Below are 57,531 nucleotides of genomic sequence, written 5' to 3'. Positions count from 1 at the left end.
GTGTAAAAAGCCGAACCCAAGCCGTTCTGAAGACCCTCGAATAGTGGGTGAGATTGCCGCGAAGTGTCCTTTAGAAACTTTGCTCGCGACGGCTGCGTGGCGCATAAACAATGGCTCAAAAGCCAAAACGCTCCAGTTTCCAGGTCAGCAACTGGCATAGAAAATGCTTTTCATCAAGTTACTCACGGCCAAAGGAGTACGAGCATGTCGGAGCAGGCCTATGCAAATCTCGATATCCGTCTGATGCGCACGCTGCGCTTGCTGTTGACGGAATGCAGCGTATCGCGCACTGCCGATCTGCTGGGCCAGGCGCAGCCGACCGTCAGCCTTTCGCTGAAGCGGCTACGCGATATTTTCCAGGATCCGCTGCTGGTGCGGTCCGGCAGCGCGCTTGTGCCAACCGAGCGTGGACTGGCACTGCGCTCGGCGATGAATGACATTCTCGGTCGGATCGATACCCACCTGATCTCTCCGACTGCTTTTGATCCCGCCGTATCCGTTCGACATTTTCGCATTGTTGCCAGCAATTGTCTCGGCACCGTGTTCATGCCGCAATTGATCGGCGCGATCACCGATATGGCCCCCGGCATTTCCATCGACGCCTCGCCAATGCCATCCCAGGATGACCTGCTGTCGGGACTATCGGAGGGCCGGATCGATGCGGTGATCGGCAATTGGCCCCACCCGCCGGAGCACCTGCGCATCGCGCCAATGCTGAAGACCGATATCGTCTGCATGGTCAGATCCACGCACCGTTTTGCCCGCCGGGGCCGAGATCGCATCCGGCTTGATGAATATCTTGAGGAAAGCCATCTGTCACCGACGTCAGAGCGTGACGCGCAATTCAGCCCCATCGACGGACGATTGCGTGATCTCGGCGTCAAGCGGCATATCCGCGCCACGGTGCCGGAATATTCCATCGCGCCCTACGTGCTGGCCCGCTCTGACCTCGTCTTCACCACGGGCAAGCACTTCGCTGAACAGGTGGCGCAAACCTTTCCCTTCGCCGTCCTGGACGCTCCGGTGGAATTGGGGCAGATGCATTTCTATACGCTCTGGCACGACCGCAAACATCATGCGCCCGACCAGGCCTGGCTGCGCCGGATGATCAAACACGCCTCTGCCGAGATGCAAACGCTCGACCGCCCCGGCCCCTTGCCTCTTCCACCGATGCACCACATGCAGCCCAGTTGGCAGCCAAGCTGACACCCGCCCCATCAACAACAAAGGCAATAGACACTATAGCCTTTGCCTTATGGCCGTTTGGATCGAAAGTCCGCACACTATCCTCATCGCAACAAGAACCGGATGGGGCTCCATGAAACGGACAGGTATCACACGGCGTGACGTGCTGGCGGGAATGGCGGCGGGTGCTGCCGCAGGGGTGGTTTCAAACGCGGGCATCGCACGCGCTGCGGTCTCCGACATGGTCTGGGCCACCTGGGACTCCAACGGCCATCCCGAATATGTCGCCGCCTTCGAAAAGGAAACCGGCGTCAAGGTCAAGCTCTCCTATCTTTCCAGCGAGGACGCACAGTTTGCTGCGCTGAAAACCGGGGCCGCCGCCGATTGGGACATGATCAACCCGTCGCTGAACGGCAGCTGGCGCTATATCAAGGCCGGTCTGCTGAAAGAGTTGGACCTGTCGAAAATTCCCAATGCCAGCCTGATGTATGATGTGTTCAAATCCACGCCGAAGGTGATGGATGAGGCCGGCAAGACCTTTGCCATTCCCTATCTCTGGGGCCTGAATCCGATTGTCTACCGCAAGGACAAGTTCGACAAGGAGCCGGACTATACCACGCTCTTCGATGCGAAATATTCCGGCCAACTCGCCATGCGCGATTACGCGCTGGAATCCATCGCCATCGCCGGGCTGGTTGCCGGTGTGCCGCGTGACAAAGTGTTCGTCATGGAGGCCAAGGAACTGGCTGAGGCGAAGAAACTGCTGATTACCCAGAAGCCGCTGCTGCGCACCTACTGGCAGACCATCGGCGACCTCACCAATCTCTTTGCCACCGGCGAAGTCTCCTGCGCCTTCTCCTGGCGCGTACCCTATGACGAGCTACAGGCCAAGCTGCCAATGGGCATGGCCAAGCCGAAGGCTGGCGTGATGGGCTGGTGCGACTGCTTCGGCATGCCTGCCAATCTTTCACCGGAAAAGACCGAGATCGGCTATAAATTCATCAATTATCTGCTTGGACCGAGCTATTCCACCGATGTGGCCCGGATCGGCCATTACGCCACCACCTCCTCCGTCATCAGAGACAAGCTTTCGCATGAGGAACAGGCAACGATCTTCGTTGACGATATGGATGTGATGAAATCCTTCATGTGGCCGGTGGCGCCGCCCAATTATTCCGACTGGCTGAAAATCTGGAACGAAGTCAAGGCGAGCTGAAGCATGACGCAGGCATGGGATAAGACAGCAACGGACAAAAACGTCGGAACCGGTTTGCCGATGCTCTTGTCCGCAAGGGGCCTCGTCAAGTCCTATGGCCGCAACCGTGCGGTCGATGGCGTGGATCTGGACATTCCAGAACGCGCCTTCACCACCTTTCTCGGCCCCTCCGGCTGCGGCAAGACGACGATCCTGCGGATGATCGGCGGGTTTGAAACTCCCGATGCCGGGTCGCTGGTGCTCGACGGGCGCTCGCTCACCGGCGTGCCACCAGAGCGGCGACCAGTGAACACGGTGTTCCAGAATTATGCGCTGTTTCCGCATCTGACCGTGTTCGAGAATGTTGCCTTTTCGCTCACCCTGCGCCGTGGTGCGCAGGACCCGGCACCGCGTGTGAAACGGGCGCTGGACGCCGTTCACATGGGCGAATTCACCAGCCGCTATCCGCATCAGCTGTCCGGTGGCCAGCAGCAGCGGGTGGCAGTGGCCCGCGCCATCATTGCCGAGCCGCATCTGCTGCTGCTCGATGAGCCGCTTTCGGCATTGGATCGCAAGATGCGCGGGCATTTGCAGATCGAGCTGAAAGACCTGCAACGCCGCCTCGGCATTGCTTTCGTCTATGTCACCCATGACCAGGAAGAAGCCTTTGCGCTGTCGGATATCGTCGTGGTGATGAACAAGGGCAGGATCGCGCAGAAAGCCGATCCGGTGACGCTTTATGCGCGACCCGCCGACACGTTCGTGGCAGATTTCATCGGGTCAGCCAGCCTGGTGGAGGGTGAGGTCCTGGCGCTAGACACGGAGACGGCAACCATCGAGACGCCGCTTGGAACCATCACCGCTCCCGCCATCCATGGTCTTGCGAAAGGCGAACGCGCCGCCCTGGTGATCCGGCCTGAGCATTTACGGCTTGGCAGCGCGGGCGGTCACGGCCTTGTTCTTTCCGCGGAGGTTCGGCATGTCGTCTTCAAGGGCGACCGCTACCTGATCGAAGCGGATATTTCAGGCGTGACGGTACGGCTGATGGCAGACCGGCCAGCGGAACCGGGCTCGACAATAACGATGACGCTCGACACTGTTTCATGCTTCATCACGAGGCTAGCATCATGACGCTCGTTCTCAGCCGCGCCCATCTGGCCCTTCCCGTCTCACTGCTGCTGGTTCTGGGCTGTCTCTTGCCACTTCTATTGTTGGTGGCCTTCAGTCTCTTCACAGTGGATCTGGATGCTTTCGTCATGGTGCCGGATCTCTCCCTGCACAGCTGGGGCCAGATGATGTCCAATCCGGTCTTTGCCCTATTGATCGGCAAGGCGGTTCTATCCGGACTGATCACGGCATTTCTTGCGGCATTGGTCGGTTATCCCATCGCGCTTGCCATTTCCCGGCTGCCTATCGCCTGGAAGGGCATCGCCCAGATCGTATTGCTGACGCCGCTTTATACCGGCGAAATCGTCCGCATCTATGCCTGGCGGGTGGTTCTCGGCTCCGAAGGATTGGTCAATGCGGTGCTGAAATGGCTTGGTCTGGTCGATCAGCCGGTCAAGTTTCTGTTGTTTTCCCCCTTCACCACCCATCTCGTTCTTCTCTACAATTGCCTGCCCTTTATGGTGTTACCAATCTGGATTTCGGCGGAATTGATCGATCGACGGTTGATCGAAGCGGCCCGCGACCTCGGTGCCCGCCCGTTCGATGCCTTCACAAGGGTGATCTTTCCGCTGACGGTGCCGGGCCTTGCTGTCGGCCTGCTGGCGGTCTTTGCGCTCGCCGCCGGTGACATGCTGACACCAAGCATGCTGGGCGGCACCTCCGGCGCAACCCCGATGGCGATGATCGACAACCTGTTCGGCACCGCCTTCGACTGGCCGCTTGCCTCTGCCTTGGCGTTGAGCCTGTTGATCGCGCTGTTTGCAACGGCAAGCGCTATGGCCTGGCTCCTGCTGCGGCTGAAAGGCGCGCGGGCCGTCCTGCAGGGGGGCTTGAAATGAACCGGCGGATCACCCTGACTCTTGGCCTCGCTGTCGGCTTCTTCTATCTGCCGATCATCGTATTGGCGCTGTTTTCCTTCAATGCCTCCAGCCTGATGGCCTTTCCCTTAAGCGGCTTCACGCTTTCCTGGTACAAAGACCTGTTCGGCAATGCGACCTTTCTCAATGGCTTCCTGACCAGTTTCCTGATTTCCCAGCCGGTCGGCATCCTGGCGGCCTTGATCGGTCTGTGCGCGGCCCTGGCACTTGCCTCGCCCAGGCTGGCCTTTCGCCCGGTCTTTATCTTTCTGATTGTCCTGCCATTTCTGGTGCCGAAAACGGTGCTGTCAATTGCCCAGGCCATGCTGATGAACTGGATAGGACTGGGGCGCGGAGCAGCCGCTCTTATCGCTGCGCAAACCTTGATCGCCATCCCGTTTGCCACCACCATCATTGCCGCCACCGTCATCCGCCTCGACAAACGGCTGGAAGATGCCGCCCGCGATCTGGGGGCAACCCCTTGGCAGAGCTTTCGCCGGATCGTGCTGCCGCAGTTGAAGGGTGCCATCGGTGCTGCCTATTCCATTGGCGTTATTCTATCGCTGGCCGATCTGACCATCTCGATGTTTCTCGCCGGTCGCACGCAGCCGCTCTCGTTGATTATCGCCTCGCAATTCCGGCGCGAGCTGAAGCCCGACCTCAACGCCATGCAGGTCGTGGTGCTTTTGCTGACAGCCGTGATCGTCATTGTCAGCGAGCTTTATCGCCGCAACCGGCACAAACACAGTATTTCAGGACCCTCAGACCATGCTTGATCCTCTCCCCGATGCCGTGGCCGCACTTGCTCGTTTAAAGGACGCAGCGAGGGCCGATCTTGCCGCCCTCGCCTATCCGGCGGCTCCCTGGCTTGCGCCACTGCCCATCTCGGCCCTATCCGTCTGCGATGTCGCCATCGTTGGCGGGGGACAGTCGGCGATCACCATTGCAGCGGCGCTGAAATGGGATGGGGTCCAGCAGATCCGCCTGTTCGACAGCGCCCCGGCTGGCGCGGAAGGACCATGGACCACCTTTGCCCGAATGGAAGAATTGCGCACCCCCAAAACGGCGGTCGGCAACGAATTCAACGTCGCCAATCTCTCGGTGCGTCGCTGGTTCGAAACCCGCTATGGCATTGAGGCCTGGCAGACACTGGGCCGCATCCCCCGCACCGACTGGAAGGCCTATCTGGACTGGTATGCCGAGGTTTTCGACATTGCCATCACCAATGAGACCAGCGTTACGGACGTCTCCCCGGAAGGCGACCTGATGGCCGTCACCACTCTGCGGCAGGGCCATGTCGAGCGCCATCTGGCGCGGGCCGTGGTTCTGGCCACCGGCTTTGACGGTGCCGGTGCCTGGCGGGTGCCGCGTTTCATTTCCGACGCTTTGCCATCGCAGCGCTATGACCATACCAATGGACCGGTGGATTTTAAGCGTTTGAAGGGCAAGCGGATCGGCATTCTCGGTCACGGTGCCTCGGCCTTCGACAATGCCGTCACCGCGCTGAACAGCGGTGCTGCCTCGGTCGATCTCTGCTTTCGCCGGAAACAACTGCCCCGCACCAATCCGCACCGCGCGCTGGAAGCACCACCGCTTCTCAGTGGTTTCGGGGCGCTGTCCGACCATACCCGCTGGCAGATCGCCCGGTTTTTCCGCAGCACCGACCAGCCGCCACCGGTGCGCGCCTTTGAGACAGCAATGGCGCTACCGGGCTTTACCCTGCGCCCCGCCACACCGTGGCTGGAGGTTTTTGAAAAAGACGGCGCCGTGTCGGTAAAGACGCCCGATGGCGTGCTGGTCTTCGATCACCTGTTGCTGGCAACAGGCATGGATGTCGATCTCTCAACGCGCCCGGAACTGAAAACCCTGGCACCAAAGGTTGCGCTTTGGGGTGAACATTTCACGCCCTCAGCCGGAGAGGAGGACGCCCGGCTGTCGCAATTGCCCTATCTCGACCCCTATTACGCATTCCTGCCGAAGGTGCCGGAAGACGGCTGGGTCAGCCGGGTCTTTGCCTTCAACAGCGCGAGTTTCGTCAGCCATGGCCCGCATTCCACCTCAATCAGCGGCCATCGCTATGCCCTGCCAAGGGTGGTGCGCGGCATTGAGCGCCGGCTGCTGCTGGATCAGGAAAACGCAATCCTGCCGGGGCTGGAGGCTTATAGCTCGCAGGACCTGCCGGTCAGTGATGATTTCGAAGCTGTTATTGCTGCCCGAAATGCAGCACGGATGATGGAAAAAGCATCATGACTAGGTCTTTCTACTGGGTGGATCATTCAACCCAAACCTTTGCCGAGCGTGATCTCTCAAAAACGGTGGTGGTGCTTCCTATCGCCGCTGTCGAGCAGCACGGCCCGCATCTGCCCGTCGATGTCGATGCGGCCATCAACGCGGAGATCATCCGGCGCACGGTGGCGCGCTTGCAGCCGGACACCGACGTCCTGTTCCTGCCGCCCATGATGGTCGGGAAATCCGACGAGCACATCGCCTTCCCCGGCACGCTGGCGATCTCCGGCGAGACCCTGCGCCATGTGTGGCTGGATCTGGCCCGCAGCGTCAAGCGTGCGGGTGCGGCGAAATTGATCCTGTTCAATTCCCATGGCGGCCAGATGGCGCTGATGGACATAGTCTGCCGCGATATCCGTATCGAGCTTGGCATGTTGGCGGTTTCCTGTTCCTGGTTCCGCATCGCGCCGGTGGAGGATCTGTTCTCGCCCGCGGAAATAGACCACGGCATCCATGGCGGCGACATCGAAACCAGCATGATGCTGGCCATCGCGCCGGAGCGGGTGGCCATGGACAAAGCCGAGGATTTCGTCCCCCTGACGGTGGCAATTGAGAAATCCGGCAGCATGCTGACAGCAGAAGGTGCCGTGGGTTTCGGCTGGCAGGCGCAGGATCTTCATCCAGCGGGCGTCTGCGGCAATGCCAGCAATGCAACCGCACAGAAGGGCCAGATCGTGCTTGATCGCGCCGCCGATGGACTTGTCAGCCTGATTGCCGCGACACAGGCCTTCGATCTCTCGCAACTTGTAGCGCAGACGCGCTTTTCGAACCTGTGCTGAGCGAGGAGAATACCATGATGGCACCAGCCAAAGCGGCGGAGGTCGAAGCACTGCTCGCCGAAATGCCCGCCTGGGGATCGGAATTTACCGGTACTTTCGCCAACCACGCGCCGATGGTGCTCTGCGCCCTGGCCGAAATTGGCGGCACACCGGCCCAGATGCGCCGTTTTTTCGACCATTATAAGGGTATCAAAAAACTGCTGCCCTTCGGCCAGCCATCCACGCCGCTCGATGCAACAACATGGCGCTCCGTTCTCGGCCAACGGGAGCGGGAGCCGGATCTTCGGCTGTTTTTTTCCGCTGAAGTCTCCCGGCTCGGAATAGAGGCGGCGCTCAAGCACTATCTACCGGATCTGGCACCGGGCGTGGCGGCAAGCGCCTTTCACGCGCTGATGCGCACGGCTTATGGCGTGTTGCGCCAAAACGAAGGTGATATCGCCATTGCGCTTGCCTATTGGGCGGCGACCTATCTGGCGCTGCCGCCCGCGACCGGCGCAAGCCCTGTCACCGACGATCCCTCAGAGGTGCTACGTCGGGTCACACTGATCGCCCCCATGCACACGCTGACGCTTCATGATCTTCTGTGGCAGAACATGCGTGATGCCGCCGCCCTGCCGGATTTTGTTCCTGTTGTAGACTGGCTGGAAATTGGCCCCGATACGATGGAAAAGATGGCCGCTGTCGCCATCCGTCTTTTTGCGGCCACCCAGCATTTTGCCGCTTTGCATGTGGTCACGGGCATGCATTGGATACGCCTGCTCAGCCCCACTTGCGACCGGCAAACCCGCGACACCCTGCTGCGCGTGTTCTGGCAAGCGATTGCGGCGCTGATGCGCGAACTGGACTTTCCAACCCTGCCGCCGGAGGAGGAGATCTCGCGCTGGCGCGCGCTGGCCGCCCCGGATTGGCCAGAGATTTTTGCGGCGGCGGCGGCCAGCTATGACGAACATGATATCAGCCTTGCCTATTCGGCAGCACAGGAAATGACGATCTATGCAGACCCGCTCTATCGCGTTGCCGCGGCGCGGCGTCTCGGCCTGATTGGAGACTATCGGATATGACGCGGGCCATTGCGATGCCGGACAATCCCGGCGCAGATTGCATCATCGAGGCCGGCACCGTGCTGACCGGCATTGGCACGGATGGCAAAATGACCATGCGCCACGATGTCGGCATCCGCGTCGAGAAGGGCATGATCGCCCAGATCGGTCCGATGGAAGCGGTCGGCTATGGCAACGACCACCTGCCACGCTTTGGCTCGCGCCGGATGATCGCCATGCCGGGCCTGGTCAACGCGCATCACCATTTCGGTGTGACACCGCTGATGCAGGGCGTGCCTTTCGCGCCGCTGGAACTGTGGCTGCCGCAATTTCGCGCCATGCGCCGGATCGACCAGCGGCTGGATACGCTTTATTCGGCCATCGAAATGCTGGAAAGCGGCACGACCACCGTACAACACATCCATAGCGGCTTTTCCGGCACGCCGGACAGCTGGATGCAGACGGCAGAAGCAACAATCTCGGCCTATGGCGAAATCGGCATGCGGCTCGGCTATTGCTTCATGATCCGCGACCGCAATATTCTGTCCTACGAGCCGGATGCGGATATCTTAAGCCGCCTGCCCGCCAAACTGCGCGACTGGATTGCGCCGCAACTGGCCGCTGCCGATATTCCGGTTCCCCGGCTGATGGAATTCTACACCGATCTGCGCGCCCGTTTCATGAAGGGTAGCCCACAGCATATCCGCATGAATCTTGCGCCAGCCAATCTGCACTGGTGCAGCGATAATGCCTTGCAGACGATTTTCGAGACGGCCAAGGCGGCAGGTGGAAATGTCCACATGCACCTTCTCGAAACCGAGCGGCAGGCGGAATTTGCCCGGCGCACCTATGGCCGCAGCGCGGTTCAGCATCTGCAAAAACTGCAATGCCTTGACGCCAATGTAACGCTTGGCCACGGCAACTGGATGAATGGCGAGGATCTCGACATCATCGCCTCCTGCGGCTGCACAATCTGCCACAATGCCTCTTCCGGCCTCAGGCTCGGCAGCGGGATTGCGCCCGTCAACGAGATGCGGCGGCGTGGCATTCCAGTGGCCCTCGGCATCGACCAGTCGAATATTGCCGACGACCGCGACATGACACTGGAAATGAAACTGGTCTGGGCGCTGCACCGGGAAACCGGCCTTTGGAACGACAGACCGGATGCGGGTGCCGTGTTGCAAATGGCCAGCGAACATGGTGCGGCCTCCGCCGGGTTCGGTGGATTTACGGGACGTCTGGAGCCTGGCTGGCAGGCCGATATCGTGCTGATGGACAAGGACCGCATCGCCCGCCCGGCTATCAATTCACGAACGCCGCCCGTGGAAGCCCTGCTGCATCGCGGTGGGCGTCACGCCATAGAACAGGTTTTCGTCGGCGGGCGGCTGGTGGTGGATGGCGGTCGCGTGACAACTGTTGACCGCGATGCTGTCATGGCGGAAATCGAGGCTATTCTATCACACCCGGAAACGGATGCGGAACGGTATGCCTGGCAGGCGGTAGAAACCCTGCTGCCGCATCTCGAATCCAGCCTGCAACAGTTGGGCCTTGGGGCTGGTTATCGTCGTTACCGCTACAATTCAATGTCGGATCAGTAAACCGGCACGTAATCGCGTCCGCTATCGACAGACGCAGGGCGGCCTTCCAGAAACAATTCTCCAATGCGGGGTGCGGTGCGGGAAATTACCTTACCGCCCTTGACCACAAACAGGCGTGATGGCTTGAGACGCAGCGCCTCAAATACGTCTGCCGCCTGCAATACGATGAGATCAGCCTTGCAGCCAACCTCCAGACCATAGCCGTCGAGACCCATGGTTTTTGCTGAATTGACGGTGAGCGCGTCAAAAATCTGTCTCTTGTCGTCCAGCCCGCCCATTTGTGCAACGTGGATGGCCATGTGACCAACCTCCAGCATGTCGGCCGATCCCATTGAATACCATGGATCCATGGTGCAATCCTGACCAAAGGAGACGTTCAGCCCTGCCGCCATCAGTTCGCGGACCCGCGTCATGCCACGACGTTTCGGATAGGTGTCGTGGCGGCCTTGGAGCATGATGTTGATCAGCGGGTTGGGGATGACGTTGATCCGGGCTTCCGCCATCAGCGGAATGAGCTTGGAGACGTAATAATTATCCATGGAATGCATGGAGGTGAGATGCGAACCTGCCACCCGGCCTTGCAGCCCATGGCGAATGGTTTCCGCCACCAGCGTCTCGATATGGCGTGACATCGGATCGTCGGTCTCGTCGCAATGGATATCGACCGGCAGGCCCCGCTCGGCAGCAATGCGGCAGAGAGCCTCCAGCGAGAGCCTTCCCTCCTCCATTGTCCGCTCGAAATGCGGGATGCCGCCAACGATGTCGATACCCATATCCAGCGCCCGGTTGAGCGAGGAAACGCCGCCTTCAGCGCGGTAATAGCCGTCTTGCGGGAAGGCCACGAGCTGCAATTGAATATAGGGTGCCACCCGTTCGCGCACCTCAATTAAGGCTTCTGCTGTGACCAGTCTTGGATCCGACGTATCAACATGGCTGCGGATAAACAGAAGGCCTTGGGAGACGGCGAGATCGCAGTAGCGGAGCGCGCGCTCAACCAACGCCTCCTTGGTCAACAGCGGTCGCAGCTCGCCCCAGAGCGCGATACCTTCCAGCAATGTGCCCGATACATTCATGCGCGGCATGCCCAGCGACAGCGTTGCATCCATGTGAAAATGCGGATCGCAAAAGGGGGGGCTGGCGAGGCGGCCCGTTGCATCAATTTCCTCGCCGCACACAGCATCCAGCCGCTTTTCGATGGCGGTGATCTTTCCGCCAGAGAGGCCAATATCGAAACCCTGGCGGCCATCTGGCAGGTTGGCATTGCGGATGATGAGATCGAACATGGTGAGTTTCCTTGGTTCAGCGCTCGCCGCGCCGATAGGGTTGCATCAGCGCCTGCGGCACGCGGGCGCGGCGCGCCATCACCGCAAGGGCGGCGATGGACAGGATGTAGGGGGTCATCAGAAATAGTTGGTAGGGCACGGCCCCACCGAGCGCCGTTTGCAGGCGCAGTTGAAAGCCATCGAAAAACGCAAAAAGCAGCGCACCCAGCAGCGCCCGGCCCGGTCGCCATGAGGAAAACACCACGAGTGCAATGCAGATCCAGCCGCGCCCTTGCACCATGGTGGGGAAAAAGCTGTTGAACGCCGACAATGTCAGAAAAGCGCCTGCCATGCCCATCAAGGCCGAGCCAGCAATCACGGCACCATAGCGCACCGCCATTGGATTGATTCCTTGCGCTTCCGCTGCATGGGGATTTTCACCTGTCATGCGGATGGCAAGGCCAAGCGGCGTGCGAAAGATGACATAGGCCAAAATGACCGCCAGCAGAATGGCGAGATAGGTTGGCGGTGTCTGCACGAAAAAGGCAGGCCCGACAAAGGGCAGATCGCTGAGACCCGGAATCGCAATCGGCTTGAACGGAACGATGGTTGGCGGAGTTCCCGCGACTGGAACTGCCAGGCGGAAGGTGTAATAGCTGAAACTGGAGGCAAACAGCGTGATTCCGAGGCCACAGACATGCTGGGATAGCCCGAGGGTCACGGTCAAAAGCGCATGTAATGCACCAAAAACACCGCCCGCCAGTGCCGCGATCAGCAGGCCAGTCCACAGATCAGCGCCGTGATAGACCGATAACCAGCCGATCATGGCACCGAACGTCATGATGCCTTCGATGCCGAGATTGAGCACACCCGCGCGCTCGCACAGCAGCGCGCCGAGCGTGCCGAAAATCAAGGGCGTCGCAATCCTGAGGACGGCAGCCCACAGGCCGGTTGAAGCAAGGATGTCCATCATAGCGCTCATCGGACAATCCTGTATTGGGTGAAAAACAGCGCGACCAGCATGGTCAGCAGCGATAGAGCCACCGTCACATCCGCAATATAGCTCGGAATGCCCATGGCGCGGCTCATGCCGTCGGCTCCGACGAACATGGTGGCGGTAAACAGTGCCGCCAGCACAACGCCCAGCGGATTGAGATTGGCCAGCATGGCCACCACAATGCCGGAATAGCCATAACCGGGAGAGAGATCCGTGGTCACATAGCCCTTGACGCCCATGACTTCCACAGCACCTGCAAGCCCGGCAAGACCCCCGGAAATGCAGGCAACCGTGACCAGCGTGCGGCCAAGCGGCACGCCTGCAAAAACGGCCCCTGCCGGGTTAAGGCCAGCCGCTCGTGAGCGAATGCCAAACACCGTGCGCTGTTGGACAAAATGCAGCACGAGCGCCAGCACCACCGCAATGACAAGGCCCAAATGCAGGCGTGAGCGCGCCAACAGTTTTGGCAGCATGGCAGCGTCAGCCACCGATTGCGATTGCGGCCAACCGAAAGCCATCGGGTCTTTCAACACGGTATCAATCAGCATTGAGACAAACAGCACCGCAACGAAATTCAGCAGCAAGGTCGTCACCACTTCGTCCACGGAAAAGCGCAGGCGCAGCCAAAGCGGCACGAGCAACAAAACCATGCCCGCGAGCGCACCGAGGATCAGCAGGGCGGGAATCTGGACGACTGGGGCAAAATCACCCAAAAGATGCGAACTTGCCGCCGCAACGGTGATGGCACCGAGATAAAGCTGGCCCTCGGCCCCGATATTCCACAGGCGCGCCCGAAACGCCACTGCCGCAGAAAGACCTGTCAGCATCAAAGGCGTCGCGCGGGTGAGCGTTTCCGTGGTCGAAAGCCGTGAGCCGAAAGCACCGATCAGAATCCGCCAGTAGGCTTCCACAACCGGCGCACCTGCAATCGCAATAAGAATGCCTGAGATCGCCAGCGCGGCGACAATGGCCATGATCGGCGTGGCGATGACCAGCACAAGAGGTCGATGTTCGCGTCGCTCAAACCGCATGGGACACCTCCGCCTGCCATTCGCCAGCCATTATCAGGCCGAGTTTGCGGGCATTGGCATCTTCGGCATTGATCGGCGGCGACAGCCTGCCACCAACAATGGCTTGAATGCGGTCGGCAAGCGCCATAACTTCGTCTAGATCCTCGGAAATCAGCAGCACAGCAGTTCCAGCCCGGCGGGCCTCGAGAATGCGCTCGTGCACGGCGGCCACGGCCCCTTCATCCAGACCCCGCGCGGGTTGGGCGGCCAGAAGAATACGGGGGCGATTGATGAGGTTGCGACCCAGAATGAGTTTTTGCATATTGCCGCCGGACAGCAGACGGATGCGGCTGGCGGGTGTGCCGCCGCGCACATCGAATTGCTCGATGATGGTGCGCGCAAATTCCATGCCTGCCTTGCGGTTGACTAGGCCGTGCTGTGAAAAGGCCGGGAGCCGCTCAAGAATGGCATTTTCCCAAATTGCCATCTCGCCGATCACGCCTTCCTTGTTGCGGTCTTCGGGGATGCGACCGATGCCTGCCGTTACGACATCTGCCACCGACAGGTTCTCCACCGGGGTGCCAAACAACAGAAGGTCGCCAGCCGTATGCGGCATGGTGCCGGAGAGCACTTGCGCTAGAACGCCCTGACCATTGCCCGAAACACCAATGATGCCGAGAACCTCGCCAGCCCGCAGCCGGAAATCGATTGCCTTCAGTACGTCAACGCCGTCTTTGCGGACGGTCAGGTGTGCTGCTTCCAGAACAATATCACCCGGAGTGGAGGCGTCACGTACAGGTCGGGTCACAGTGCGTCCCACCATTAGCTCGGCAAGCTCTGCCTTGCTGGTCTCCGCTGCCTTGCGCTCCGCCACCCGCCGTCCACCGCGCAGCACCACGATCCGGTCGGCGGCAGACATGACCTCATCGAGTTTGTGAGAAATGAAAATCAGCGAAAGGCCCTGTGCCGCCATATCCTTCAAGGTCGTAAACAGCATTTCTGCTTCAACTTGAGTGAGAACAGCGGTCGGTTCATCCAGCACCAGAATGCGGGCATCATTGTAGAGCGCTTTGAGAATTTCGACCCGCTGCTGTTCGCCCACCGAGAGATCGCCGAGGCGGGCATCGGGATCAACTTTCAGGCCAAAGCGGCTGGAAATGGCCATGAGCTTTTCCCGTGCCTGCGCACGCCGCGACCGCAGGGACCATAGGCTCTCAGTGCCCGTTGTGACGTTTTCCAGAACGGTTAGGTTTGGGGCCAGCGAAAAGTGCTGATGCACCATGCCGATACCTGCCCGAATGGCGGCGCGTGGCTTGCCCGGCGGCAACTCTTTGCCCTCAACCAGAACCTTGCCGGAATCTGGCACATAATGGCCAAACAGGATGCTCATCAGGGTGGTTTTCCCGGCCCCGTTTTCCCCCAGCAGCGCCAGAATTTCGCCCTTCGCCAGTGATAGCGAAATATCATCATTGGCGAGATTGCTGCCAAACCGTTTGCTGACACCCAGAATGTCCAGCACGGGCACGGTCATGGCGTGAATCCAGCAATCGGGAATCTCTGCTGGAACCGTTGGTCACTCTCAAGGCGGGCGGCCAGTTGCAAAAGCAGCGGCTCACTGCCCATCGGGGCCAGCATTTGCACCGGCAGCGGCAAGCCGGAAGCATCGCTTCCATAGGGCAGCGTGATGGCTGGGCATCCTGATGCATTGGCAAGGGCTGCGAGCGGTGCAAAGCGGGCCATGCGGTCGAAATGCAGATCGGTATCGCGATGATCGCTGGGGAAAGAGCCAATCGGCAAGGGTGCTGATGATAGCATCGGGCACAACAGACAATCGACATCGTCAAACAGCCGCCAGAGGTCGCGGCTGACAAGCACCATGGCGTTAAGGCTGCGCCACAGATGGGCGGCGGGCAGTGCCAGTCCGCGCTCAATGGTCGCCTGCGTCAGTGTTTCCGTCTTGGATGCATCAAGGTTGAATTTCGAAAACGTCTCGGCAAGATTGGCGCAAACGATATTGACAAAGGCATCATTGCTTGCCGCCGCTGGCTGGGCGATTTGTGAAAAGGCAATGGGCACGAGCTGATGACCATCGGCTTCCAATGCCCGCCCTGCCTCATCAATGGCCACCAAGCGGTCACTGTCGGTGGCATATTGATCGCCCGTGTCGGTGAGAATGCCGATGCGCAAGCGGCCAGCCTTTGGCGGCGTGGGTGAAAATGGCGGGAATGGACCTTCCACATTGCCACTGAGCACAGAAAAGCTGGTTGCGGTGTCGCGCACGGATCGGGAAACGACCAGCTCGCTGGCAATGCCGCCCAAATGATTGCCAAAGCTGGGGCCAGAGGGCATGGCCCCTCGGCTGGGTTTCAGGCCAACAAGGCCGCAGCAGGCGGCGGGCACGCGGATGGAGCCGCCCGCATCGGTGGCATGGGCAATGGCCACAATGCCAGCAGCAACAGCGGCCGCAGCACCACCGGAAGACCCGCCAGCTGTGCGGGCCCGATCCAGCGGATTACGGCAGATAGGACCAATATGCGGCTCGCTTGCCAGCGAAAGGCCGAATTCCGGGCTGGTGGTCAGGCCGAAAACGCAAAAGCCTTCGCTGCGGAAACGCTCCGCCAGATCGGAATCAACCAGCCCGCCACGGCGCGCCATGAGCCTTGATCCCGCCACCACCGGAAAACCGGCAAACGGCCCACCCAGATCCTTGGCAAGCGTTGGTACACCCCCAAAGGCCATTGCAGAGCGCGGCTTGGCGTCCAGCGGCAGGGCATCAAGTGCCCTCGCCGCTTCAAGGCCTTTTTCCGCATCCATATAGGCAATGGTACCCAGATCGTTGAGCGTCTCAGCGGCGGAAATTGAGGCCTGCATTGCCTCGGTGGCAGACAAGCGACCGTGTGCGATCGCTTGGGCCAGAGCAGTAGCATCAGCTTGCATGGTTGGCTTACTTTGGCTCGGTCATGATCTTTGGCACTTCAAACGTTCCCGCCTTGATCTCGGCGCGCTTGGCTTCCATGGCCGCTTCGGCATCAGCAGGTGCCACACCCTTGACGAAAACAATATCGCTGCCGCCTTCCTTCATCAGGCCATAGGCGGTGTAATCGCGCCCGGTGGGTTTGCCTGCTGCAACATCGGCCAGAGCCGCATTGAGGATCGGGCGGAAATTCCACAACGCGTTGGCAAACACCGTATTGGGATAACGAGGGGTGTAATCGATCAACGAGCCAACGGATTTGATGCCGCGTTCCTTGGCCGCATCTGCCGTGCCAATGCGTTCGCCAAACAGGATGTCTGCGCCTGCATCAATCTGGGCAAGGCCCGCTTCGCGTGCTTTTGGCGGATCGAAGAACGTGCCGATGAAGGTCACAAGATGCTTGGCATTGGGGTTAACGGCTTTTACGCCTGCGCCAAAGGCATTGATCAGCATGTTGACTTCCGGGATCGGCATGGCACCAACAGAGCCGACGATGTTGGATTTGGTCATCTTGCCAGCCAGCATCCCGGCCAGATAGGCACCATCGAAATTCCAGGTGCCGAAAACCCCGAAATTATCGCCAGACAGCTTGCCGCTGGAGCCCATGACAAAGGCCGTCTGTGGATAATCGGCGGCCACTTCGCGTGCCTGCTTTTCGACGGGGAAGGTTTCGCCAATGATCAATTTGGCATTCTGCTCGGCATATTCGCGCATTGCGCGCGGATAATCGGTGCCGGATACACCTTCGGAAAACACGTATTCAATAACGCCTTCCTTGGCGGCATCCTGTAAAGCTTTGTGCAGGACTGAATTCCAGGCATTTTCCACCGGCGAACCATGAATGCCCGCCACCTTAATCGGCGCTGCCGCCCGCAAGGATGGCGCAAAAGCGCTGACACCCAAAGCCATGCCCGACGCCAGAACGGACCGACGCGACATCAAAAACTGCTTACCCATTCTGAACCCCTTTTTTTACCATTTGGTAGAAATTGTTAAGGGTGGCCTAAAAATGTGTCAAGCACGTTGAGCGATTATAAAATAAGCAGATTCGTAGCTCTGCAACCGGACAGATATACTGCGCAAGACGACAGGACAACGAAACTTCAGCCAGAGACTTGGGCAATAATTCTAACTTCCGCCGGGAAGAAAGCCTTCTGGCCGCATCAATGTCATTATCATTTGGAGCATAGCCCAACTTTGCCATCATCAAGGTGAAGGAAGACGACGCCTCCCCCTTCCAATGCAAGGCTCAACTGGGCTGCGGTGGCACGATGGAGATCGTGACGACAGTTTTCGTAATCTTTAATGGTGCTACGTGAGACACCCGCTCGCTCGGCAAGGTCCTGTTGCGTCCAATCCAGAAGGCCGCGTGCCGCGCGACACAGCGCTGGTGTTAAAAACTTGGACTCGTTTCCTTGACCCATCGCCAAGTATCACCCATATTGATTGATATCCATCATATAGCGCAATAAAGCGCGGGTCGCTAGATGCCAATCCATTGTGCGGCATAGGCATTCCGGGCTCGAATCAAAAAGGAACACAGCATTGGGATAACAGCTGGACCGTCTCTGCTCGTTGTTCTCCTGCTTCTGCCTTTCGTCGGAAGTCTCTTATCTGTATTTTTGCTGAATACGCCGTCTCGCCGCCTTCCGGCAGGCTCGGCCGCTATTGTCATGCTCATTTCGCTGGCGCTGACGGCAAGTCTCTATCCGGCGGTCGCTGATGGCGGCGTCGTAAAATTCAACATGCCATGGCTCCCGCAGCTTGGTCTGGATTTTACGCTGCGGATGGATGGCCTGGCCTGGATCTTCACCATGCTGATCGCAGCCATCGGCTTTCTGGTCGTGCTGTATGCCCGCTATTATATGTCGGAAGAAGATCCGGTTCCCCGGTTCTTCTCCTTCCTGCTGGCCTTCATGGGCGCGATGCTTGGCATCGTGCTTTCGGGCAATGTCATCCTCCTGTCAGTCTTCTGGGAGCTGACAAGCATCTTTTCATTCCTGCTGATCAGCTATTGGCATAATAATCCCAACGCGCGCGACGGTGCCCGAATGGCGCTGACCATTACCGGGATCGGCGGCTTCTGCCTGTTGATCGGCCTTATTCTGCTCGGCAATATCGTCGGCAGCTATGACCTCGATACCATACTCGACTCCGGCAATGTCATTCGCGAACATTCCCTTTATGTCCCCGCCCTGGTGTTCATATTGCTCGGCGCACTGACGAAAAGCGCCCAGTTTCCGTTTCATTTCTGGCTACCGAACGCCATGGCCGCTCCAACGCCTGTTTCGGCCTTTCTCCATTCAGCGACCATGGTCAAAGCCGGGGTGTTTCTGCTGGTGCGTTTCTGGCCTGTGCTATCAGGCACCAATGAATGGTTCTGGATCGTCGGAGCCGCTGGGATCACAACCTTGTTGCTCGGTGCCTATTTTGCGATGTTCCAGCAGGATCTCAAAGGGCTGCTGGCCTATTCGACCATCAGCCATCTCGGACTGATCACCACATTGCTCAGCCTGGGAAGTCCATTGGCAACGGTGGCGGCTATTTTCCACATGCTGAACCATGCGACCTTCAAGGCATCGCTGTTCATGGCAGCAGGGATCATCGATCACGAGACGGGAACCCGTGACATGCGGCGGTTGAGCGGGCTGTTCCGGTTCATGCCGTTCACCGCAACGCTTGCCATAGTCGCCAGCGCGGCGATGGCTGGCGTTCCGCTTCTCAACGGCTTTCTGTCCAAGGAAATGTTCTTCGCCGAAGCCGTTGAAACCCATGCGGATTCGATCCTGGACACCATCCTGCCCTATGTCGCAACGCTTGCCAGTGCCTTCAGCGTCGCCTATTCGCTGCGGTTCATCCACACCGTATTCTTTGGCCCGCCGCCTCAGGATCTCCCGGTTGCCCGTCCGCACGAGCCACCGCGCTGGATGCGGTTTCCCGTGGAGTTTCTTGTGCTGGCCTGCCTGATTGTCGGCATCATCCCGGCAATCTCGATCGGTCCCTTTCTTCACGTCGCCGTCGTCAGTGTTCTCAGGGCCGACACACCGGAATACAGTCTGGCAATCTGGCATGGCGTCAATCTGCCATTGGTGATGAGCATGATCGCCCTTGTCGGCGGCGGAGTGATCTATTTCCTGTTGAAGGACTATCTCGCCCGGTGCCACGATGGCCCGCCGTTTTTTCACAGGTTCAAAGGCCAGCGCATTTTCGAGCGCGTTATCGTTGAAGTGTCCTGGCACTGGGCGCGTATCGCCGAACGTCGCCTCGGCACCCGCAAGCTACAGCCGCAACTTCGCTGGCTGGTGACAGTGGGTTTTGCGGCAGGAATGCTGCCTCTTTATATCAGAGGCTTCGAGGTTCGCCCGCTTGTCTATTCCGGCGCCGATCCGGTGTTTGCAGCCCTTTGGGCCATCGGCATCTGCCTTGCCATCGGCACCGCCTATCTGGCGAAATACCACCGTCTCGCATCATTGGTGATGCTCGGTGGCGTCGGTCTTATCGTCTGCCTCACCTTCGTCTGGCTCTCGGCACCCGATCTGGCCATCACGCAATTGCTGGTCGAAATCGTCACCACAGTCCTCATCCTTCTCGGCCTGCGCTGGCTTCCCAAGCGATCCGAAGGACTTGGCGAAACAATGACCTTGAGCGCGCGCTTTCGCCGGTTTCGGGATTTCGCTCTTGCAGTTCTTTGCGGGGTCGCCATGTCGTTCACCGCCTATGCGGTGATGACCATGCCGGTTCCCGATGCCATCGCCAGCTATTTCCTGGAAAACGCCTATTCGCAGGGCGGTGGCCGCAATGTGGTCAATGTCATACTGGTGGATTTCCGTGGTTTCGATACGCTGGGCGAGATTGCCGTTCTCGGGGTTGTCGCACTGACAGTCTACGGGCTTTTGCGCCGCTTCCGCCCTGCCGAAGACAGCATGGGCATGCCGGAACAGCAGCAGGCGCAAAACCGCTTCGATGAGGAGCGGCCAGAGCGGTCAGCGGGCGATACGGTGCGCGATTATCTTCTGATCCCCTCGGTCATCATGCAATGGCTGTTTCCAGTTATCGTCACGTTGTCGGTTTACCTGTTCATGCGTGGACATGACCTGCCGGGCGGTGGTTTTTCTGCGGGGTTGACGCTGTCGATTGCGTTTCTGCTGCAATATCTGGCGGGCGGCACCCGCTGGGCGGAAGATCGTATCCGTATCCTGCCGCTGCGCTGGATGGGTGCAGGCCTGTTGACCGCCGTCGCCACCGGCATCGGCGCCTGGTTGCTGGGATATCCGTTCCTCACCTCGCATTCCCGCTATATCGATCTCCCGTTGATCGGCAAGATCCCGGCGGCAACGGCGCTGCTATTTGATCTCGGCGTGTTCGCCCTGGTGGTCGGCTCCACGGTTCTTATTCTCGTCGCTCTCGCGCATCAGTCCTTGCGCATCAATCGCCTGCGCATGATTGATGCCTCGAAATCGGAGGAAGGGTGATGGAGCTTGTTCTATCGATCGCCATCGGCGTTATGACCGGCTGCGGCGTCTGGCTCATCCTGCGGCCTCGCACCTATCAGGTAATCGTCGGGCTTTCACTGCTATCCTATGCCGTCAATTTGTTCATCTTCGGTGTTGGTGGCGTCAAGGCGAATGTGCCACCCATTCTTGGCGATGACGGCGCTGGCCATCTGGCGGACCCTGTGCCGCAAGCTCTCGTTCTCACAGCTATCGTCATCGGCTTTGCAACGACCGCCCTGTTTCTCGTGGTGCTGCTGGCCTCGCGCGGTCTGACGGGAAGCGACCATGTCGATGGGAGGAACGAACCAAAATGAATGGTTGGGCCCACCATCTGATCATTGCGCCCGTGCTGGTGCCGTTGGTTGCCAGTGCCGTGCTTCTGCTTGTCGATGAGCGGCAGAGACTGACCAAGGCGATGATCAGCCTTGCATCCGCAGTCGCACTGGCAGCCATCGCCATCATTCTGTTTCGCATCGAGAGCGGGCCGAACAGTTTTGAGAATGTCTATCTGGTCGGAAACTGGGCGGCGCCGTTCGGCATCGTGCTGGTTCTGGATGGTCTATCGGCCCTGATGCTGCTGCTAACGGCCTTGCTCGCCATCCCGGCCTTGGTGTTTTCCTTCGCCCGCTGGCATGCGGTCGGCGCGCATTTTCACAGCATGTTCCAACTGCTGCTGATGGGGGTCAATGGGGCTTTCCTGACCGGTGACCTTTTCAATCTCTTCGTGTTTTTCGAGGTGATGCTGGCCGCGTCCTATGGTCTCCTGCTGCATGGGTCCGGCCCACTTCGGGTCAAGGCTGGGCTGCACTACATTGCCGTCAACCTGGTGGCCGCCCTGCTGTTTCTGATCGGCGTCAGCTTGATTTACGGCACGGCTGGCACCCTCAACATGGCCGATCTTGCGGCCCGCATTCCGGAAATGGAACCGGACCGTCGCATGTTGATGGAGGCAGGCGCTGGCATATTGGGTGTCGTCTTCCTCATCAAGGCGGGCATGTGGCCGCTCTGCTTCTGGCTGCCAACCGCCTATAGTGCAGCGTCGGCTCCCGTGGCCGGAATTTTCGCCATCATGAGCAAGCTCGGGATCTATGTCATCCTGCGGCTAACCATGCTGTTGTTCGCAGAAGGCCCGTCAGCTGGCTTCGGCGCGGGCGTGCTGCTCTATGGCGGCATGGCAACGCTTGTTTTCGGGACGATTGGTGTCCTCGCCTCGCAGGCGCTTGGGCGGCTGGCCGGGTTTTCGGTTCTGGTGTCTTCGGGCACCTTGTTGATGGTGGTCGGCATCAATGACGGGGCCGTCTCCTCAGGAGCTCTGCTTTATCTTGTCAGTTCGACACTGACCATCAGCGCATTCTTCATGCTGATCGAGCTTGTCGAGCGCGGACAGGATGCTGGTGCCAATGTCCTTGCGGTAACGATGGATGCCTATGGCGATGCGGATGAGCAGGCGCCCTATGAGGAAGAGGGCGTCACGATGCCCGGCACCATGGCCATTCTTGGCATTTGTTTTGCTGCCTGCGGAATACTGCTCTCCGGCCTGCCGCCCCTGTCCGGCTTCATCGCCAAATTCGCGATGCTGTCGGCCATGATGGGCACCGGTGCCATCGGTTCGCCGCCAACCATGGCGATCTGGGCGCTGATCGTGCTGGTCATCCTGTCGGGCATCGCCGCGCTGATTTCCATGACCCGCGCCGGCATTCGCACGTTCTGGAGCTCGATCGAAGGCACCGTTCCGCGTGTCCTTGTTATCGAAATCGTTCCTGTGATGTTTCTGCTAGCGCTCACGCTCGCTCTCACCATCCAGGCCGGGCCAGCGATGCACTATATGGACACGACGATCCGCGCATTGAGCACCCCGGCAAATTACATCAATGCGGTCCGCAATGCGACGCAAATTCCCGGCTTCAAAAACCTGTCCAGCACCGGAAAGGAGAGCGAGTAATGTTGCCCTATCCGGTTCTGACCCTGTCACTTGTTGTCATGTGGCTGCTGCTCAATGGTTTCACCCTTGGCCATTTGATCCTGGGCATATTCGTCGCCGTCTTCGCAGGCTGGGCCATGGCATCGCTGCGTCCTGAAAAGCCGCGCCTGAGAAAATGGTATCTTCTCCCCAAGCTGTTTCTTGTCGTCCTTTACGATATCGCCAAGTCGAACATTGCCGTCGCCGCTATCATCATCAGAAGCGGATCTCGACAGCATGATCCGGGATTTGTGATTATTCAACTGGAGATCAAAAGCCAGTTCGCACTGGCCGTGCTGGCGGTGATCCTGACAAGCACGCCGGGTTCGGCCTGGCTTGAATATGATTCCAACGACAATTCCGTGCTTCTTCATGTGCTCGATATCAAAGACGAAACCATCTGGCGCGATACGATCAAGAACCGCTACGAAAAACTGCTATTGGAGATATTCGCATGAGCGCAATTATTCTCTTCAGCGCTGTCTCGCTCGCCCAATTGATGCTCGTGGCCTCCATGGCCATCGTGTCAGTGCGGATGTTCATCGGACCCCGCGCTCAGGACCGGATCATCGGCCTTGATACGTTCTACATCAATGCCATGTTGCTCCTGGTGACTTTCGGTGTCGGCACGGGCCGGCAAATTTATTTTGAAGCCGCCCTGGTGATCGGTATGTTGGGATTTGTCGCCTCCGTTGCCCTGGGTAAATTTCTGATGCGTGGGGAGGTGATCGAATGATCTATTCCGCAACAGATATTCCCGTTTGGGCCGCCATATGCGTAGCCTTTTTCCTGCTGGCCGGCGCAACGCTGGCGCTGATTGGCGCCATCGGATTTCTGCGCCTGCCAACATTCTATGAACGCATCCACGCGCCCACGCTTGGAACCAGCTGGGGCGTTGGCGGGATCATGCTTGGATCGATGATCTTTTTCTCAGTGGCATCATCACGCTTAGCGATCCATGAAATTCTGATCGGCATTCTCGTCACGGTCACGACACCGGTCACGCTGATGATGCTGGCCCGTGCGGCCCTTCACCGGGACCGGGTCGAGAGGAATGGAAATGTTCCGCCCAAACAGATTGCAAAGTCTCAAGCGGAGTGAGATACCGCTGACCGGCCCTCATGTGGCGACGTGTTGGCGACCCACATCCACGGGTACAGCCACCTGATCTTGCTGGGTTTTCCAGAAATCACGGTCCAGCCAACGGCTTTCGGAGCGATAGAGGCTTTGCCGCCGGGTTGTATAGATTGCCCGGACACGCGACAGCTCCTGCGCGTAAGCTGATAAGCCCGCCGCTGGAGAAGCAAGAATGCCCTCTGCGGCGGCCACTCCAGTGCGCAGGGCGTTGAACAGGCCTTGACCTGCAATCGGATCAAAGGCCAGCGCGGCATCCCCGACAGCACACCAACCCTCGCCGCATGGCGTGATGGCGCTGAGACTACGGGCATCACGGGCAAAGAACGGCCCCACCCATTCCAAAGCCCCCAGACAGGAGGTCAGATGGGGCGTTTCCGTAAAAAGGGCAACCCGGTAATCGGGAGATCGCCGCAGCCGCACAGCCTCCTGGGGCAATGTATGATAGCCAATAGCCCAAAAACCATCGGCAAGCCGGCCCGCATAAATCCAGCCATCCGGCGTGGCCTCAATCAGCGTCCGCTCCAGATCAGCATTTTTCTGAGGCTTTGCGACTTGATACAACGAGACCAGCGCCGTACCGCGTTGCTGCGCAACACCCAGCAGGCGGACAATCCGCGCCGAGCGCCCCGTCGCATCGATAATATAGGAAGCGCGGAGGATGCGGCCGTCATCCAGCCCGATCACCCACAACCCGTCTTGCCTTTTAATGTCACTGACATTCACCTTCCACCAGAAGCAACTGGCTTCAAGGCTCGCCTGCCGCAGATCGGCATCGAATTGGGCGCGGTCCAGGCGCAGACCAGGCCCATAGGGGTCACGCAAAGTATCGCTTGCCACCACATGCCCATCGCCCCAGACCGTCAGCCCACCGCCAACCCGTGCATGCTGCGGCCCCGGCACAGCAAGATCGGCAAGCCCCTGCTGAACCAAAAGCCTTTGCGCAGCACCCGGCAATGTTTCGCCCAGACGGGGCGCATGAGAACGCAGCCGGTCGAGCATAACCACGGACCGGCCCGCGCGGGCGAGGTGACGGGCGGCAATGGCCCCTGCCGGTCCCGCCCCTGCCACAACGACATCAAACACAGCCCCGTCGCCCTGCGGCGAGGCTGTGAGAGTCTGGTCTTTAACGCTTTTGGACACGCACAGCTCGAAATGCTTCGAGTTGCTCGCGGCTCGCCCAACCGGCCTTTTCCAGCTTGGTCAGCGGCTGCGGAGCCTCTGCAAGCAAGCGAACCGCATGATCGGCGGCACGCTTGAGTTTGCTGACGGCCAATGTCTCGACATAGATATATTCAGGAAAATCAGGATCACCCTTGACGCCCGGCCGTGCCTCGACAATGCCAAGCTGCCCGAATTCAGCGATCATATCCATCATGACTTGCGCCGTATCGTGGTTCATGATCGCACGCAGCCAGTTGACGCGGCGGCTATAGGCCGCAATACGCTCCGCGCGCGGCAAAGTTTCATCGATGACCTTGTTGTAATCCTCCTCGCTCAACACCTGATTAGGCACGCGCGCCGCCCAGAACGTTGGCAAATAAGGATCAAATTCAGGATCATAGCCCGAGCGGCAGAAGGCCGTGTCGCCCTGCCAGGGAATTGCCATCCACCGGGTAATGCCGCCCGGCGGCTGATCGTAGAGCGGCCCGCCGACCTTTTCCACCAGAATGGGCGTCATGGTCGTTCCATAGTCCGGCTCCGGAGTACCAGCTGGACGCAGACGGATGCGGAAGGGCGCAGAATACAGGCTGGCGTGGCGCATTGGCCAGGTCATCTCGCAGCCCGGGTGGAATGTATCGGAGAGGCAATAATGCAAGGCGGCCTTATCCAGCATATGCGGCTGCCCAGCAAGCGGAACCTCCTCAATCTTCGAGACCGGCTTTATTGCCTCCGGCCAGTCGTCAATGAAGCTGCCTTCCACCCATTTGCGCAGAATGGCTTCTTGCAGACCCGTCATGGTCAGCATGTTGCCGGGGCCAGTTTCCGAGAAACTGCCGAAGGCGTCGCCATAGATCCAAGGCTGCACATGCGGCCATTGCACAGGCTCGGCCACAATAGGCGCGGACGGGCGGAAGCCGTTGAAAAGCGTGCGGCGCAACTCGCCATAGGGGTCATCGCCCTCCCTCAATCCTGCCGGTTTCTGCGACAGCTTGGCAAGCAGATCGGGATTATTGAAATCCAGCGGGCAGCCTTTGCCAAAATAAGCGGCAAAGCCCTTGTTGACCCATTGCAGATTGCTGAGACGCTGCAATATCGGCAGGATGTCCGTCGAGAAGGACGGTTCACTCGGCATCGGCATCCAGCCCGCCTGAACCGACACATCGCACATCAGATCATACATCGTGCGCCAGCTGATAATATCGGGCGCGTAATTCGGCGGTGCGACCACCACCCAGGCCGATTCGACCGGGATCGACTGACCATTGATGGAAATCTCGGCCATCACAGGGCCGTCGGACGTATCGTCATACCAATCATTGGCATTGTTAAAACTTGGCGGGTTATCCGGATCATAGACCGGGGCATTGGTTGGCGAGGCCGATTTACCATGCCCACCCAGGAAGATCAGCCGCCCTTCCTCATCTGTCTGGAGTTCACCCAGCGGCACGACAACCGGCTCGGTAGCTGCCGCCTTGAAGGTGCCCGTGTCGAAAGCATAGGCCGGGCCAGACACACCGCGGCCTGAAATACTGCGGGGGCCGGGATCAATGGCGAGTGTCGAACGATCCATGACTTTGGGATTGCGCAGGGGAAAGGCATTGTCAGGCGCATTGATTGCCTCTGGAATATCCAGAGCATACTGGAACTGGTACCATTGCGCTTTGCGATTGGCGACATGCACGGTCCAATGGATATCGGCATTGTCGCTGGTCAGTTCACTCACGACGTCGCCGGCAGCATTATAGCCATAGATACGGAACCGAGCGGCCTGCCGCTTGATGGCGCCCGTCTTGTCTCGGTAAAATGATGGCGGCGGTGCATTTTCAGGCGGCGCATCGGTGACTTCGGGACCGATGAAATATTCGGTTTTGGCATCACCAATACGGGCAATGCCGATGGCTGGATGGATTGCGGCGCGCACGATGACCGTGTCTGTGCCTTTTGGCGCAGTACTCTCCGCAGATGCTTTCATGTGATCCATGGCGCTCTCCTCCTCAATTGCCAATAAATTACATCCATAAGAAGAATATTTCAAAAATAATCAACCCAAAGTTATCATTACTGCGAATGGCTGACCTCCGTCAGTTCACCTCAACTCCCTTGGGTTTGCCTTAGGAAAGTGGAATGTGGTTTTCCCGAAAAGACAAGCGAAAACAAGAGAGGCTAGAAGTCTGGCTGGTTCAATCTGAGCCTGACAGGCTCTAGTAAAAAGTGCTGACACCCATCTGTCATCTCTAAGGATCACAGAGCCAGCCAAATAACAGCTCTCTACTGCCTGTAAATTAATGCCTGACCCGGCAAACCGGTGCTGTTTCAAAACAGACCAGAGAGCATATAGTGAACCGAGGCTGACCATCCGCAGCCAGGCTCAGCTCACAATTCTGCCTCTCCGACTAGCGTCAAAATTTCCGCGACAATCCAACCTTCGCACCGACCGATTTTTCGCCCTCGCCTTCGATGTTGAATAGAAGGCTGCCTTCAATCGCCCAAGCCTCAGTGGTTTGCAGTGACGCGCCAGCCGTGACCGATCCGAATAAACCGGACCCGTCGAGGCCAGAAAAGCCGGTGGTGATACCAAGTTTTGGCGTCATGGTTGAGCCGCTAGCAAGTGTAAAGGAACGGGCAATTTCAGCGCCGAGGCTCACCCTGAACTGCTCCGAGGTAAACCCATCAAGGTCGATCGTGTCGCCCGAGCTGTTTTTCACGGCGTAATCATCGACGGTTTCGGAAAAATAAACCGCTCTTAGCTTCGGCGTCACCACGGTCGCTTCGTCCAAAGACCATTTTCCCTTGATGGACGTATCCAACATCCAGCGCTGGGTATCGAAATTGCCATCCCAGAACTGGGTATCGATGGTGTTTGAGGACCCGCCATACAGCAGGCTCGCATCCCAGAACACGCCTTTGGTGACTTCGAAAGAGGTATAGGGGCCAGCCAGCCAACCATTGCCGGTCAACATGGCATCTTCATCCGTCGGGTCCGTCATCCGGTCGTAGTGAAACGAAAGGCCCAGCAACGCCTTATCAGTCAGCAGATAGTCGGCCCCCATGTTGATCATGGCAAAGCTGCCCCACTTGCTGCCATTGGTGTCCTTGTCGTTATGAGCCAGAACAGCACCATCAATCCAGATATTGAATGGCGAGGAATAGCCGCCAGCAATGCCGTCGGCACTGTCACGGGCCGATTCCATCTGTGCAAGACTGGTGGAAAAACCGAACGTCATTCCTTGCGTAGACGGAGACATCCTGGTTGTCACAGGGGTCGTCGCCCTGGCCATCCGGCCTCGTTCCATCAGACCCGGCACCTTGATCGCGGAGGAGATCATGTTTTGACGGGTCTGAACAAAGCTGTGTACGAGGTTGTCGATATCCGTCGCGACTTGCTCTGCATTATAGTTGATGTTGTAGATGACGGTGCCCGTGTTGGAATTTCCAAGCGAACTTGCAAGGCGATAGGCGATACGGGCCTGACCCGAATAGGCCGGATTCGGAGTGAATTTCAAATACCAGCCGACAGGAGAAGCTGACGAGACGGCTGCAAGCTCACCTTGAATAAGGGTTGCCGTCCCTGCCTCGGGTGGCTCGACGGAGACAATATCGGCCTCGGTAAACGGACCTCCGGTAGCGTCTTTGTTGAGATAGACATTATTCGGCGTGGCGCCTGCGGGAACGTCGACCACATGATCCGCCACGGTCACCGCGCGCGTGGTCACTTTGACGGTATAGCTTGCAGTGCCAGTCGTACCATTGCTGTCACGAGCCTGGATGGCAAAGGAATAATCGCCTTCCGTACCCGCATCGAGCGGTCCATTGAGCGCACCGGTCGAGATATTCAGCACAATGCCTTTCGGCAGGCTTCCAGAGGAAAGGCTGTAGATCAGCGATCCTGTTCCCCCTGTTGCAGATATCTGCTGGCTATAAGCCTCGCCCGCCATAGCTTCTTTCAGCGCTCCGCCAGCTGGCGAGAAGGCGATGGACGCGGCGGCGTTCACCGTCAGCGTATAGTTGCCCGAGCCATGATTGGCAGGTGACGCGCTATCGGTGACCGTCACCGCGATAGCATAGCTTCCAGCCGTCGTCGGTGCTCCGGTGATAGCTCCGGTACTCGTATCAAGGACGAGACCATCCGGCAGGCCGGTTCCAGCGTAGGTATAAGGAGCGGTACCACTCGTTGTCGTGACGGACTGGCTATAGGCAGTGCCCACCGTTGCTGTGGTGAGAGCCCCTGACGACGGAGAAAGAGTCAGCGTTACCGATGGCTCCGTGACGGCAAGCGAATAGCTTGCCGATCCCGAGGCGCCGTTGGCATCGGTGGCGGTGATGGTGAAGCTAGTATTGGCAGCGGTCGTTGGTGTGCCGGAAATCACCCCGGTCGATGTGTTGAGGCTCGTGCCAGCAGGAAGCGTCCCTGAGGTAACAGCATAGGTATAGGGCGATGTTCCGCCCGAAGCCGTGACTGTCTCAGTATAGGCTGTTCCAACAGTGGCCGCTGTCAACGTGCCGGAGGCTGGTGACAGGGTGAAGGCCGGGGCTGTGATGGTGATGGTCACCGTGGCCGGAGAGGATGTTCCGGTGGCATTGGTGGCGGTGTAGGTAAAACTGTCGGAGCCGGAATAGCCAGCCGTCGGCGTATAGATAAAATTGGTGCCGGATACCGTTGCTGCCCCATGGCTTGGCGAGGAGGCAATGGTGACCGCCGTCGCAGCACCCCCGGTAATGGAGGGGGCCAGAACGTTATCCGAAGAGTTTGCCGTCACCGTTGCCGTCAGCGCGTTGGCGATCGGTGCTGCTGCATTGATGGTGATGGAATAAGAGGCCGTGACCGTTGCACCATATGCATCGGTAACTTTAACCGTGAAGTTACTCGTTCCGGCAGCCGACGGCGTGCCGGAAAGAATCCTGGCAGAGGCGCCACCGCTTGACGTTATGGACAGGCCAGCTGGCAAAGATCCCGACAGGAATTCGTAATCATACGGCTCTGCGCCACCGGATACTGCGACGGTTTGGCTGTAGGCAGCACCCACCGTGCCTGCTGCAAGGGTACCAGCCGAGGGCGAGAGGACCAAGGTTGGCGCCGTAACCGTTATGGTCACGGTAGCTGGCGAGGATGTTCCGGTGGCATTGGTGGCAGTGTAGGTAAAACTGTCGGAACCGGAATAGCCAGCTGTGGGCGTATAGGTGATCGACGTGCCAGAGGCCGAGGCCGTTCCATGCGATGCCACTGAAGCGACCGCAACGGACGAAGCCGTGCCGCCGGTCATGTTGAGAGTGATCACGTTGGCCGACGAATTGGCCGCAACTGTTTCGGAGACGGCGTTGGCAACCGGGGCCTGGAGAACGGCAGACGGGGTGACCGAGTTCGAAGCAACCGAGGCCGTCCCGGTTCCGGCACTGTTGGTCGCGGTCACGGTAAACGTATAGGCCGTGCCATTGGTGAGGCCAGTCACGGTGATCGGGCTTGCCGATCCGCTTGCAGTCGCTCCACCCGGGCTTGCCGTCACGGTATAGCTTGTAATGGACGCGCCACCATCGCTGGCCGGGGCGGTAAACGAAACGGTCGCCTGGCTATCACCGGCAGACGCCGTCCCAATTGTCGGCGCGCCGGGAACGTCTGCTGCCACGGCAAGCGAATAGCTCGCCGATCCCGTCGCGCTATTGGCATCGGTAGCGGTGATGGTAAAGCTGGTATTGGCAGCGGTCATCGGTGTGCCGGAAATCGCCCCGGTCGATGTGTTGAGGCTCATTCCAGCAGGGAGCGTCCCTGATGTAACAGCATAGGTATAGGGCGATGTTCCGCCCGAAGCCGTGACTGTCTCAGTATAGGCTGTTCCAACAGTGGCCGCTGTCAAAGTGCCGGAGGCTGGTGACAGGGTGAACGCCGGGGCCGTTACCGTTATTGTCACCGTGGCTGGCGAGGATGTTCCGGCGGCATTGGTGGCGGTGTAGGTAAAACTGTCGGAACCGGAATAGCCAGCCGTCGGTGTATAGGTGATCGACGTGCCGGAGGCCGAGGCCGTACCATGCGACGCGGGCGTGGCAATGGCAACGGACGAGGCCGCACCGCCGGTCATGTTCAGTGTGATCGGGTTATTCGACGAGTTCGCACTGACCGTGTCGCTGACCGCGTTAGCAATGGGAGCCTGGAGTGATGCTCCCGGCGTGACCGAATTCGATGCCGTTGAAGCCGTCCCGGTTCCAGCACTGTTGGTCGCGGTGACGGTAAACGTATAGGCCGTGCCATTGGTGAGGCCAGTCACGGTGATCGGGCTTGCCGATCCGGTTCCCGTCGCTCCACCCGGGCTTGCCGTCACGGTATAGCTTGTAATGGACGCGCCACCATCGCTGGCCGGGGCGGTAAACGAAACGGTCGCCTGGCTATCACCGGCGGATGCCGTCCCAATCGTCGGCGCGCCTGGAATGTCTGCTGCCACGGCAAGCGAATAGCTCGCCGATCCCGTCGCGCTATTGGCATCGGTAGCGGTAATGGTGAAGCTGGTATTGGCAGCGGTCGTTGGGGTGCCGGAAATCGCCCCGGTCGATGTGTTGAGGCTCATTCCAACAGGAAGTGTCCCTGATGTAACAGCATAGGTATAGGGCGACGTTCCGCCCGAAACCGTGACCGTCTCGCTATAGGCCGTACCAACAGTTGCTGCTGTCAACGCGCCTGAGGCGGGGGAGAAGGTAAAGGTTGGCGCTGTCGGGGTGACCGAGCTCGTTGCTGCCGAAGCCGTCCCGGTTCCGACGCTGTTGGTCGCGGTGACCGTGAAGGTATAGGCTGTACCATTGGCGAGACCCGTCACGGTGATCGGGCTTGCCGAGCCGGTTGCCGTCGCGCCACCCGGACTTGCCGTCACGGTATAGATGGTGATCGCCGCACCGCCATTGCTGACCGGAGCGGTGAAGGACACGGTGGCCTGGCTGTTTCCAGCTGTAGCCGATCCAATCGTCGGCGCACCAGGAAGGCCTGCGGCCACGGCGAGGGAATAACTTGCCGAGCTCGTCGCGCTATTGGCATCCGTGGCTGAGATGGTGAAGCTAGCGCTTCCGGCGGTCGTCGGCGTGCCGGAGATCTCTCCGGTCGATGTGTTTAGGCTCATGCCAGCAGGAAGTGTTCCTGATGAAACAGCATAGGTATAGGGCGACGTTCCGCCCGAAGCAGTGACCGTCTCGCTATAGGCTGTTCCAACAGTTGCCGCAGTCAACGCGCCTGAGGCAGGGGAAAAGGTAAAGGTTGGCACTGTCGGCGTGACCGCGCTCGTTGCTGCCGAAGCCGTCCCGGTTCCAACACTGTTGGTGGCGGTGACTGTGAATGTATAGGCCGTACCGTTGGTCAGGCCCGTCACGGTGATCGGGCTAGCCGAGCCGGTTGCCGTCGCGCCACCCGGACTTGCCGTCACGGTATAGCTGGTGATCGCCGCACCGCCATCGCTGGCCGGGGCAGTGAAGGACACCGTGGCCTGGCTGTTGCCAGGTGTGGCCGTTCCGATTGTCGGGGCACCGGGAGACGTCGGCGCGCTTGCGTAACAGGCAGCGCTGAATGTGAGTGTGTTATAATTGGAAGGGCTAGCCGAGTTATCTTGAGTGACATCAAGGATCATCTGTAGATTATCTACCGAAGCGCTGGCTGTAAAATTGCCAGATTTATTAATATTTCCACCAAGATTACTCTCATTAACAAGAAGATTATTATAATTGTCGCTGTATATCACAATTGCTGATGAGGTGCCGCCAGCTGCTGTTCCAGTGGTCGAAAAGCTCCAGGAGATATACTCGCCAGCGGTCAAATTTTGGTAATCAGGGGAAAAGTTGTCGGTGTTGGTGAGATAGCGTGGCGAACTGAAGTCTGAATTGACTTGGCTGCATGACGCTGAAAGTGCGGCATTGGCTGTTGTCGCAAAACTCAAGCCGGTAATCAGGATGGTGAGGACACCAATGAAAGCCCGAAAGGCGGCACCAGCCGACCGCTTGAGCCGGGTCCATGCCAACTTCTTTGTATCTGCCAGAACATGCGCGACACGAAACGATTTACCGAATTGCATTCTTCTCTAAACCCCTGCTCGCCCAAGGCATCGATAATCGATCGTGTCGTTTTGCCGACCGAAAATACGCTGCCCTTGAAACGAGCGCCCACCACAAGGCGCCCGTCATTCGAGCATTATTCGAGCCATGGTTGAATAACAATATCCGCAGATGGAAAGCGTCGCTGTCACCCATTGTTTTCTTTCAACTGTGACTAAAACACCTCGCTCTAAACGCCTGGGTAGAGCGATCAGTACAGGCAGGCATCATGAAAAATCTAAAATTTACCCTGCCAGGCCTTCCCAAAAAATTGAAACAATATAATTTACTAAGTTATGGTTGAGAAATATGTTCTGACCTCATGAACCCGAATCAGTTGTCGATTCGCAATGCCCCGAGCCCCGTGGAGGATTATTATGGATGCGTTTCTTGCGACTATCTTGCCGGTCGGCTTCAATTATGCACCTGATGGCTGGCTCATGTGCTGGGGTCAAAAACTAACGATAAATCAATACAATGCCGTCTATTCACTTGTTTCAAATTTCTATGGCGGGGACCAGCAAACCTATTTCAACCTGCCGGACCTGCGCGGTCAAATGCCCATCGGATATGGACAACGTACGCCCACCAGCCCGAATTATGCGATCGGCAACAAAGGCGGAAATGATACCGTTTCGTTGAATTCAACCCAAATTCCGGCCCATACCCATGCGGCTGTCTTTACGCCCACTGGCAATGCCACGGTGAATATACCAGCGCAGACAGGAACGCAGACTGCAACCATGAAGGCAAGCCCAGCTGCGGGAACTTCCCAGTTGCCAACGGCGGGCTCTGCCCTTGCTGGTGGAAATACGGCAGCCACAAGGATCTACGGCGCTGCTTCAACGACACCAGTCACTCTCGATAGTAGCAGCGTTACCATTTCCGGAAATGCGCCGACGGCGGCTCAGAGCATTGCCACCAATGCGATCACAGGCGGAGCTGTTACGGTGCAGCCATTTGGCACCGGTGCTGCTATCGACGCCAAGCCTCCTTACCTGGCGATCAATTTCATTTTCTGCGTTCAAGGCCTCTACCCGGTTCGTCCATGACCGGTCTCATTCTGGATGCAGCAAAATTCACGCCCCATATCGGGGACGATTTCACACTGACCGCGCAGGAGACAGTGATCAACGCGGTGTTGGCCAAGGTTGTCGAATATCCAGCCAGCACCGCACCGGGAGCAGCGCGAACGGCCTTCAGCCTTTTTCTCTGCGTCCAGCACAACGCGTTTCCTGACATTCAAAGCGGAGACTACGCTATCGAGCATCGCAGTCTGGATAAGATCGGGCTTGCGTATATTGAGCGTATCCTCAGCCCGCAGCCCGACGTCATCCGTTTGGAAGTTGCATTCAATTGATGGTCGCGTTGAGTTGGATGAGACATATATGAATGGGTTTACCGGCTCTTTCGCATTTGGAAACGGTTTGAATTTGCGCCTTGTCCGGGCGAGTGATCAGGATCTGATTTTCAAACTGTTTATCGAAACCCGCCCATGGCTCGCATGGGCGGAAGGGAAACCCGATTTCATTCGTGATCTCTATGAGCAGCAGTTCAAGACCATGCGGGCTGGCGCTGAAAGCGTCTATCCCGATCATCTCGACTTCATCATTGAGCGACTTGGTTCCTCAGTCGGACGCACCATCATCGACCTTGGATATGCAGATTGGCGGATTTCCGAGTTGCAGGTTTTAAAGCAAGCCCGAGGTAGCGGAATAGGCTCCAATGTCATCAGAGGATTGCAGGCGGCAGCCATAAAAGGCAACATTCCGTTGACGCTTTCAACGCCGGTCTTCGGTTCGAACGGTTTTCCGATTTACCAGCGGCTCGGTTTTCAGGTCGTCCAGGCCCAGCCGCCAATGATTCACATGGCATGGTTTCCTCCTGGTCATCCCGATCGAAGGGAAATGTCGGAAGGCAATGGCCTCGGCGGCTGAGGTCGGTCAAGTTCAGAGTGAACCGGCCATGATCTGATTTTTCTTGTTGACGATCCAATCAATCATCCAGCCAACCATCAAAATCTGTGCAAGCGGCGAATAATTCCAAAAACCTGGCAACATCTCGCGACACTCCCATCCCTACGCGATCTTGTGATCTTAGGTGCGTGGCGAGATCACGGTAGAACACCACCCTCTCTGCTGGAATCTCTCCCAAGGCATGTCGTCCGGCAGCCCGCAACAGGTAGTAATCCTCGACCATCTGCCGAAACGGCTGGGACATAACGTCCGAGTATCCGACCGTAAGCCCCGTCAAACGGCTATCCTCACAGAATAGATGCCCCATCGTCACGTCGAGATATGCCAGAAGCTCAGGCGACCAATCATCGGGAATATGTTTCGTTTCGATCAGATTTTGCAAATGGGCCCGCAGAAACTCCGCATAGGTCGCACAGGAAAGCAGTTTCGGAAACCAGGTGCGATTGGTACCGCCGGACTGCACTTGATAGGCGGGGAACGCAATATCGAAACCTTTGGCCACGTTCATCTGAACGGTCTCGATGTCAATCTGCTTGGCTTTAGCAGTGACGACAACGTAGCCTCCAGGATAGGCGACGGGCGAAGGGACGGCGATGTTGACGAGACCATCCAGTTCAACCCGCCCGGCGACATGCATGTGGCCGCTGAAATGCCATCGAATCCCGGCGCATGCAAGGCGGCGGCTGGTTTCCGGCGATGGCATGCGCTTCGACCAGTCTGGCGTGCTCGCCGCCCGCACATCGCTGCCTTCTCCTGTCAATGCCAAAGGCAAGGCCGGGTAGTGAGAAAAGGCCAACAAGGTCTTGCCCAAACGGTTGGCGCGATCAGCCACCTGCTTGATCCAGGCCAGCAGATAGGGGCGTTCTGCCAGCACATGATCCCAGGCAGCATCGGCCCTGACCTTCCAGCCCTCACCGGTCTTTTGGAACACATTGGCGTCCAGCATCAAAAGCCATAGCCCTTCCTGCGGCTCGACAAGATAAGAGGCGTCACAGTTCAGGTCGTCGCTGGTTGGCAAATGGCGGGGTGCGACATGCTCCATACCGTCATGAGGCGTCTCCCAATGGAGAATGGTCTCGGGACGCGTGACGCCGTAGGGTGCCATGGCTTCCACGGCCTCAGCTATCGACATGCCACGCATCCCCGGACAAACAATTGCTGGTGCAGGCGCACGATCATCGCTTGTTACCAACAGCGGTTCCAGCCCATCGGCCTGTGTCAGCAGCTTGGCCAGATGACGCGGCGCTGGTCCGTAACAATCATGATTGCCGAAGGTGGCGAAAAACCGCAGGCCATGTCTGTCTTCGTAGTCGGAAAGAATCCGTTTGACGGCTGCAACCGCGCCAATCTGGCCATCGTCGGAATAATCGCCGAGAAGAACGACATCACAAATGCCGCGCCGGACGATATCGTCCAGCACGGCACGAAACGCGGCATGGCTCTCGTTAAACACACGGGTGGACGCCATGGTGTCCCCCAGCGTGCGAAGGGCAAGTCCACCGCCCTCCTCCACCATGCCATACCCGCCGTACAGATCATGCAGATGGACATCGGCGACAACTGCGATCTGCATCAGGCGGCGGCTTCCACATGGTCGCACCGGGCAGCATTAAACAGATCCGGACGGTCGAGATTGATGTAATCGACACCGGCTTTGGCGATTTCGCGGTGAATGGCCATCTCGTCCCCTGCGTAATAGATCATCACCTCAAGCCCGGCTTTGCGGCACGCTTCGAGCAAACCTGGCCGCCGCATGTGTTCAACAGTCATCTCGATGATCGCAGCGTGATGCACGGCACCGACCAGAGACGGCGACTTGGCAATATCAAGCGTCATCATCTTACGGAATTCCGGCGCAATCAATTGCAGATCGCGGCGCATGTCTTCGGAAAACGAAAAATAGAATGTATCGCCCACCATGCCAAGGCTTCGCACCAGGGCCACCACTTTGGCAGGGTCGCAATATTTAAGCTCGATATAGACACCGGCGCGGCCACGCAGGTGATGGAGATAGGCATCAAGCCTAGGCACGACCGCGCCCTTGAATGCAGGAGAGAACCAGCTTCCGGCGTCCAGCGCATCGATTTCCTCCGATGTCGCATGGCCGATGGGGCCGGTGCCATTGGTGGTGCGGTCCAGCGTCTCGTCATGGAAAACGTAGAGCACACCGTCAGCGCTCTCGCGCACATCAAGCTCGATGTAGTCTGCCCCCTGCTGAAGGGCGAGGTCGGCAGCTGCGAAGGTATTTTCCGGCGCAAACTGGTTGGCCCCGCGATGGGATACGATCTTGGTCATTGAAAAATCCTGTCAGTTTGCTGGTTCTAACGTTTTCACGAGCCTATCGGAATGCTGCAAAAGCTTGGCGTGGAGATCAGCAATGCGGTTGCCGGAGGCGTCGAACAACAGCGTGTGTTCCGGCTTACAGACAATGCCAACCCTGGCACCGGGTGCATGGCGCACGGCTTCGCCATATTCCAGCGCATGGATGACGCCTGCGGGCGTGTCGATCATGTAGAACACTTCGCGCCCCATCGGCTCCACGCTGATAATCTCCCCGCTGAGCGGTGCATCCGCGTGTGAAACAAGGGTGATGTCTTCGGGTCGCAGACCGAGCGTCACCTCTCCCTCACGCTCTCCAGTCAGGGCGACGGATGTCTCGCCGATACGCAATTTGAACCCCGTGGCATGTCCCTTGAGAAGGTTCATCGGCGGCGTACCGATAAAGCCTGCCACGAACAGATTGCTCGGGCGGCGATAGAGATCATCCGGCGTACCAACCTGGGCGATCTCGCCATTGTTCATGCAGATGATCCGGTCGGCCATGGTGATCGCCTCGATCTGGTCATGGGTGACGATCAGCGTGGTGAAACCGAGCCGCTTCTGTATGCTTTTCAACTCGGCCCGCATGGTGATGCGCAGGGTGGCGTCAAGATTGGAAAGCGGCTCATCCAGCAAAAGGATATTCGGCTCCTTCACCAGCGCCCGCGCCAAGGCGACACGCTGCTGCTGACCGCCGGAAAGCTGTGAGGGGCGGCGGTCAAGCAGCGCGCTGATCTGCACCAGGTTGGCCGCCTCTTCGACACGTCTGGCAATCTCGTCCTTGCGCATGGTTTTGAAGCGAAGCGGAAAGGCGATATTGTCGCGCACCGTCAGGTTCGGATAGAGCGCGTAGGACTGAAAGACGATGCCGACATTGCGGTCGCGCGCGTCGACGCGGTTGACATTGTGTCCGTCGAAACCGATCTGTCCAGACGTCGGCGCATAGAGACCGGCGAGCAGAAACAGCGTGGTCGATTTTCCGCAGCCAGACGGCCCGAGAATGGCGACGAGTTCGCCATCCTCGATCGTCAGGCTCATCGGCTTCAGGACCTGGGTCTCGCCCCAGCTTTTGGTGATGTTGTCGAGAGTGATCTTGGCCATGTCGGTTATCCTTTGATCCCGCCGAAGCTCATTTGCGTGATGTACTTCTGCGTGAAAATGTAGAGGACCAGGACAGGCAGAAGATAGATGATGCCGACGGCAGCAATCATGCCGTAATCCGCCCCCATATGGTCCTGCGCGACGAAGAACAGGTAGAGGCTCATCGTCATCTGGTTCTTTTCGATCAACAGCGTCTGGACGAAGACATATTCCTCCCAGCCACGCAGAAAGGTAAATGTGGCAACCGCAATCAGACCACTGCGGATCTGTGGCAGGATCACCATGCGAAAGGCCTGGAAGCGCGTTGCCCCATCCGTCACGGCGCTCATCTCGATGTCCCATGGCACGCCGTCGAAAAACCCTTTGAGGACGAAGATCGCAAACGGCAGTTCCAGCGCACTCAACACCAGCACGACGCCCACCAAATTGTTGAGCAGGCCCATATAGTAAAGCTGGATGAAGATCGCGACCGTGAGCGCCAGTGCCGGAAAGGCGTGCAGCAGAAGCAGACCGCGCAGAATGTTTTCACGGCCCGCGAAAGCAAACCGCGACAGCGCATAGGCGGCTGGGGTGGCAACGAGTGTAACAATTGCCGTCTGGGAAATCGCAAACACCAGCGACGTGCCAAGCGCCGACCAGATCGATGGCATCAGGTCCATGCGATTGGTGCCGATTTTGGCAATGTCAGGGTTCCACAGAAAGCGGTAATTGTCGAAACTCAGATGCGGGACGAGGAAAATAGCCGACAGAATGACGATCACCATGGCAAGCACAGCCCAGCTGACGGCGGGCCTACGCAGCCGATCTGCCAACAACGCCAATCCGATTGCACCGAGATAACCGACCCCGGCGATGGCCGTACTGTGCCAAAGAACCAGCCGGCTAACAGCGCCATCGGACGAGGTGAGCGATTTCACCAACAGCCAGAGATAAGGCAGGAGAATGGGAATAGAGACAATCGTCAGGAAGAGGATAAGCGCGGACAGGAAGCCAGCACGATTGACAATGCCCCGGCGTTCGAGGCGGGTCCAATCGGTTAACGGAACGGTATCGGCCTGGAGCATCGACATCACAACACCTCAATCTTTGGAGCGGCAAAGGTGGAGCGCATGTTGGAGACACGCCATTGCACCAAGGTCACGGCAATGCCGATGACCATCAGGCCGAGTGCCAGCGCCGCACCATAGGCATAGGCGCCGCTTTCGAACGCGCGCCGATAAATGTAGAGCGCGTAGGGGGTGGAATCGTAGAGCGGGCCGCCGCCGGTGATCAGCAGGATATATTCATAGGTCGTCATCAGGGAAAGTGCCTGGTAGATGGTGATGAAGCGGATCGGTTGCGAGAGCGCTGGCACCACGACATGACGCAAAACGCCCCACTCGCTGGCACCATCGACCCTTGCCGCATGGGCGAGATGTGAAGGGATCGAGCGGATCGAGGAGGTCAGGATGACCATCGCAAAAGAAGCCCCAACAACGCCGTTCGCCAGTATGACCAGCAGCAGCGGAAAATCATTGCGCAGGTTGACCGGCGGCAGGCCGAATGCGCCCGTCACCTGGTTGAGCAGCCCCAAGGGCGTCGGATCGGCGATCCAAATCCACAAGATCCCGTAGAGCACAGCCGGGCTCATGCGCGGCAAAAGCCACAGCCCGCGGAAGAAATTACCCAGCCGATCGGGGATCGCGGTCGAGGTCATCGCCAAGAGCGCGCCAAGGCCGACATTGAAGATGAAGAGTGTCGCCGTGACGTAGATCAGCGTTGTCAGCAGCACCATAGGGATCCGCGCATCACGCTGGACGATCCGCTCGAAGTTCTGCAATGTGAAATGGCCGACTCGCAGGTTCGACCCCATATCCGTAAAGGCGATCACCGCATTGACCAGGATCGGCGCCAGAAAAAACACGGCAAGCAGCGCGATTGCCGGCGCGAGGTAAAGAATTGGCCGGGCCGGTCGATGCGCTCGAAGCTGGAATTGGGACATTATGGACTACCAATGAGAATGAAGGGTGCCGCCCGACCAAGAAACGGGCGGCACGCAGCAGGGCCAAGCTTAGTTGCTGGCGGTATCGCGGATTTCAACGTCCGAGCCGAATTGCGTTTCAAGTTCGTCGGCAATGAACTCAACGGCATCGGCCGCCTTCATTTTTCCGGTTTCCACGGCCTGCAAGCCGCTGAACAGAATCTTGTTGTAGCTGCCGAACTGGGTGTGGTTCGGCACGAACCCGGCATGAGCCATCATCGGCGATGCCGCCGACAGAACCCAATTGTCCTTGTATTTCGGCATTGCCGTCTGGGCGTTGCTGATTGCGGTATGGTAGGATGTGACCGCGTGCTGGTTGTTGAAATACGGCAATGTCGCAAGTGCTACGAGATCAGCGGCAATGTCAGCATTCTTGCTCTTGGCATTGACGGTATAAAGCAGCGGATGGGAAAGATTGGCGGGCTTGCCGCCCTTTTCTGCAGCCGGAGCCGGAATCCAGCCGATTTTGTGGAAATAGCCGTCGCGATCCGTCGGCCAGGTGGCACCGTTCATCTCGCCAAGCTGCCAGGCAACCGCCCAGACGCCTTGATGGAAGATGAATGCCTTTTCCTGCTTGAAGGCGCCCTGGATCGCATCCCAGCTCATTGCTGTGTTATCGACAGGGGTAACACCTTGCTTGGCATTGCGCTCGTACCAGCCGAGAGCCTTTGTCATTTCCGCTTTCGGAAACACCAGCTTGCCGGTTTTCTCATCCAGGAATTTGACGCCATAGGACTGGAAGACCATCAGATAATCGATGCCGACATTGGGGCGATGCAACATGCCGTATTGAGCAGCCTTGGCATCGACCACTTCCTTGGACAGCGCCGTCAGATCATCGAGCGTGAATTCGCCTGCTTCGACCTTGGCGGGCAAGCCTTCGATAAAGGCCTCATCCTTGCCGATCTTGCGCAGCATGTCCTTGTTATAGAAGAACATACGGATCTCGGCATCCTGCGGTATGCCGTAAATCTTGCCATCATTACCCTTGGCGGCCTTCCACAGCACCGGCAGGATGTCGCCATAGACCCATGGGGCAGCGGCGATCCGCTCGTCCATCGGCAGTGCATCGCCATCCTCGGCGAATTTGCTGATCCATTCATGCGGCACGACATAGATGTCCGGCCCCTGACCGACTGCAAATGCCTTCAGCGTATCGAGGGCGAGGTCGTCCCAGCCTTTGACGGTGCTGTTATTGGCTTCGATGACAATATGTTTATCGACACCCGCCGCCTTGAACTGCTTGTTCATGATGTCTGCGGCGGCTTCGATATTGGTGATGCGCGCCGGAGCGGTCTTATCGGCCAGCGTCGAAAGCTTGATCTTGATGTCTTCTGCATGCGCCCATCCGGTGGCAAACGCAGAAATCGCCACGGTGGCGAGAAGGGCGAGGCATTTGGTCATGGCTATTGATCCAGTTGGTGAGGATTATTTAATTAACTTGCTTAAGTAACTGATTTATGACATCGCCGGATCAGTGATGGAGAGGGACCGAATCCGGTGCTGACAAGAGAACGGCCTTTGCACGGCATCGGCACCACGCAAGCGGCGGTGCTGAAACACTTGCGGCGAAACGGCATTGCGTCGCGTGCAGAACTCGCGGAATTGTGCGGCGTGACCCAGGCTGCCGTCAGCATGATGACCCGTGACTTGATCGCGCGCGGCATCGTTATCCAGGGAGCCAGACGGCAAAGCCAGCGTGGCGCGCCTCACATCGACCTCATGCTCGCCGGAAACATCGGATATGCGCTTGGGGTGCATGCCAACAGCTATTCGCTGACAGTGACGCTGCTCGATTTTTGCGGCAACCGGATTGGCGAACAGCAGCTTGAAGGGCCTTACGACAGATTTTCCGACATTCAGACGGCGATCAAATCGCTCAAAACCGACTTGCTGACATCAAACGGCATTGATGAAGGCCTGCTGATCGGCGCCGCTGTGGCCATGCCAACCCGTTTCCGTCACGGCACTGCCTTCCTCGATCTCGCGGAGGAAGTCGTTTCCTGGGCAGGCTCGGATCTGGCCTCGACCCTGCGCGAGACACTTGACTGTCCGGTGATGATTGAAAACGATGCCAATGCTGCGGCCATGGGCGAGCTTGCCTTGGGCAATGCCAGCGGACACGATAATTTTGCCTATCTTTACCTGTCCGAGGGCATTGGCAGCGGCATCATCATTGGCAAGGAACTTTATCGCGGCAATCTTGGAAATGCTGGCGAAGTGGGCGCGCTTCGTGCGCGCGGATTATCGCGCCCCTCTTTTGACGACTTGGCAGCCTGGTGCAAAGAGCATCAGGGAAACATCCCGAAAGGCCGGTCTTGCGACCAATGGACAGCATATCTGCAAGCAAACCCGACAGTTCTTGATGCGTGGCTGAGGAGAGCCGGGCCGGAATTAGCCACGCTCGCCTTTATGGTGACAGCCGTTCTTGCGCCATCGGCACTATATATCGGTGGAACACTGCCCAGACTGGTAAGGGAAAAACTAGCACCATGGCTTGATTTCTCAACATCGAATCCGTTCGATGGAGCACGGGTCATTCAACCTGATATCCTCATCCCGCAAATCTCAGCGGTCGATGCCGTCGCGTTTGGTGCCGCAGCGATGATCCTTCATAGCGTGCCGGGCAATCCGGGTCTCTGATCTCTTTCCAAATTTGGAGAGAGCCCAGAAGGCATCGAGGCCCAAGGCGATGGGAGAATAAAAACCGCCCGGAGCTGCCTCCGGGCGGATTGCTGTCATTGGATTATTTTCAGTTCGGCAAGGTGTAAGCGATGACGTAGTCGCCACGATCGGTCGACTGGCGCGCGCCGCCTGCCGAGATCACCACATATTGCTTGCCGGTCTTGGGCGATTTGAAGGTCATCGGACCACCCTGGCTGCCGACCGGCAACCGGGCTTTCCAGACTTCTTCACCAGTCGCAGCACTATAGGCACGCAGATAATAGTCCTGAGTGCCAGCAATGAAAACGAGACCACCCTGCGTGGCAAGCGTGCCACCGAGGGTCGGCATGCCGATCGGAATGGGCAAGCCCATCTTGATGCCAAGCGGTCCCTGATCCATGACGGTACCAACCGGCACCTGCCAGACGATCTTCTGGGTTTTCATATCCACCGCTGTCAGCGTACCGAACGGCGGCTTCTGGCAGGGAATGCCTGCGGCAGACAGGAAGCGATCCTTGAGAACCGCATAGGGCGTTCCCTTCATCGGCACGAGGCCCATGCCGGTATTGACGCTTTCGCCGCCATTCGACGTCTTGGTCGTGGGTGCCGCTTCCTGCATCTTCACCCAAAGACCGACGCGCATGTCATTGACGAAAATCAGGTTATGAACCGGATCAGTGGAAAGACCACCCCAGTTCATCCCACCGAGCGAGCCGGGGAATGCCAGCGAGGTATCTGTGCCGGGAGCCGTATAGAGGCCTTCATAGCGCATGGATTTGAAGGCAATACGGCACATCAGCTGGTCAAAGGGTGTTGCACCCCACATGTCGGACTCGGTGAAGGGGCCGGTACCGATCTGCGGCATGCCAACCGATAGCGGCTGGGTGAGAGAGTAAGGCTCGTTGGGAATATTGGCCGGCTTGACCGGGATCTCCTTGACCTCCGTCAGCGGCTGGCCGGTTTGCCGGTCGAGAACGTAAAGCTGACCGGCCTTGGTGCCGAAAACCAGGGCTGGAACCTTGGTGCCATCCGCCTTCGGAAAGTCGATAAAGGACGGCTGCATCGGCACGTCGAAATCCCAGAGGTCGTTGTGAACGGTCTGGTAGACCCATTTTTCACGGCCCGTGGTGGCATCGAGTGCCAGCATGGAGGCACCATATTTGTGATCGAGCGGTGTCCGGGTCGTGCCGTAAAGATCCACCGAAGGGCTACCAACCGGCATGAACACCGTATTGGAGGCCGGATCATAGGACATCGCCGCCCAGACATTCGGAGTCGAGCGCGTATAGGTCTGGCCCGCAGGCGGCAGCTTGGTGATCTCAGGATTGCCGGGATCAAACGCCCAGCGCAATTCACCGGTGACGGCATCGAAACCGCGCATGACACCGCCTGGCATATCGACCTGGACGTTGTCAGCAATACGGCCACCGACCACGACAGTGGTTCCGGCAAGCGTGGGTGCCGATGTCAGCACGTATTGCGGATCGGGCGCATCGCCCATGCCAATCTTCAGATCGACGCGGCCATTGGTGCCGAAATCAGGGCAAAACGCGCCGGTATCCGCATCGAGTGCGATCAACTGAGCCTGGATCGTGTTCATCAGGATGCGGCGTTCGCAAAGCGCACCCGGTGCAACAGTCACCGCAGAGACCGGCGTCGAGCCGGGAACCGTTGGCTGATCCAGCGGACGGGTCGCGTCGAAATAGGCAAGACCGCGGCACCGCATCCACACCGACGACTTGGCGTTGATCTCGGCCTTCCACAACTGCTTGCCGCTATCGATATCGACGGCGATGACGTTGTTATGGGGGGTGCAGAGAAACAGCTTTTCGCCGACCTGCAACGGAGTTTCCTGATCTTCCGCGCCGTTGTTGCCGGGGCTGATCGGGGTATCGCCGGTATGATAGGTCCAGGCGACCGTCAGAGCTTTGACATTATCGACATTGATCTGGTCCAGCGCGGCAAAGCGGCTACCGCCTGATGTATTGCCGTAATGTTCCCAGTTCTTCTGTTCGCTTGCCGGATCGACCGGCACACGGGCAATCGGAGTGCCGGTAAACGGCACAGAAGGATGGGGCATGAACATGCCGGCCACACCGCCTGCGGACGCCAAGGCCAGAACTGCCGCAAGCGTGAGTGAACCGGCGTAGCCGGGTGCCAGGCCGCGCGCCTTGCGCAGAAGCGGCAGCGACAGCAGCACCACGGTGGAGCCGATGCCGAAGGCCAGCAGGCGCGAGATCAGCGGCCAGAAATCGAGACCGGCATCCCAGATCGCCCAGACGGCGGTCAACAGCGTGACGATGACGAACAAAACTGCGCCGAGAGGGCGCCGCATCAAAACCAGCAGGCCGGACAGGACCACGGCAATACCGGTGATGATGAAATACCAGCTACCGCCGAGTGTGATCAGTCGGTAGCCACCGATGGCAAGACATAAACCGGCGAGAACGAGCACCGTACCCAGCAGGATCAGCCAGAGTTTGGCAACCGCCGAGAGGGCGCCTTTTTGTTGAACCATCGTATTTTAGCTCCTTGAAAGGTTGGTCGGATCGACAGTCAACGGATCGCATGAGGTTTCGCCAGATCGACACGAGCCCGAACGCCTTCTATGGTTGGATTTCCGGGTACACTGCCCTCCCGTCACAGGGTTCGCCGGAGGCATGTCTGCCTGTCCCGCTTATCCTTCGTCCGCGCCTTTTTGACAAGAGACAACAAACTCGCATGGAAAAGTCATCGCTATAGCGGACGAAACCGTTCCTCATGTTCGAATTAACGGATGTTCTCGTTGCAACACCGGGCCTTGCTCCTGTAAGCGACGAAGATCAGATAACATTCACTTCAGGAGCAGGGTCCGTGGCTGGCGATAACGACGATTATATTTATGATGAAGCGACCGGCGAATGGCGCCCCGCCTCCGAAGTGGCAGCCGCTGCCGCTCAGGCATCGGAGGTCCGTGATGCGTCCGGCAACATCTTGCAGGATGGCGATTCCGTCACCCTCATCAAGGATCTGAAGGTCAAGGGCGCTGGCCAGACGCTGAAACAGGGCACGGTCATCAAGTCGATCCGCCTCACGGATAACCCGGAAGAGATCGATTGCCGTCACGACGCGATCAAGGGACTGGTGCTGCGGACGGAATTCGTCAAGAAGCGTTGATGATCGGCGGGCCGGGTGAAAACCCGGCCTGCATTTCCGGGGCAGCAGCCCTGGACGCCGGGCCAAGCGCCGGATATTCGCCAAAAAAATGCCTGAATGAGCGACGGAATTGCGTTTCTCCCGCGTTGAAGATCCATCGATTGAGCTGTCCTATCTCATCTTCGGGAGAAAATTTGATCCACCTCACCTTGATGCTTCCCAGGTCCTTGCGCATTTTGACCTCCAATGAGGCAAAACAGAGCAACCGTGTCCGCAGAGCTGCAGGGGTTGCGGTGGATGGGTTGCGGTGAAGAGGACATGACCGACGATCCCGATGAAGAACTGGTCAGGCAAGTTGCGGCGGGCGATCAGGCCGCGATGCGGACCATGGTGGGGCGCAAGCTGCCGCGTTTTCTGGCGCTTGCCAATCGCATGCTCGCCGACCCGGCGGAGGCGGAGGATGTGGCGCAGGAAACCTTTCTGCGCATCTGGAAACATGCGGGAAGTTGGCGACAAGGCCGTGCCCGCTTCGATACTTGGGCGCACCGCGTGGCGATCAACCTTTGTTACGACCGGCTGCGCAAGCGGCGTGACGTGCTGATGGCCGAGCCGCCGGATCGGATGGACGAAGCGCCTCTGCCGGATGCCGGATTGACGGGACATGAAGCAGATAGCCAGCGGGTTACCGAGGCCTTGCAGGCGCTCGCGCCCCGGCAACGGGAAGCAATCGTTCTGGTTTACTACCAGGACATGTCGAACCTGGAGGCGGCCAGTGTGATGCAGATCAGCGTCGATGCGCTGGAAAGCCTTTTGGCGCGTGGACGACGGTCTTTGCAGAAGATGTTGACCGCAGACGGCCTGACCAGCGACGGGATGAACGGAGATGGGAATGAGTGACGACAGCAAGCAAGGCATGGATGCGGAGCGGTTTCGCGCGCTTGTCGAAGCCTATGGTGGCGACCGCAAGCGCTGGCCCGAAGACCGGCGCGGGGCGGCTGAGATTTTTGCCGCAACCGATGCCGGTCGCGCCATGGTGGAGGAGGCGTCCCGCCTGGATGCGTTTCTCGCCCTGTCAGCCCCACCGTCTCCGTCCGCTGCCCTGACGGGCCGCATCCTGCAATCGGCTGACAAGCGCGTCACACTGCGCCGCAGGCTGCATCGCTGGCTGGTTGGCGCGGGGCTTCTCGGCGTCGGCCTTGCGGGTGGCCTGACCGGTGCGCTGGCGGTTGCAATAGTTGCACCGCCCACCCAGATCCCGATGACCGATACCGCGACGGCGTTTGGCAATATCATGACCGAAGGCGAGATTGCCCAGGAGATACGATGACGGAACACGGTTTCAAGCGGCTGGCCATCGGCCTTCTGGTGCTCAACACCTTCCTGATCTGCGCCCTGGCCGGGGCGGGGTTTTTCTATCTCTATGACACGGCAACGATCCCGCCTTCGCGTCTGCCGCTGGCGGGCGAGCAGCTTCCGTCAAAATTGCGCGGTGAGTTTCAGAAAGCCCTGAACGATGCGCGCCGTGATGTGCGCTCCACCGGACTTGAAGCGCGCCAAGCGCGTGTCGAGGCAGCCGCCCTGATGGGCAAGCCGGATCTCGACGGCGTGGCGCTGGCCGATGCGCTGAAACGCGCCCGCAATGCCGAATATGCGGTGCGGGCCGCCACCGAGCAGAAGGCCATCGATTTTGTAGCCAGCCTTTCGGTCGATGAACGACGCCGTCTGGCGGATGGATTGATCCAGCGGGAGGCACCCCGGCCTGCCACGAAATGATCATATTTCAAAAGCGACGGATTTGAACCTATAGCGACGTTGAAAGGCCGATGATGAAACGGAGTTCATATCGGCCATGTCCAATTCCAACGATGTCGATGCCGCATTGGCGCTCTGGCGCTTCGGCCTTGGCGCTGCGGATGGCGGGATCACCGCCATCAAGGATGCCCCCCGCGATCTTTTGAAGGAAGAGATCACAGAGCGTGCTGTGCCAACGCCCGTCGGCGCGCAATTGCGCTCCAGTTCCGATCTCCTAGTGGCGCTTTACGAATACCAAAAACAGGTCAAAGCCGAACGCGACAAACAACCCGCAGCCGGTGCAATGGCGGGCGCGGCCATGGCCGGCGCGAATACGATGCAGGGCGCAGGCGGCACGCCCCAAGCTTCCGGCATGCAAGGCAATGCTATGCAGGGCAATGGCATGCAGGCGGGTGCCATGCCGCCCCAGTCGCAACCCCAACCGCAGGCCCAGGCCCAACCCCAGTCCATGGACAAAAAGCCGGATATGCCGGTTTCCAAGCGTCCCTATTTTCCGCAGCAGATCCTGCTTGCGGAAGCCGACGCCCGTTTCAACGGCACGATCCACCAACCGTTGATCGGCTTTGGCGAACGGCTGGCGATGTTCTGGGCCAACCATTTTTCGGTGGCGATCAGCAAGGGTGGCGAAGTGCATATTCTGGCCGGAGCTTTCGAGCGGGAGGCCATCCGTCCCCATGTCTTTGGGAGGTTCGAAGACATGCTGCTGGCGGTCGAAACCCATCCGGCCATGCTGGTTTTCCTCGATAACCAGCAATCCATCGGCCCGACCTCGCCCGCCAACAAGAATGGCAAGCGGGGCCTCAATGAAAATCTTGCCCGTGAGATCATGGAGCTGCACACGCTCGGCGTCGATGGCGGCTATAATCAGGCAGATGTGACGTCGCTGGCGCGGATCATTACCGGCTGGACATTCTACCGCGATGAAAAACGCCCAGGCCCACAGGGCAAATTCATTTTCAACGCCAATGCCCATGAACCGGGCGACCACACGGTAATGGGCATGACCTATGCCGAGGGCAATGTGGAACAGGGCCGCACCGCCTTGCGCGACCTCGCCCGCCACCCAGCAACCGCCAGACATATCGCCACAAAACTTGTCCGGTATTTCGTCGCCGACCAGCCGCCACCGGCCCTGGTGACGAAACTGGCTGCCGCCTATACCAAGTCACAGGGCGATCTCTCGGCTGTCTACACTGCCCTTATCGATGCCGACGAAGCCTGGAACCCGACGCTGACGAAAATGCGCATGCCACAGGATTATGTGGCGGCGATGCTGCGCACCAGCGGGATCAGGCCGAAGCCGGAGCAGATCATTTCCATGCTGAACGCGCTTGGTCAGCCGCTCTGGAACCCCGCCGGTCCGAACGGTTTTTCCGACGTTACCGATGCTTGGGCATCGTCGGAATCGCTGGCGACCCGCATCGATGCGGCAAATCTCTTTGCCCATCAGATCCAGGGCCAAGTCGACCCCCGTGCCTTTGCCGGTGACCGGCTGGGACCACTTCTCACCGCCGATACATTGCAGGCGATTTCCCGGGCCGAAACCCGACCGCAGGGCTTGTCGATTGCTTTCCTTTCCCCCGAATTTCAGAGGCGCTGAACCATGCTGTGCGAAAACCTCTCCCCCACCCGCCGCGCCGTTCTCGGCACATCCGGCGCCTTGTTTGCCTGGGCCTTCATGCCCCGCTTTGCCCATGCGGCTGGCGGACGCGATCCCCGCTTTGTCACCATCATCCTGCGCGGCGCGCTGGATGGGCTGACCGCCGTACCGCCGGTCGGCGACCCCGATTATGAAGGCTTACGCCAGTCGATCGCGCTGAGGCTCGATGGCGACAAGCCGGTGCTGCCGCTCGACGGCTTTTTCGGATTGCATCCCTCGATGCCGAATTTCCAACGCCTGTTCCGCGCCAATCAGGCCGCCGTGGTGCATGCCAGTGCCACCGCCTACCGTGAGCGCTCGCATTTCGATGGACAGGATGTGCTGGAATCCGGCTTTCCGACGCCCGGACATGTCGAAACCGGCTGGATGAACCGACTTCTGGAGGGATTGCCAGCCGGTGACAAGATCGCTCCCGGTGCGGCGGAACGGGTGCAGGGGCTTTCCGTCGGAGCAACCGCACCCCTGGTCATTCGCGGCAAGGCACCCGTGCTTGGCTGGGCACCGTCCGTGCTCCGCCCCGCTGACGGCGATCTCGCGCCGCGCCTGATGGATCTTTATGGCCGGACGGACCCGATGCTCTCGAAGCTTCTGATTGAAGGCATCCAGACCGGCAAGATCGCATCCGGCCTCGACATGAAATCAAAGGGCGGCCCCGGCGACCCGAACGGCATGGAGCAGATGGCCCGAGGCGCTGCCCGGTTGCTGGCCCAACCGGATGGCCCGCGTGTCGCAGCACTTGCCTTCGAGGGTTGGGACACCCACGCACAGGAAATTGACCGGCTGGCAAAGCTTCTGGCTGGCCTCGACAAGTCTATTGCCGCCTTCGAACAGGAACTTGGACCCGCATGGAAGGATACGGCAATCATCGTTGCAACGGAGTTCGGTCGCACGGCACGGATCAACGGCACTGACGGAACCGACCACGGCACCGGCACGACCGCCTTCCTCGCTGGCGGTGCCGTGCGGGGTGGCCGCGTCATCACCGACTGGCCGGGGCTGAAGCAGAACCAACTGTTTGAAGGCCGGGATCTGGCCGCCACCACCGACATTCGCGCCGTGATCAAAGGCATGGCGGTCGATCTTCTTGGCGCCAGTGCCGGTCATCTGGCCAGTGTTGTGTTTCCAGGCTCGGACAGTGTTCAGCCGATGAAGGGCTTAATCGTCTAACGCCAGAGATGTCAGGCACGAGGGTGTGGCAGGAACCCCTTGACGTTTTGATAGGAGGATTCATTTTCAATGAATCCTCCTATCCCTCATTCCGTCATCAAAACAACGGCTCACCAGTTCAAATACTGAATATTCAATCCGTTGGCGTCGAATTTCTTTCTTTTCCTGGAGGAACTATTAATGGCATATGCCCGTGTCGCCCGCATTAAAATCGGCAGATCATCCATACTGTCCGTATAGGCCGCAGTCCATCTCCCCTGAAATCCAATGCCGCCAAGCGCTATGCATTTTCTTTCATGGCGACAATGATCGCTGAGAACCCAGCCACCGAGAACGCGGTGTAATCCCGATCCAACCACCTGAATACGACTGTCGATGCACGCTGCAAACGGCGCAGCAATCCACAGCGGCGCTCCCGTTGCGACGGCCACCTGACTGCCTTGGTTCAAATAATGCCGAAGCTCGACCAGGCCTTTCTCATGCCAGGCTAGCCTTGGCTGTTTGCCTGCTTTGACCCTGTCGGCAAAACGCGCGAAAGAGGCTTTCAAGTCATGTTCGGAAAGTCCGAACGTGGCGATCCAGAGAAAGACCGAGGTTCCCCAGCGCCGCAGCGGCGGGAACACAATCAATGGACCGGCGAAAGGCAATGCCAATGCCGCCAGCACAAAGCGCCAGCCTGATTGACCCACCCGCTCCAGAATCCAGGCGGCGGTTGAATCCCAGTTGAGCAATGTTTCATCAAGATCGAAAACAGCAGACTCGATGTCTTGCATCAGGATGCCTTACCTCATTGTTGATCTGTCGGCCTTGATGGCCGATGCAGTATTCCTCCAGTGATGAGGCACTCGAAAACCGCCGGTCAGGTCGATATCGTTTGCGTGTGGCCAATCTCCGGCAAGACCGGCATCGACTTGCCCAAAATCCAGAGCGTTAGAGGCTTGGGCAGAATATGGGCCAGCCGGATTAACCAGCGCATCGTGAAAGGGAATAGATAATCCGCCTTCTCATTCCTGAGCGCATACAGAATGTGGTCAACGGCCTTGTCCGCCGAAATCTCAAGGGGCGCTGGCATCCCATCACCAGCTGTTGCCTCGGTGGCAACAAACCCCGGATAAACGGTGGTGAACTTGATGCCATAGCGGGCAAATTCGATGCGACATGTGTCGATGAGCAGCATTGCCGCTCCCTTGGCTGCGGAATAAGGGCCTTGAAGCGGCACGCCGAGGAAGCCTGCGAGCGAATTCGTATGCGCAACATACCCCCCACCCTGTCGCATCATCTGCTTCAAAACCGGGAAGAGATAATTGACCACGACATCGTAATTCAAACGCATGCAGGCATTGACGTCACTGGCGCTCATCAGCCGCATATCCAGGGCTGGCGCACCACCAGCATTCAGATAGATCATGTCGATCCGGCCATAGTGATCGATCACGGTTTTCACCACCTCGGCGGCGGCCGTCGCATCGGTTGCATCAGCCGCGATGGCCAGGCAATCGCCACCTGCGCTGCTGATATCCTCGGACAATTCGATGAGCATCGGCTCGCGCCGCGCCGTAACGATCACCTTGGCACCCTCGCCTGCAAGCCGCTGGGCAAGCACTCGCCCCATGCCGGAAGAAGCGCCGACGATCAAAATAATTTTTCCTGAAAAATGCATGATTGATCTCCTGCCTGACAACTGCATCATTCCTTAAATCGGCTTCGGCTTGGCATTACGCAGTCGCGCGACGCTGTTGCGCCCAACCGCGATAATGATCCGCCATCGTCTGCTCGAATGGCCGGTAGGCGATGCCCAACTCAGACTGGCTGCGCCTGTTATCCAGAGCAAAGCGAATGCCGAGATGGTTCGTCATATATGCCTGAGTCAGGCCAAACAGCGGCCCGATCAGCCGAACCACCAGATTGGGAATCTGCCAGGAGGGCAACAGATAGGGCTTGGGATGAACCCGGCGTGCGTAACCGGCGATTTCCAGGAAGGTCCGGGTGCGGTTTTCCGCGAGAATATAACGCCCCTTTGCGTCCGGATTCAGCGCCGCCCGGATATGCGCCTGCGCCACGTCGCGAACATCCACACATGCGAGACTGAGGTCCGGCATGCCGTAGAAAAAATATCCCTTGAACATCTCGTCCAGCAGAAAAAGCGAGCCGGATTCAGAAGCAGGCGTCAAGGAAGGGCCGAGGATCATGCCTGGATTGATGGTTGTCAGGCTCCAGCGGCTTTGCTCACCCTGGATTTTCCAGGCTTTCTTTTCCGCCAGAACCTTGGAATAATGGTATGGATTGTTTTGAACATTGCTTGACGTATTGAAATAGTCCTCGGCAACTGTGTTATTCTTCATCGACCGGACATCGATATAATCGCCAAAAATCGCGCCAATCGTCGATGTCATCACCACACGCCGGACGCTTTCAGTCCTGTTAACACTGCCAAGAACATTGCGGGTGCCTTGAAGGGCTGGCTCCACCATTTCGCGCTGCCCATCCTTGATTTTTTCCGGCAGCTTGAAAGGCGATGCGACGTGGAAAACAATCGCGCAGCCAGCCATTGCCGCATCGAAAGAACCAGGGGTAAGAAGGTCGGCCTCATAGAGCGTCAACTTCCCCGGAAAGCGGGCCTGCATATCGGTCAACGGCTTGGTCTTGGCCCCGTTCCGCAGGCTTCTGACCGTGGCATGCACAGTGGCATCCATTTCAAGAAGTTGAAGAATGAGATGGCTGGCAACGAATCCGCTCCCGCCCGTGACGAGCATGGTCTCTTGCATTCTGAACCCCTGTTTTTTATGGGAATAATCGTAACAGATGGAAGAAACGGTTCGAAATATGCGGATACCGGCTTGGCCTTAGCTGATCAAAAAATGACCGCAAAAGACCCGCCCCAGATCGTGCCTTGTCACAAAGCAAATAGGCGGCGCCACGTGAGCGCCGTGATTAATACCAGGGTTCGATGAGATCTATCTGGCTCTGTCGCAAATTTTTGAGAGAGTTACAGAAGCGGCTATCGCTGGACACAGTTATGCGGCGAGTGCCGCGAATTGTTGAAATGCCGATTGGCCACCGGTCAAAAATTGTTGCTTGCGGATCATATGGGCGACTTCGATGCCGTCCAGTGTCGCTGATGCGTAGTTAAAGGATTTGAAGCTCTTCATGGGCCGGGTCAGCGTCTTGATGAAGCGATTATCCTGCCCAATGATGTTGTTGAGATATTTGACTTGGCACATCTCGATTGGCCAGAACCAGCCCTGCAACAGCAGCAGGAGATTCATGTTTTGCAGCCCTGCCAAAATCGCCCCACTCTTGTCGATCACGACTTTGTCCGGCCAGCCATTGTTCTCGATTGTGCGTGCAAAGAAATCGGTAGCGGCCGCCTCGGCGCGATGCTCAGACAGCATGAAATTAAGGGTTTTACCGTGCTTATCAACCGCATGATAAAAATACATCCACTTGCCTTTGACCTTGATGTAGGTCTCATCCATTCGCCAGGAGCCGCTGGGTTTGGATTTACAGCGTCTCGCTTGCACGGCAATAAGCGGCGAATATTTCACGACCCATCTATTCAGTGTTGCATGGTCGAGATTGACACCGCGTTCCGCCATGATTTCTTCAAAGTCACGGTAAGAAACCGCATAGCGGACATAGAAAAACACGGCGTATAAAATCACTTCTTTCGGGTGGTGACTGCCTTTGAAATCGACTATGACCGCTCAACTCTGCCTGCCTGCTTTTCTTCAGGCCGCATCTGCCGCATGATGATCGAGGCCGCAAACCATCGGGAAATTTTGCGACAAAACCTTCGACGACAAGAAAAAGGCATGATTCGGTTCAAGTCAGCAGCGCAATGCCAGCGGTTTGTTTCCAACCATGGGCCGATCTCCAATCTATTCGTTCTTCACCACAAGCATCAAACCGCTGCAGAGCACCACGAACTTCGCACTGTGGCTATGGCCGTCTGGCGTGAAATTGCGTTGTCGAATGTTGCATGAAATCAATGCCGTGGATTTCAACTCCACGATTGGAACTTAAGGCGACACTACCGCCGCTGACCTTTCTCCGCTTGAAAAACTTAACGTGACAACACCCTTGCAACGGTTGTATGCTTTGCAGGTGCTACCTTGGAACGATTTACGATATTTCATTCTGAAGTACTTATGAATGGAGTTTGGCTATGATCAGGACAGTTTCCATGGTGTTTTTCTTTGTTTTTGGGTTGATATTTTTTTATACATTAAGCTCTTTTGGATTCTTATCTAGTTTTTTGGGCTTTACTTTCTGGGTTGCGGGATTAATTACAATCCATCGTGCTTTGCCCCTTAAAAGAAACAGGAGTTGACCGTGAATAACGAATGGAGTGTTCCGTATCCTCCCAACGGCGACCTTCAGGGGCAGTTTGAGGGGTTTTGTCGCAAAATTTCCCGATGGTTTGCGGCCTCGATAATCATGTAGATGTCGCCTGCAGAAAAGCAGGCAGGCAGAAAGGTCGTGATCGACAAGAGTGGGCGATTTTGGCAGGGCTGCAAAACATGAATCTCCTGCTGCTGTTGCAGGGCTGGTTCTGGCTAATCGAGAGCTGCACCAATTTCTCCTCCCATTGGCACTGGTATCGGGGCACTGGCATTTGGGCGCGACATGACAGCGGCTTATACGTCTGATGATCGCCGTTTCTGTCGCGCTTTAGTCAGTATCCAGCCTTCATGATTGATCGTTCCCCGCGAAGATGCCGGTCTGCCGCCTCTTTCTGATCTTTCTTCAGACGCCCATTGGCAATGAACCTGATGAGCCACGGGATCTGCTTGACCTTGACCGTGGCACTTTGCGCAAGAATGAAGCATTCAGCACATTTTTCCAGGATCTCGATATTCAGCAGCAGGCGCTCTAGCCCCATGCCGAAGCACAGCGCCATGTCATCAAGGCAATAGGCGTTCGCACCGTTCGACAAGGCCTTTGTCGGGTCATCGGTCGAGCACATGCCTAAACGTTTTGCCTCAAGGCCGAGGTGACGGATCTGCTCATCGAACACCGCCGGCAGGGAAAGATCGAGGCGCGCCAGTGCTGATGTCCAGGTCAAGCCGCCCGAGGCAATGGCACCCACATCCGGCCGCGCCCGGTATATGCGATGATGCAAGTCCCCCGGTATCGCGGAAAGGCCCGGTGTCGCGGTCAGGCCCGGCGTCGCGGAAAGACTTGTCCATTCGAATTCATCGGGCACGTCCTGTCCGGAGTTGATCCGGACACTCACAAAGGCATTTTGTTCGGGAATACGCTGCGACAGCACATCACCCGGTTTGAGAAGCCCTTTTCCCGCCAGGCGTGCCGCCGCCCGGCCGAGAGCCTCTTCGATATAGGCATTATTGATTTTCATAAGCATGTCACACCAAACGGAAAACGGTTTCAAAACGCTCAAGGGCATCGTCGATCACCTCATCGGTGTCCGCCATGCTGGTATAGATGCGGCTGCCCGCCAGGGTTAGAATGCCATGGGCCATATAGGCTGCACCCATCTCTTCCATCAGGTGTTTACGGGGATTGGCCTCGCGCATCAGCTTGATCGGGTTGCGCATGCTCATCAACAGCACGGCGGACGTCTGCAGATGAACGATGGAGCCCATATTATAGACCACATAGGGAAGGCCGAGCCGGTTGAGGATCTCCTTCAAGCCCTTGGCCAGCCGGTCGCCAGCTCGTCCGGCAACAACCGGCGCATTGGTGCGCGCCATCTCCTCGATCGCATAGTAACCAGCAACGCAAGACAGCGGATTGGCCGAAAGCGTGCCGCCAACAAAGGCCCGCTTGCTCGAGGTGCCGATACCCCCGACCAGGGTCATCATGATGTCCTTGCGACCGCCGATCCCGCCTGCCATCAGATAACCCCCGGTGAGGCACTTGCCGAACACGGTAATATCGGGCGTCACGTTGAAATAGCCTTGTGCGCCACCCATGCCGACACGAAAACCGGTGACGACCTCATCGAAGATCAGCAAAGCCCCGAATTCGTCGCAGAGTTTGCGAACTTCGCGGTTGTATTCGGGCGTCACAGGCCGCGTGCCGCTTTCCGGCCCCAGAGGCTCGAGAATAACCGCTGCCGTGCCACCGCGAATACGGTTCAGCATCAGCTTGCGCCGGAGCGTGCCGATCTCATTGGGGAAGACTTCCTGAGTATAACCGGTGACGCCTTTCGGAATGCCCGTAGCTTCGCGCCGACCGGTACCGGGCACACGCATGCCGTAGACCATCTGGTCGCTCCAGCCATGATAGTCGCCGCCAACCTTGATCACCCATTTCTTGCCGGTATGGGCGCGGGCTAAGCGGATAGCACCCATGCAGGCTTCCGTGCCGGAACCGAGCATACGGAACATTTCGATACCCGGCATAAATTTACGGATGATCTCGGCGAGCTTGAATTCGTATTCGTGAAGGAGGCCAGTCACCGGACCGCATTCGTCGATCAGTTGATGCACTTTTTCGCGCACCGGCAGATAGTTGGAGCCAAGCAATGTCGGTCCACCGGCCTGCAGAAAGTC

General features: G+C 58.3%; 50 protein-coding genes and 2 pseudogenes (2 of these 52 cut by a window edge). 28 read left to right on the top strand and 24 right to left on the bottom strand.

From position 1 onward, the window contains the following. The 10 genes from AVCG78_RS18520 to AVCG78_RS18475 all read left to right on the top strand — a co-directional run. Positions 1-44 carry the final stretch of a LuxR C-terminal-related transcriptional regulator gene (locus tag AVCG78_RS18520; RefSeq protein WP_071584486.1) on the top strand. The gene continues 2,542 nt to the left of window position 1, outside the view, so the window shows 44 of its 2,586 coding nt (coding positions 2,543-2,586); the start codon falls outside the window, past its left edge; its stop codon occupies positions 42-44. A gap of 160 nt (positions 45-204) precedes the next feature. Then, positions 205-1,206 carry a LysR substrate-binding domain-containing protein gene (locus tag AVCG78_RS18515; RefSeq protein WP_071206865.1) on the top strand — a complete coding sequence of 334 codons (1,002 nt, stop codon included), beginning with the start codon at positions 205-207 and terminating at the stop codon, positions 1,204-1,206. Positions 1,207-1,318: 112 nt separating this feature from the next. After that, positions 1,319-2,401, top strand: coding sequence for an extracellular solute-binding protein (locus AVCG78_RS18510; protein ID WP_012653678.1), 1,083 nt, complete (start codon positions 1,319-1,321; stop codon positions 2,399-2,401). 3 nt (positions 2,402-2,404) lie between these two features. Next, a complete protein-coding gene (locus AVCG78_RS18505; RefSeq protein ID WP_071206866.1) occupies positions 2,405-3,511 on the top strand; it encodes an ABC transporter ATP-binding protein in 1,107 nt (368 codons plus the stop codon). Beyond that, the gene (locus tag AVCG78_RS18500; RefSeq protein ID WP_071206867.1) at positions 3,508-4,386 is read left to right on the top strand and encodes an ABC transporter permease; all 879 of its coding nucleotides are present in this window, start codon (positions 3,508-3,510) and stop codon (positions 4,384-4,386) included. Before AVCG78_RS18505 ends, AVCG78_RS18500 begins: the two co-directional genes overlap by 4 nt. Then, positions 4,383-5,180 (top strand): ABC transporter permease, encoded by a 798-nt coding sequence (locus AVCG78_RS18495; protein WP_071206868.1) that lies wholly within the window; start codon positions 4,383-4,385, stop codon positions 5,178-5,180. The genes AVCG78_RS18500 and AVCG78_RS18495 overlap by 4 nt, the downstream gene beginning before the upstream one ends. Further along, positions 5,173-6,654 (top strand): SidA/IucD/PvdA family monooxygenase, encoded by a 1,482-nt coding sequence (locus tag AVCG78_RS18490; RefSeq protein WP_071206869.1) that lies wholly within the window; start codon positions 5,173-5,175, stop codon positions 6,652-6,654. The genes AVCG78_RS18495 and AVCG78_RS18490 overlap by 8 nt, the downstream gene beginning before the upstream one ends. Further along, positions 6,651-7,469 carry a creatininase family protein gene (locus AVCG78_RS18485; RefSeq protein ID WP_071206870.1) on the top strand — a complete coding sequence of 273 codons (819 nt, stop codon included), beginning with the start codon at positions 6,651-6,653 and terminating at the stop codon, positions 7,467-7,469. Before AVCG78_RS18490 ends, AVCG78_RS18485 begins: the two co-directional genes overlap by 4 nt. Positions 7,470-7,483: 14 nt before the next feature. Further along, positions 7,484-8,530, top strand: coding sequence for a questin oxidase family protein (locus tag AVCG78_RS18480; protein WP_081355268.1), 1,047 nt, complete (start codon positions 7,484-7,486; stop codon positions 8,528-8,530). Beyond that, complete coding sequence (locus AVCG78_RS18475; protein WP_081363381.1) at positions 8,527-10,107, top strand: amidohydrolase family protein; 1,581 nt, start codon at positions 8,527-8,529, stop codon at positions 10,105-10,107. The genes AVCG78_RS18480 and AVCG78_RS18475 overlap by 4 nt, the downstream gene beginning before the upstream one ends. On the opposite strand, the gene AVCG78_RS18470 is transcribed toward AVCG78_RS18475, so the two are convergent. The 7 genes from AVCG78_RS18470 to AVCG78_RS18440 all read right to left on the bottom strand — a co-directional run bounded on the left by AVCG78_RS18470 (position 10,101) and on the right by AVCG78_RS18440 (position 17,774). Continuing rightward, on the bottom strand, positions 10,101-11,390 hold the full coding sequence (locus tag AVCG78_RS18470; protein WP_071206871.1) for an amidohydrolase family protein: 1,290 nt from the start codon (positions 11,388-11,390) through the stop codon (positions 10,101-10,103). The genes AVCG78_RS18475 and AVCG78_RS18470 overlap by 7 nt on opposite strands. A 16-nt stretch (positions 11,391-11,406) precedes the next feature. Then, positions 11,407-12,351 carry an ABC transporter permease gene (locus AVCG78_RS18465; RefSeq protein WP_071206872.1) on the bottom strand — a complete coding sequence of 315 codons (945 nt, stop codon included), beginning with the start codon at positions 12,349-12,351 and terminating at the stop codon, positions 11,407-11,409. Further along, the gene (locus AVCG78_RS18460; RefSeq protein ID WP_071206873.1) at positions 12,348-13,397 is read right to left on the bottom strand and encodes an ABC transporter permease; all 1,050 of its coding nucleotides are present in this window, start codon (positions 13,395-13,397) and stop codon (positions 12,348-12,350) included. Before AVCG78_RS18460 ends, AVCG78_RS18465 begins: the two co-directional genes overlap by 4 nt. After that, positions 13,387-14,907 carry an ABC transporter ATP-binding protein gene (locus AVCG78_RS18455; protein ID WP_071206874.1) on the bottom strand — a complete coding sequence of 507 codons (1,521 nt, stop codon included), beginning with the start codon at positions 14,905-14,907 and terminating at the stop codon, positions 13,387-13,389. Before AVCG78_RS18455 ends, AVCG78_RS18460 begins: the two co-directional genes overlap by 11 nt. Then, positions 14,904-16,313 carry an amidase gene (locus tag AVCG78_RS18450; RefSeq protein ID WP_071206875.1) on the bottom strand — a complete coding sequence of 470 codons (1,410 nt, stop codon included), beginning with the start codon at positions 16,311-16,313 and terminating at the stop codon, positions 14,904-14,906. The genes AVCG78_RS18455 and AVCG78_RS18450 overlap by 4 nt, the downstream gene beginning before the upstream one ends. Positions 16,314-16,320: 7 nt before the next feature. Further along, positions 16,321-17,307, bottom strand: a complete 987-nt coding sequence (locus tag AVCG78_RS18445; protein WP_071206876.1) for a BMP family protein — start codon at positions 17,305-17,307, stop codon at positions 16,321-16,323. 218 nt (positions 17,308-17,525) lie between these two features. Beyond that, complete coding sequence (locus AVCG78_RS18440) at positions 17,526-17,774, bottom strand: helix-turn-helix transcriptional regulator (RefSeq protein ID WP_041698457.1); 249 nt, start codon at positions 17,772-17,774, stop codon at positions 17,526-17,528. Between the two features lie 126 nt (positions 17,775-17,900). On the opposite strand from AVCG78_RS18440, the gene AVCG78_RS18435 reads away from it, so the two are divergent. The 6 genes from AVCG78_RS18435 to mnhG are packed head-to-tail and all read left to right on the top strand — an operon-like array spanning position 17,901 to position 23,904. Beyond that, positions 17,901-20,822 carry a monovalent cation/H+ antiporter subunit A gene (locus AVCG78_RS18435; protein WP_071206877.1) on the top strand — a complete coding sequence of 974 codons (2,922 nt, stop codon included), beginning with the start codon at positions 17,901-17,903 and terminating at the stop codon, positions 20,820-20,822. After that, positions 20,822-21,157 (top strand): Na+/H+ antiporter subunit C, encoded by a 336-nt coding sequence (locus AVCG78_RS18430; protein ID WP_012653663.1) that lies wholly within the window; start codon positions 20,822-20,824, stop codon positions 21,155-21,157. Before AVCG78_RS18435 ends, AVCG78_RS18430 begins: the two co-directional genes overlap by 1 nt. Beyond that, entirely contained in the window at positions 21,154-22,785 is a 1,632-nt protein-coding gene (locus AVCG78_RS18425; RefSeq protein WP_071206878.1) for a monovalent cation/H+ antiporter subunit D, read from the top strand. Before AVCG78_RS18430 ends, AVCG78_RS18425 begins: the two co-directional genes overlap by 4 nt. Then, on the top strand, positions 22,785-23,261 hold the full coding sequence (locus AVCG78_RS18420) for a Na+/H+ antiporter subunit E (RefSeq protein WP_071206879.1): 477 nt from the start codon (positions 22,785-22,787) through the stop codon (positions 23,259-23,261). Before AVCG78_RS18425 ends, AVCG78_RS18420 begins: the two co-directional genes overlap by 1 nt. Next, complete coding sequence (locus AVCG78_RS18415; RefSeq protein ID WP_012653660.1) at positions 23,258-23,539, top strand: K+/H+ antiporter subunit F; 282 nt, start codon at positions 23,258-23,260, stop codon at positions 23,537-23,539. The genes AVCG78_RS18420 and AVCG78_RS18415 overlap by 4 nt, the downstream gene beginning before the upstream one ends. After that, complete coding sequence (gene mnhG / locus AVCG78_RS18410) at positions 23,536-23,904, top strand: monovalent cation/H(+) antiporter subunit G (protein WP_012653659.1); 369 nt, start codon at positions 23,536-23,538, stop codon at positions 23,902-23,904. The genes AVCG78_RS18415 and mnhG overlap by 4 nt, the downstream gene beginning before the upstream one ends. Positions 23,905-23,922: 18 nt before the next feature. On the opposite strand, the gene AVCG78_RS18405 is transcribed toward mnhG, so the two are convergent. From AVCG78_RS18405 to AVCG78_RS18395, 3 genes are all read right to left on the bottom strand, one after another. Continuing rightward, entirely contained in the window at positions 23,923-25,080 is a 1,158-nt protein-coding gene (locus AVCG78_RS18405; protein ID WP_081363382.1) for an NAD(P)/FAD-dependent oxidoreductase, read from the bottom strand. Further along, entirely contained in the window at positions 25,064-27,082 is a 2,019-nt protein-coding gene (locus AVCG78_RS18400; protein ID WP_071206880.1) for a LodA/GoxA family CTQ-dependent oxidase, read from the bottom strand. Before AVCG78_RS18400 ends, AVCG78_RS18405 begins: the two co-directional genes overlap by 17 nt. Positions 27,083-27,500: 418 nt before the next feature. Beyond that, positions 27,501-32,699, bottom strand: coding sequence for a putative Ig domain-containing protein (locus tag AVCG78_RS18395; RefSeq protein ID WP_174089735.1), 5,199 nt, complete (start codon positions 32,697-32,699; stop codon positions 27,501-27,503). An 837-nt stretch (positions 32,700-33,536) separates the two neighbouring features. Between AVCG78_RS18395 and AVCG78_RS18390 the strand changes: the two genes are divergently transcribed. From AVCG78_RS18390 to AVCG78_RS18380, 3 genes are read left to right on the top strand one after another with little or no spacing between them, the layout of a single operon-like run. Continuing rightward, positions 33,537-34,211 (top strand): phage tail protein, encoded by a 675-nt coding sequence (locus tag AVCG78_RS18390; RefSeq protein ID WP_012653655.1) that lies wholly within the window; start codon positions 33,537-33,539, stop codon positions 34,209-34,211. Further along, the gene (locus AVCG78_RS18385) at positions 34,208-34,519 is read left to right on the top strand and encodes a DUF6916 family protein (protein WP_071206882.1); all 312 of its coding nucleotides are present in this window, start codon (positions 34,208-34,210) and stop codon (positions 34,517-34,519) included. The genes AVCG78_RS18390 and AVCG78_RS18385 overlap by 4 nt, the downstream gene beginning before the upstream one ends. 28 nt (positions 34,520-34,547) lie before the next feature. Then, positions 34,548-35,096 (top strand): GNAT family N-acetyltransferase, encoded by a 549-nt coding sequence (locus tag AVCG78_RS18380; protein WP_071206883.1) that lies wholly within the window; start codon positions 34,548-34,550, stop codon positions 35,094-35,096. 58 nt (positions 35,097-35,154) lie between these two features. Here the strand turns inward: AVCG78_RS18380 and AVCG78_RS18375 are convergent, their stop codons facing one another. From AVCG78_RS18375 to AVCG78_RS18350, 6 genes are all read right to left on the bottom strand, one after another. Further along, positions 35,155-36,708, bottom strand: coding sequence for a metallophosphoesterase family protein (locus AVCG78_RS18375; RefSeq protein ID WP_081355271.1), 1,554 nt, complete (start codon positions 36,706-36,708; stop codon positions 35,155-35,157). Further along, positions 36,708-37,430, bottom strand: a complete 723-nt coding sequence (ugpQ, locus tag AVCG78_RS18370) for a glycerophosphodiester phosphodiesterase (RefSeq protein WP_071206884.1) — start codon at positions 37,428-37,430, stop codon at positions 36,708-36,710. The genes AVCG78_RS18375 and ugpQ overlap by 1 nt, the downstream gene beginning before the upstream one ends. Before the next feature lie 12 nt (positions 37,431-37,442). Beyond that, positions 37,443-38,555: an ABC transporter ATP-binding protein gene (locus AVCG78_RS18365; RefSeq protein WP_071206885.1), complete on the bottom strand. Its 1,113-nt coding sequence runs from the start codon at positions 38,553-38,555 to the stop codon at positions 37,443-37,445. A gap of 5 nt (positions 38,556-38,560) precedes the next feature. Beyond that, complete coding sequence (locus tag AVCG78_RS18360; protein ID WP_071206886.1) at positions 38,561-39,625, bottom strand: carbohydrate ABC transporter permease; 1,065 nt, start codon at positions 39,623-39,625, stop codon at positions 38,561-38,563. Next, on the bottom strand, positions 39,625-40,536 hold the full coding sequence (locus tag AVCG78_RS18355) for a carbohydrate ABC transporter permease (RefSeq protein ID WP_071206887.1): 912 nt from the start codon (positions 40,534-40,536) through the stop codon (positions 39,625-39,627). The genes AVCG78_RS18360 and AVCG78_RS18355 overlap by 1 nt, the downstream gene beginning before the upstream one ends. A gap of 69 nt (positions 40,537-40,605) precedes the next feature. After that, on the bottom strand, positions 40,606-41,979 hold the full coding sequence (locus AVCG78_RS18350) for an ABC transporter substrate-binding protein (RefSeq protein WP_071206888.1): 1,374 nt from the start codon (positions 41,977-41,979) through the stop codon (positions 40,606-40,608). A gap of 96 nt (positions 41,980-42,075) precedes the next feature. On the opposite strand from AVCG78_RS18350, the gene AVCG78_RS18345 reads away from it, so the two are divergent. Further along, positions 42,076-43,218: an ROK family transcriptional regulator gene (locus tag AVCG78_RS18345; RefSeq protein ID WP_071206889.1), complete on the top strand. Its 1,143-nt coding sequence runs from the start codon at positions 42,076-42,078 to the stop codon at positions 43,216-43,218. 109 nt (positions 43,219-43,327) lie between these two features. Here the strand turns inward: AVCG78_RS18345 and AVCG78_RS18340 are convergent, their stop codons facing one another. Next, positions 43,328-45,757 carry a glucose/quinate/shikimate family membrane-bound PQQ-dependent dehydrogenase gene (locus tag AVCG78_RS18340; protein WP_071206890.1) on the bottom strand — a complete coding sequence of 810 codons (2,430 nt, stop codon included), beginning with the start codon at positions 45,755-45,757 and terminating at the stop codon, positions 43,328-43,330. Positions 45,758-46,092: 335 nt separating this feature from the next. Here AVCG78_RS18340 and AVCG78_RS18335 point away from each other — a divergent pair, with 335 nt between their 5' ends. Further along, positions 46,093-46,395 (top strand): zinc ribbon domain-containing protein YjdM, encoded by a 303-nt coding sequence (locus tag AVCG78_RS18335; protein ID WP_041698808.1) that lies wholly within the window; start codon positions 46,093-46,095, stop codon positions 46,393-46,395. On the opposite strand, the gene AVCG78_RS18330 is transcribed toward AVCG78_RS18335, so the two are convergent. Further along, positions 46,382-46,609 carry a hypothetical protein gene (locus tag AVCG78_RS18330; RefSeq protein WP_156582596.1) on the bottom strand — a complete coding sequence of 76 codons (228 nt, stop codon included), beginning with the start codon at positions 46,607-46,609 and terminating at the stop codon, positions 46,382-46,384. The two genes, AVCG78_RS18335 and AVCG78_RS18330, sit on opposite strands and share 14 nt — an antisense overlap. Before the next feature lie 83 nt (positions 46,610-46,692). On the opposite strand from AVCG78_RS18330, the gene AVCG78_RS18325 reads away from it, so the two are divergent. From AVCG78_RS18325 to AVCG78_RS18305, 5 genes are all read left to right on the top strand, one after another. After that, on the top strand, positions 46,693-47,271 hold the full coding sequence (locus tag AVCG78_RS18325) for an RNA polymerase sigma factor (protein WP_071206892.1): 579 nt from the start codon (positions 46,693-46,695) through the stop codon (positions 47,269-47,271). After that, positions 47,264-47,701, top strand: a complete 438-nt coding sequence (locus AVCG78_RS18320; RefSeq protein ID WP_071206893.1) for a hypothetical protein — start codon at positions 47,264-47,266, stop codon at positions 47,699-47,701. Before AVCG78_RS18325 ends, AVCG78_RS18320 begins: the two co-directional genes overlap by 8 nt. Next, positions 47,698-48,147, top strand: a complete 450-nt coding sequence (locus AVCG78_RS18315) for a periplasmic heavy metal sensor (protein WP_071206894.1) — start codon at positions 47,698-47,700, stop codon at positions 48,145-48,147. Before AVCG78_RS18320 ends, AVCG78_RS18315 begins: the two co-directional genes overlap by 4 nt. A gap of 76 nt (positions 48,148-48,223) precedes the next feature. Then, positions 48,224-49,786 carry a DUF1800 domain-containing protein gene (locus tag AVCG78_RS18310; RefSeq protein WP_071206895.1) on the top strand — a complete coding sequence of 521 codons (1,563 nt, stop codon included), beginning with the start codon at positions 48,224-48,226 and terminating at the stop codon, positions 49,784-49,786. Positions 49,787-49,789: 3 nt separating this feature from the next. Further along, the gene (locus AVCG78_RS18305; RefSeq protein WP_071206896.1) at positions 49,790-51,013 is read left to right on the top strand and encodes a DUF1501 domain-containing protein; all 1,224 of its coding nucleotides are present in this window, start codon (positions 49,790-49,792) and stop codon (positions 51,011-51,013) included. Positions 51,014-51,123: 110 nt separating this feature from the next. On the opposite strand, the gene AVCG78_RS18300 is transcribed toward AVCG78_RS18305, so the two are convergent. The 4 genes from AVCG78_RS18300 to AVCG78_RS18285 form a co-directional block, all read right to left on the bottom strand. After that, the gene (locus AVCG78_RS18300) at positions 51,124-51,786 is read right to left on the bottom strand and encodes an HAD family hydrolase (RefSeq protein ID WP_071206897.1); all 663 of its coding nucleotides are present in this window, start codon (positions 51,784-51,786) and stop codon (positions 51,124-51,126) included. 86 nt (positions 51,787-51,872) lie between these two features. Beyond that, positions 51,873-52,673: an SDR family NAD(P)-dependent oxidoreductase gene (locus tag AVCG78_RS18295; RefSeq protein WP_234665022.1), complete on the bottom strand. Its 801-nt coding sequence runs from the start codon at positions 52,671-52,673 to the stop codon at positions 51,873-51,875. A 55-nt stretch (positions 52,674-52,728) separates the two neighbouring features. Beyond that, complete coding sequence (locus AVCG78_RS18290; protein ID WP_071206898.1) at positions 52,729-53,778, bottom strand: NAD-dependent epimerase/dehydratase family protein; 1,050 nt, start codon at positions 53,776-53,778, stop codon at positions 52,729-52,731. A 249-nt stretch (positions 53,779-54,027) separates the two neighbouring features. Then, the gene (locus AVCG78_RS18285) at positions 54,028-54,711 is read right to left on the bottom strand and encodes an IS6 family transposase (protein ID WP_071206899.1); all 684 of its coding nucleotides are present in this window, start codon (positions 54,709-54,711) and stop codon (positions 54,028-54,030) included. Positions 54,712-54,804: 93 nt separating this feature from the next. Between AVCG78_RS18285 and AVCG78_RS18280 the strand changes: the two are divergent. Both AVCG78_RS18280 and AVCG78_RS27465 read left to right on the top strand, forming a co-directional pair. Beyond that, positions 54,805-54,996, top strand: a pseudogene (locus tag AVCG78_RS18280) (IS6 family transposase); the annotation flags it as partial. 490 nt (positions 54,997-55,486) lie between these two features. Next, a pseudogene (locus AVCG78_RS27465) lies at positions 55,487-55,578 on the top strand (IS6 family transposase); the annotation flags it as partial. 110 nt (positions 55,579-55,688) lie between these two features. Here the strand turns inward: AVCG78_RS27465 and AVCG78_RS18275 are convergent. Both AVCG78_RS18275 and AVCG78_RS18270 read right to left on the bottom strand, forming a co-directional pair. After that, positions 55,689-56,372 carry a hypothetical protein gene (locus AVCG78_RS18275; RefSeq protein ID WP_071207270.1) on the bottom strand — a complete coding sequence of 228 codons (684 nt, stop codon included), beginning with the start codon at positions 56,370-56,372 and terminating at the stop codon, positions 55,689-55,691. Positions 56,373-56,379: 7 nt separating this feature from the next. Then, on the bottom strand, positions 56,380-57,531 hold the 3' portion of the coding sequence (locus AVCG78_RS18270; RefSeq protein ID WP_071206901.1) for an aspartate aminotransferase family protein. The gene runs 309 nt beyond the window's last position; 1,152 of the gene's 1,461 nt are visible here — the last part of the coding sequence; its start codon lies beyond the right edge, outside the window; its stop codon occupies positions 56,380-56,382.

Origin of the sequence: Gillisella vitis (genome assembly GCF_021559775.1) — a bacterium.
In the GTDB taxonomy this organism is placed as follows: domain Bacteria; phylum Pseudomonadota; class Alphaproteobacteria; order Rhizobiales; family Rhizobiaceae; genus Allorhizobium; species Allorhizobium ampelinum.
Note: the sequence above shows the minus strand (reverse complement) of the source record. Positions and strands in the feature narration are given on the sequence as shown.

What these genes read in the sequence shown, in the direction of transcription:
- AVCG78_RS18515 (WP_071206865.1), top strand. Translation starts at nt 205, where the DNA reads ATGTCGGAGCAGGCCTATGCAAATCTCGATATCCGTCTGATGCGCACG.
- AVCG78_RS18510 (WP_012653678.1), top strand. Translation starts at nt 1,319, where the DNA reads ATGAAACGGACAGGTATCACACGGCGTGACGTGCTGGCGGGAATGGCG.
- AVCG78_RS18505 (WP_071206866.1), top strand. Translation starts at nt 2,405, where the DNA reads ATGACGCAGGCATGGGATAAGACAGCAACGGACAAAAACGTCGGAACC.
- AVCG78_RS18500 (WP_071206867.1), top strand. Translation starts at nt 3,508, where the DNA reads ATGACGCTCGTTCTCAGCCGCGCCCATCTGGCCCTTCCCGTCTCACTG.
- AVCG78_RS18495 (WP_071206868.1), top strand. Translation starts at nt 4,383, where the DNA reads ATGAACCGGCGGATCACCCTGACTCTTGGCCTCGCTGTCGGCTTCTTC.
- AVCG78_RS18490 (WP_071206869.1), top strand. Translation starts at nt 5,173, where the DNA reads ATGCTTGATCCTCTCCCCGATGCCGTGGCCGCACTTGCTCGTTTAAAG.
- AVCG78_RS18485 (WP_071206870.1), top strand. Translation starts at nt 6,651, where the DNA reads ATGACTAGGTCTTTCTACTGGGTGGATCATTCAACCCAAACCTTTGCC.
- AVCG78_RS18480 (WP_081355268.1), top strand. Translation starts at nt 7,484, where the DNA reads ATGATGGCACCAGCCAAAGCGGCGGAGGTCGAAGCACTGCTCGCCGAA.
- AVCG78_RS18475 (WP_081363381.1), top strand. Translation starts at nt 8,527, where the DNA reads ATGACGCGGGCCATTGCGATGCCGGACAATCCCGGCGCAGATTGCATC.
- AVCG78_RS18470 (WP_071206871.1), bottom strand. Translation starts at nt 11,390, where the DNA reads ATGTTCGATCTCATCATCCGCAATGCCAACCTGCCAGATGGCCGCCAG.
- AVCG78_RS18465 (WP_071206872.1), bottom strand. Translation starts at nt 12,351, where the DNA reads ATGAGCGCTATGATGGACATCCTTGCTTCAACCGGCCTGTGGGCTGCC.
- AVCG78_RS18460 (WP_071206873.1), bottom strand. Translation starts at nt 13,397, where the DNA reads ATGCGGTTTGAGCGACGCGAACATCGACCTCTTGTGCTGGTCATCGCC.
- AVCG78_RS18455 (WP_071206874.1), bottom strand. Translation starts at nt 14,907, where the DNA reads ATGACCGTGCCCGTGCTGGACATTCTGGGTGTCAGCAAACGGTTTGGC.
- AVCG78_RS18450 (WP_071206875.1), bottom strand. Translation starts at nt 16,313, where the DNA reads ATGCAAGCTGATGCTACTGCTCTGGCCCAAGCGATCGCACACGGTCGC.
- AVCG78_RS18445 (WP_071206876.1), bottom strand. Translation starts at nt 17,307, where the DNA reads ATGGGTAAGCAGTTTTTGATGTCGCGTCGGTCCGTTCTGGCGTCGGGC.
- AVCG78_RS18440 (WP_041698457.1), bottom strand. Translation starts at nt 17,774, where the DNA reads ATGGGTCAAGGAAACGAGTCCAAGTTTTTAACACCAGCGCTGTGTCGC.
- AVCG78_RS18430 (WP_012653663.1), top strand. Translation starts at nt 20,822, where the DNA reads ATGGAGCTTGTTCTATCGATCGCCATCGGCGTTATGACCGGCTGCGGC.
- AVCG78_RS18425 (WP_071206878.1), top strand. Translation starts at nt 21,154, where the DNA reads ATGAATGGTTGGGCCCACCATCTGATCATTGCGCCCGTGCTGGTGCCG.
- AVCG78_RS18420 (WP_071206879.1), top strand. Translation starts at nt 22,785, where the DNA reads ATGTTGCCCTATCCGGTTCTGACCCTGTCACTTGTTGTCATGTGGCTG.
- AVCG78_RS18415 (WP_012653660.1), top strand. Translation starts at nt 23,258, where the DNA reads ATGAGCGCAATTATTCTCTTCAGCGCTGTCTCGCTCGCCCAATTGATG.
- mnhG (WP_012653659.1), top strand. Translation starts at nt 23,536, where the DNA reads ATGATCTATTCCGCAACAGATATTCCCGTTTGGGCCGCCATATGCGTA.
- AVCG78_RS18400 (WP_071206880.1), bottom strand. Translation starts at nt 27,082, where the DNA reads ATGGATCACATGAAAGCATCTGCGGAGAGTACTGCGCCAAAAGGCACA.
- AVCG78_RS18395 (WP_174089735.1), bottom strand. Translation starts at nt 32,699, where the DNA reads ATGATCCTTGATGTCACTCAAGATAACTCGGCTAGCCCTTCCAATTAT.
- AVCG78_RS18390 (WP_012653655.1), top strand. Translation starts at nt 33,537, where the DNA reads ATGGATGCGTTTCTTGCGACTATCTTGCCGGTCGGCTTCAATTATGCA.
- AVCG78_RS18385 (WP_071206882.1), top strand. Translation starts at nt 34,208, where the DNA reads ATGACCGGTCTCATTCTGGATGCAGCAAAATTCACGCCCCATATCGGG.
- AVCG78_RS18380 (WP_071206883.1), top strand. Translation starts at nt 34,548, where the DNA reads ATGAATGGGTTTACCGGCTCTTTCGCATTTGGAAACGGTTTGAATTTG.
- AVCG78_RS18375 (WP_081355271.1), bottom strand. Translation starts at nt 36,708, where the DNA reads ATGCAGATCGCAGTTGTCGCCGATGTCCATCTGCATGATCTGTACGGC.
- ugpQ (WP_071206884.1), bottom strand. Translation starts at nt 37,430, where the DNA reads ATGACCAAGATCGTATCCCATCGCGGGGCCAACCAGTTTGCGCCGGAA.
- AVCG78_RS18365 (WP_071206885.1), bottom strand. Translation starts at nt 38,555, where the DNA reads ATGGCCAAGATCACTCTCGACAACATCACCAAAAGCTGGGGCGAGACC.
- AVCG78_RS18360 (WP_071206886.1), bottom strand. Translation starts at nt 39,625, where the DNA reads ATGTCGATGCTCCAGGCCGATACCGTTCCGTTAACCGATTGGACCCGC.
- AVCG78_RS18355 (WP_071206887.1), bottom strand. Translation starts at nt 40,536, where the DNA reads ATGTCCCAATTCCAGCTTCGAGCGCATCGACCGGCCCGGCCAATTCTT.
- AVCG78_RS18350 (WP_071206888.1), bottom strand. Translation starts at nt 41,979, where the DNA reads ATGACCAAATGCCTCGCCCTTCTCGCCACCGTGGCGATTTCTGCGTTT.
- AVCG78_RS18340 (WP_071206890.1), bottom strand. Translation starts at nt 45,757, where the DNA reads ATGGTTCAACAAAAAGGCGCCCTCTCGGCGGTTGCCAAACTCTGGCTG.
- AVCG78_RS18330 (WP_156582596.1), bottom strand. Translation starts at nt 46,609, where the DNA reads ATGCGCAAGGACCTGGGAAGCATCAAGGTGAGGTGGATCAAATTTTCT.
- AVCG78_RS18325 (WP_071206892.1), top strand. Translation starts at nt 46,693, where the DNA reads ATGACCGACGATCCCGATGAAGAACTGGTCAGGCAAGTTGCGGCGGGC.
- AVCG78_RS18320 (WP_071206893.1), top strand. Translation starts at nt 47,264, where the DNA reads ATGAGTGACGACAGCAAGCAAGGCATGGATGCGGAGCGGTTTCGCGCG.
- AVCG78_RS18315 (WP_071206894.1), top strand. Translation starts at nt 47,698, where the DNA reads ATGACGGAACACGGTTTCAAGCGGCTGGCCATCGGCCTTCTGGTGCTC.
- AVCG78_RS18310 (WP_071206895.1), top strand. Translation starts at nt 48,224, where the DNA reads ATGTCCAATTCCAACGATGTCGATGCCGCATTGGCGCTCTGGCGCTTC.
- AVCG78_RS18305 (WP_071206896.1), top strand. Translation starts at nt 49,790, where the DNA reads ATGCTGTGCGAAAACCTCTCCCCCACCCGCCGCGCCGTTCTCGGCACA.
- AVCG78_RS18300 (WP_071206897.1), bottom strand. Translation starts at nt 51,786, where the DNA reads ATGCAAGACATCGAGTCTGCTGTTTTCGATCTTGATGAAACATTGCTC.
- AVCG78_RS18295 (WP_234665022.1), bottom strand. Translation starts at nt 52,673, where the DNA reads ATGCATTTTTCAGGAAAAATTATTTTGATCGTCGGCGCTTCTTCCGGC.
- AVCG78_RS18290 (WP_071206898.1), bottom strand. Translation starts at nt 53,778, where the DNA reads ATGCAAGAGACCATGCTCGTCACGGGCGGGAGCGGATTCGTTGCCAGC.
- AVCG78_RS18275 (WP_071207270.1), bottom strand. Translation starts at nt 56,372, where the DNA reads ATGAAAATCAATAATGCCTATATCGAAGAGGCTCTCGGCCGGGCGGCG.